A 57,671-nucleotide genomic window follows, 5' to 3' on the forward strand; every position below is an offset into this window, starting at 1 on the left:
CCGGGTTCAGCATCGCGCGGCAAGATTTAGCCATCGCAACGAAGCTGTAGGAGCTGATGTCGTGAGCGATTTTGAAGCCATCACGGGTTACCGCGTTCACGTAGTCGCCGTCCAGCTGGTCGCCAGGAGCGAAGCCGATGGAGTGAACGAAGCCGTCGAATTTCGGCCATGATTTTGCCAGTTCAGCAAACATGCCATCGATGCTTTCGTCTTGTGCAACGTCACATTCCAGAACAATGCTGGAACCCAGCTGTGCGGCAAACTCTTCAACACGGCCTTTCAGCTTGTCGTTCTGGTAGGTGAACGCCAGCTCAGCGCCTTCGCGATGCATTGCCTGCGCGATGCCGTATGCGATGGACAGTTTGCTGGCAACGCCAGTCACCAGAATGCGCTTACCGGAAAGAAAACCCATAGCTTTAATCCTTATATTCATTGTTGTGCCGATTGTCATCATATCGGGACAATCGTCGTTAAAACGCGGCGATAATATCACGTGTCGCGTGCTTAGTTAATCCGACCACTCTTTCAATGCACGCTTATCGGTCTTTTCGCCACGCATCAGCCGTCAATGCTTCACCGAAATGACCGGCAATCAGGCGTTTTGTCAGTTCGTGGAGCGGGGAGGCCATTACATCCGCCGTGCTGCCGCGCTCGACGACTTCCCCCTGATGCATGACCATCACCTGATCGCTGATGTGCTTCATCATCCCCAGATGCTGGGTGACGTAGATATAAGAGATACCCTGTTTTTCCTGCAGCTCCAGCATCAGGTTAATTAGCTGTGAACGCATCGACATATCGAGCGAGGCAAGCGCTTCGTCAGCGATGATCACTTTCGGGCGCAAAATCAGCGCACGCGCCAGACCCAGACGCTGTTTCTGACCGGGGGCCAGCATGTGCGGGTAGTAGCTTTCGTGATCCGGTAACAGCCCAACCATGCGCAGGGTTTCAAAGACGCGCTTACGGCGCGCCTCCGGCTCCAGGTCGGTGTTCAGGCGCAGCGGAAAATCGAGGATCTGCGAAATGCGCTGGCGTGGATTCAGCGAGGTTGACGGATCCTGGAAGATCATGCGGATGCGTTGGCTTCGGAAAGAGTAATCCCCGAACGCCAGAGGGTGATCGTCAATCAATACCTCGCCTGCGGTGGGTTCAACCATGCCGGCGAGCATTTTCGCCAGGGTAGATTTCCCGGAACCGTTCTCGCCGATGATCGCCAGGGTCTGTTTTTCACGCAGGGTAAAGCTCAGGGGTTTTACCGCTTCGACGGTTTGACGGTGAAACAGCCCCGTACGGTAGCGAAAGGTCTTACTCAGGTTGCGGACTTCCAGCAAGGTTTCGACCATTTCACTCTCTCTCCATGTTCAGCGGGAAATGACAGGCGTAAAGATGATTTTTGGCCCCGGCCAGGCGCGGCGTCTCGATACATTTACGCTGAGCATAGGGGCAACGTGGCCCAAGACGGCAGCCAATCGGCAAGGATTCCAGCAGCGGAATAGCCCCTGGCAGGGTATTCAGGCGGCTCTTGTGCGGCATGGCGCTGCCAAAATCCGGAATGGCGCGGATAAGCGCCTGCGTATACGGATGATGCGGGGCGTTGATAAGATCTTCACTCGGCGCGGTTTCGACCGTTTGCCCGCAATACATCACATCGATTTTGTCCGCCCATTTGCTGAGCATTTGCAGGTCATGGCTGATCAGCAAAATAGTGGTGTTGTTATTCTGGTTGAGACGCGACAGCAGGCGGAAAATTTGCGCCTGCGTTGTGGGCTCCATCGCGTTCGTGGGTTCATCCGCAATCAGCAAACGCGGCTGATTGGCCAGCGCGATGGCAATCATCACTTTCTGGCATTCGCCGTCGGTCAGCTCATACGGGAAACTGCGCATCGCATCTTTGTGATCTTTGATCCCGACGCGGTGCAGGAGCTCAATCGCGCGACGCTTGCGCCAGCCCACGCGCTGCCACCAGCGGCCTTTATAGGTCCAGCCGGGAATGTTCTGCATCAGCTGTTTGCCCACCCGTTCGGACGGGTCGAGACAGGACTGCGGCTCCTGGAATATCATCGAGACGTTATGCCCGACCAGCTTGCGCCGCTCGCGAGGGGAGAGGCGCAGCAGGTCGATATCATCAAAGCGCATACGGTCAGCGGTCACGCGCCAGTTGTCTTTCGCCACGCCGCAAATGGCTTTGGCAATCAGGCTTTTTCCGGAGCCAGATTCCCCCACCAGCCCGCGAATTTCACCCTCAGCGAGGGTAATGCTGATGCGATCGACGGCTTTAACCCAGCCTTCACCGGTTCTGAATTCAATGGTGAGGTTACGAATATCAAGAAGCGGCATTATTGCACCCCCGCGTTAATTGCACGGCGAATACCGTCGCCCAGCAGGTTGATCAGCAATACGCTCACCATAATCGCCGCGCCTGGCAGCATGACCGTCCACGGCGCAACGTAGATCAACTCCAGCGCGTCACCGAGCATCGCACCCCATTCAGGCGACGGCAGCTGTGCGCCGAGGTCGAGGAAGCCTAGCGCAGCGATATCCAGAATCGCCATCGACAGGGCGCGGGTGATTTCGGTGACCAGCCCGGCGGCGATGTTTGGCAAAACGGCAAACCAAAGAATATTGAAGGTCGTCGCGCCGTCCAGACGGGCCGCGACGACATACTCTTTCTCCAGCTCGTCATGCACCATGCTGTAAACCGATCGCACGATGCGGGGCAGAATAGCCAGCCAGACCGCGAACATGGCATGCGACAGATGCGGACCGGCAAAGGCAACGACAATGATCGCCAGCAGCAGAGAAGGAATGGAGAGCAGCGTGTCCAGAATGTGGTTAAGCACCGCCGAGCGCAGGCCGTGCGTGGAGCCTGCAAAAATGCCCAGCGCCAGTCCACAGACAGTGGCCGCGAGCGTCACCACAAATGCGCCGCCTACCGTCTGGGCGGCACCGCTCAGCAGGCGGCTCAGCACGTCGCGTCCCAGATCGTCCGTCCCCAGGAAGAAAGAGACTTCGCCATAGCGGGACCAGGAAGGCGGCAGCAGCTGATAGCCAAGGAACTGCTGGTCAATGCCATACGGCGCAAACCACGAGCCAAAGACGCACAGCAACACCAGCCCGGCGCAGCCGTAAAGGCCGATCATTGCCGTGGTGTCACCATAGAATTTACGCCACACGGTACGCAGCACGCCGGGCGTGCGCTTTTCACTGTATACGCTATCGTAAGGCATACCATTCCTTATGCTTCAATGGGTTAGCCATGGCACCCAGAATATCGGACAACACGTTAACAATAATCACCAGCGAACCAATTACCATCACACCCGCGGAAATAGCCGCGTAGTCCTGCTGGCGAATAGCGTTAATCAGCCACCGGCCCAGCCCGGGCCAGCTAAAGACCATTTCGGTGATCATGGCCAGCGTGAGCATGGTGGAAAACTGTAATCCCAGACGCGGAATAACCGGCGGCAGCGCGTTGTGCAGGACGTTGCGGCGCAGTATGGTCAGACGCGATAGCCCGCGCGTGGCGGCGGCTTTGACGTAGTTTTGATCAAACACCTCGATGGTGCTCAGGCGCATCAGGCGGATCACTTCAGTCGTTGGGGCAACCGCCAGCGTCAGCACCGGTAATACCATATGGCGCAGGGCGCTGACGATCATCTCATGGCGCCAGACGGAATCGGACAGCCACGCGTCAATGATGGCAAATCCCGTCACCGTTTTAACCGTGTAGAGCAGGTCAAAACGACCGGAAACCGGGAGCCAGCCCATCGTCAGCGAGAAGAATAGCGTCAGCAGCAGCGCCAGCCAAAAGACCGGGATGGAGAAGCCGAGCAGGGCGAGAGCACTGATAAACTTATCCTGCCATTTATTGCGATAAATCCCGGCCAGCATGCCCACGGGGATCCCGACCATCAGGGCAAAGCCGAAGGCCAGAATGCACAGCTCCATCGTGGCCGGGAAGACCTCTTTCAACTGCTCGGAAATCAGCTGCCCGTTGATGCTGGACACGCCAAAATCCCAGTGCAGCAGCCCGTTAAACCAGAAGAGCCAGGCATCCCACAGCGATGACCCCTGGAGCGGGGCGTGCGGCGTGAAATAGCTCAGGCTGAAGCCGACAAAGTTCAGGAAAAAGAGCGTCACCAGCAGCAACAGGAGCCGACGTAAGGTAAAAATAATCATGGTTTTTTCACCTCTTGTTCTTTTTCACGCGACACGCCGGCGAACGAGGCGTTGCCGAACGGGCTCAGCACCAGGCCTTTAATATCATAGCGATAGGCCTGTAGACGCAGGGAAGAGGCCAGCGGCAGCACCGGCAGCTCCTGAGCAAGGATCTTCTGCGCTTCGTCATAGGCGTCAATGCGTGAGGCCAGCTGTTGGGAAGCGAGCGCTTTTTGCAGCACGGCGTCAAACTCCCGGTTACACCAGTGGGCGTAGTTAGTCTGCGAGTTAATTGCCGCGCAGCTCAGCAGCGGCCGGAAGAAGCTGTCCGGATCGTTACTGTCGGTGGCCCAGCCGGTCAGGGTTAAATCATGATTCATGTCCATCAGGCGCGCCTCCTGGAAACGGCCTTCTACCGGTACGATGATCACTTTAACGCCCACCTGCGCCATATCCGCCTGCAGCAGTTCGGCGGTCTTGAGCGGGCTCGGGTTCCACGCCTGGGAACTGGTCGGCACCCAAAGCTGCAGCGTAAGGTTTTCCGCCCCCAGCGCTTTCAGCTGTTCACGCGCTTTTGCCGGGTTGTATTCCGTAATTTTAGCCTCACCGTCATAGGCCCACGAGGCGCGCGGTAAAATTGAGGCGGCGGTTTCCGCCGTGCCGTAATAGATCGACTGCATCAGGCGCTGGTTGTTAATCGCCAGCGCCAGGGCATGACGAACGGCAGGGTTATTCAACGGCGGCTTATCGGTGTTAAAGGCCAGATAAGCGATGTTCATGCCGGGGCGTAACGTCAGGCGCAGGCGCGGGTCGTCGCGCAAAATGGTGAGCTGGCTGGCAGCAGGCCAGGCGAGCACGTCACATTCCCCGGTGAGCAGTTTCGACAGACGTCCTGTCCCACCAGAACCCAAATCAACCACCACCTGTGGCATCAGCGGGGTACCGCGCCAGAAATGTTCATGGCGCTGCAGACGAATATATTGCCCGGCGCGGTATTCGGCCAGCTGGAACGGACCGGTGCCGACCGGCTGGCGATCGAGCTGCTCCTGACGATCTTTTTTCGTCAACTTCGCCGCGTATTCAGCAGACATGACGGACGCATAGTGGGTCGCCAGGTGCCAGAGGAAGGAGGCATCCGGGCGCGTCAGGCTGAATTCAACCGTCCGGTTATCCAGCTTGCGCACGCTCTTAACCGTATCGGCAAACTGCAGGCTGTCGAAATAGGGGAAGTTACCGCCATTAACGTTATGCCACGGGTGATTGCGGTTAAAGATACGCTGGAAGGTAAAGACCACGTCGTCCGCGTTCAGCTTGCGCGTGGGGGTAAACCACGGGGTGCGCTGGAACGCGACGTCATCGCGCAGATGAAAACGGTAGGTGGCGCCGTTATCCAGCACTTCCCAGCTTTCGGCAAGCTCGGGTACCAGACGGTAGGTGTAAGGGTCGACATCAAGCAGTCGATCGTAAAGCTGTGCGGCAAGGGTATCCACAATCAGGCCGCTGCCCGCTTTCTGCGGGTTAAAGGTATCCACCTGGCCGCTCACGCAATAGACGAAGCCGCTGTCACGAATGTCAGGCTGCGGCGTTTGCCTGGGGACAGCAAAGGCCAGGCTGCTGAACAGACCGAGTGCAAAAAAGGACGATAAAACCAGACGCATAATTTTTAAGGTATTTTATATGAAGTGGCTATCTTACTAATTTTAAACGACATTATCCAGTGTCGTTTATCCCTGAGGGCATCCTGGGGCAGGAGCGTTTGCAGTCGCTCATTCAGCATGCCTGCCTGATCGGCGTTCATACCAACTATCCACTTTGAATATACCTCATAAACCATCTTAGCATTTTCACGGCCCATCTGACTCGCTATAAACGAAGGTTTCGCCCCGGCAGACGCCATCCAGTTAGTCACTGTATGGCTTAGCTGAAAAAAATAACTATAGATTTCTGCCTGTAATCTTACGACTGACATTAATATTGGTGAATTGTCTTAAAATCCACTCATTGATATTAATTCCGACATGAAATTTCATGATAATGTGCACGGTGTTTATATCGTGCAAACAACACGCTAGCGTGTGAATTTTTATAGTGGATGCGTATTGTTATAAGAAATATTCAGTAAAAGCATATTTGCCCAAGTAATTGTTGCCGTCATGATAATGATGGTTTATATACTGGCTCTCTGAGCCTGCAATTTGTCTGAGCGAAAGGAGTGCCAGAGGAAAATGAAAATCTACAACGTTTAGGAAAATTACATATTTCATATTGTCGAGCCGAACGTCAATTTCCTGTTAATTTGTTGGGTTTCGATATTCATCGTGATGTGGTTTCAATAATGACGTCTAATAGTCACTCTGAAATGTGACAACGGCTAAGATATCAAAGGCTTATGGATGAGCAAACCCTTGCAGGTATTTAAGAATTTTACACATGCGCGCTTGCGGTTATTTGTGATTATTGCTTTTTTCTCTTCAGTAATAAATGTACTGATGCTTACGCCTTCAATTTATATGCTGCAGGTCTACGATCGCGCGCTGTCATCCGGGAATACGACAACCCTCTTTATGTTGACCTTGTTGGTGTTATTTATGTTCACCATCATGGCACTTATGGATTATTCCCGTGGCATCATCATTATCAGATTAGGTAATCAGTTTGATAACGCTCTTTCGCCTGTACTGTATACCGCAGCATGTGAAAGCAATCTCGTTAAGCGTAGTCCTAATGCCGGGCAGGCTATCAGCGACCTCGCCGTCATTCGCCAGTTTGTTACCGGTCCGGCGTTATTCGCCGTTTTTGATTCGATCTGGTTTCCTGTCTACATAGGCGTCATTTTTCTTTTTAATACCTGGCTCGGATTGTTCTCTCTTTCAGGCGCGTTTGTGCTGCTGGCTCTGGCTTTTATTAATGAAAAAATAACGCGTCAGCTTTTAAATGAAGCGGGTGGTTATGCCCTGGTGTCTAATCATCAAGCTAACAGCACCTTGCAATGCGCTGAGACGCTGCAGGCGCTGGGGATGACTGAAAACGTCAAGGCGCGCTGGTGGCGAGCACATCGACAGTTCCTTTACTGCCAGAGTGCGGCCAGTGAACGTGCTGTTTTTATGTCTGCCATCACCAAAACGGTACGTATGGCACTCCAGTCGCTCATGCTGGGGCTTGGCTGCTGGCTGGCGATTCTGGGAGATATCTCGCCGGGCATGATGATCGCAGGCTCTATTTTGCTTGGAAGAGCGCTGGCACCGGTTGAACAACTCATCAGCGTGGCGAAAGGGTACCGGTCAGCTCGCCAGGCATGGGGGCGCATGGTTCATTTGACAAGCGAGTTCCCACCGGCGCAGGAGAGCATTCGTCTGCCGGAGGCACAAGGGCTGCTCACGGTGGAGAATGTCACCGTCTTCCCGCCTGGAAACTCCCGGCAGCCCATACTGCACAATATCAATCTGCGGGTAGAACCGGGTGAGGTGCTGGGGATTGTGGGGGCCAGTGCATCAGGAAAATCCTGTCTCGCCAGGGTGTTATGCGGTGTCTGGCCCGCCGGAGAAGGGGACGTCAGGCTGGATGGGGCAGATATTTATCAATGGCAGAAGCAGAAGCCAGGTCCCGGAATCGGTTACCTGCCGCAGGACGTTGCGCTCTTCACGGGGACCATCGCTGAGAATATTGCGCATTTTGGTGAGATCGATTCAACGCAACTGATCGCTACTGCAAAGATGGCCGGCATTCATGAAATGATTTTGCGCATGCCTGAAGGCTATAACACCCTGACCGGCGAGCAGGGTACGGCCCTTTCGGGCGGACAAAAACAACGCATTGGCCTGGCTCGTGCGCTGTACGGCAACCCGGCGCTGGTGATCCTTGATGAGCCCAACGCTAACCTGGATGAATCGGGCGAAAAGGCCTTACAGCAGGTTATCCGGCAGCTTAAACAACAGAAGAAAAGCGTCGTCATCATTTCTCATCGTCCAGGTATTTTGCCGCTGACCAGTCACCTGCTCGTTCTGGAGGGGGGTAAATCAAAGCTTTATGGCCCGACAGAACAACTCTTACAGCAGTCAACTCGCCCGGTGAATCAGAGTAAAAGCGTCCCCGTAGAACAAGGAAAAGTCCATGCATGATACCGATGCGCTGAAGACGCCTCTTGTTGACGTCATTCCATTTGTCCGCTTTGGCTGGATCGTGCTGCTGGCAGGTCTGGGCTCTTTTTTGCTCTGGGCTGCCCTGGCTCCTCTGGATAAAGGTGTTGTGTCTTCCGGAACAGTGGTGGTCGACGGATACCGTAAGGCCATACAGGCTCCCATCGGCGGCGTGGTGACAAAAATCGCGGTCAGAGAGGGTCAGACGGTACATAAGGGCGACCTGCTCGTGATGCTCAGCCAGCAAACCTCACTCGCCCAGCTCTCTGCTGCGCGCCAGCATTATCTGACTTCGCTTATTGCTGAAAGCCGTCTTCGATCGGAGCTGGCTGGCATGCAAACGCTGACATTGCCCCCTGAGGCAGAGGAAGAGGCTCTGCAGGATGCCATGAAGCCAATTGTCTTACAGCAAAGCCAGCTTATGCATGCCCGGCAGGAGGCGCTGAAAAACGCCCAGCAAAACGACGCTCAGGCCATTGCGGGGCTGGCGCGCCAGCGTGATTCTCTTTCCAGAACCTGCGAGACGAAAGAGCGAGGGCTCGCGCTGGTAAATCGTCAACTTAAAGACCTGAAGCCGCTGATGGAGGAAGGCTATTTTCCTCGTAACCGCTTTCTTGATATTCAGGTGCAATCTGCGTCACTGGCGGGCGAGGTGGGGGAAACTCGCAGCAAAATAGTGGAATTAGGTAATCAGATTGAGCAGCTCAAGCGCAGCATGCAACAGCGGTTGATTGACAACCGGAAAGATATTGAAACGCAGATCGATCAGCTTCGCCTGCAGGTAAGTGAGAGTAAAAAACAGCTGACGCTCTCCGATGTCGATCTCGCGTTGACCCGAGTCGTGGCACCGCAGGACGGTGTGGTAATGAACCTCGCGCTTGCCAGCGATAGCGCGGTAGTAAGTGCGGGAGAGCAGCTTTTGGAGCTTGTCCCGCAGACATCCCCCCTGACTATCGACTCACATATTGATGTGGCCTTGATTGATAAAGTTCATAAAGGCATGCCTGTCACCCTGATGTTCACTGCCTTTAACCAGCAAAGCACGCCGAGGATCCCGGCCCAGGTATCACTGGTTTCGGCGGATCGCCAGACAGATCCCACTACCCAGCAGCCGTACTACAAGATTCAGATCGCCGTTTCGCCAGAGGGCATGAAAAAGCTGGAAAGTGAAGATATTAAACCCGGTATGCCGGTAGAGGTCTTTATTAAAGCCGGAGAGCGCTCGCTATTGAGCTATCTGTTGAAACCGATTGTGGATCGAGCGTCGCGGTCGTTCATCGAGGAATAATGATGCTGAGTGCACACTTTACACGCGTTTTATTTTTTCTCGCACTGATGGCGCCGTTTTCAGCAGGTGCTTTAACGCTTGCACAGGGCTGGTTCATGGCGCTGGATAACGATCCCCATTACCGTGCTGCCGTTAAGGATCAGCTTGCCGGGCAAGAATACATTCCCATTGGCCGCGCCGGGTTACTGCCAAAAATCAGCGTCAGCTATCAGCGCGCACCGCGTAACTGGCAGCGGCAGCAGTACCAGCAGTCAAATTTGCTGGGTGAGCGTTCTGAGGTGGTGCAGCATCAACAATATGACAGCCATTCGGGATCGCTTACCGTCGTTCAGCCGCTGTTTGATTACGACGCCTATGCGGGCTATCGCATCGGCATCATCAAAAAATTGCAGTCTGATGAACGCTACCGAAGCAGCCTGATTGACCTGCAAAACCGCTTCATTACCGCATGGCTGGATGTTGCTGAGGCACACCAGCGGCTTGAGCTTGCAGCCCTACATCGCCAGGGTCTGCAAGAGCAGAAAAAGCAGACTCAGCGACAGTTTGAATCCGGAGAGGGGTCAATAACGGATGTCACGGAAACCGCGTCTGCGCTCAGCCTTGCTGTTGCTGATGAGATAGAAGCGCGAGATACGCTTGATACGGCAAACGTTGCGCTTTCAGCGATAGTGGGCATGGATCTGTCAGATACTTCAGCGCTGCCGACGCTCGGTGAAAAGCCTCTTAAGCTTCCGCTGGCATCGAGAGACTATCAATACTGGGAACGAAAAGCGTCCTCGCATAACCCCGATATTCTGTCTGCCGGGCACAGCGTGGAAGAAAAGCGCTATGAAATTGAGCGCAGCCGCGCTGGCGCGCTTCCCCGAATACAGCTTTACGCAATGCATTCTGAGAACGACTCCAGCAACGATAACACCATCAATCAGAAATATCGTACCGACAGCATAGGTATGCGCGTCAGTATGGATTTGTTCTCCGGCGGAGGCGTGTCTGCTTCCGTGCGCCAGGCGGCGGCCCGCTATGAGCAGGCAAAATATCTTCACGACGCGCAGCGGCTGGTTACCTATAGCGAAATCAAAAAATCATTAAATAAATGCCTTCATGCGCCAGAGCGCATTGCAGCCTATGCCTCCGCGGTGGAGGCCGCCAGGCGACAGGTTGAAGCGACCCAAAAAAGTATTCAGGCTGGCCAGCGTATGAATATTGATTTATTAAATGCGGAACAATCTTTCTATAAAACCAAAGTTGAGCTTACTGCTGAAAAACATGCTGTCATTAAAGCATGGGTCAGTTTGCTCGCGCAGACGGGTGAAATAAATAATGACAACGTTATGTTGCTTAATTCTTATTTCGCTCATTAATTGTCAATGTTAAACAGAGGGACAGACTATGCCTGTATTTGATTATCAGGGCGAGAAAAATACGCAGCTTATTAAGGAAGCGCTGACTATTGAAAGTATCAATTTTGGTGCGGCGACCTATGCTGATTATACCTATACGGAAGAAAATGGCTGGAAAGTATTAGACGGCGCGACGCTCAACTATAGTGGTTGTACTAATCCCTATGGTGCTTTTTATGGCGAAAGTCTTCTGGAGTCGAGCGCCGAATGCAACGTCATGGGGAAATATGATGCTAATGGTAAGCTGGTGAACATAGGAATTAGCTTCTGGGGGACGGGAACTTACGCGGGCGCACCTTCACTTCAGCATACCGTTAACACAGCGATGGATACCGTCAGCGATGTATTCTCTGCGCTAATCGATGGCTATGCAGATAACTATGTTCTCAATGCTTATAAAAACCTCATGAGTTCAGTGGCCGCGTTTGCCAGTGCAAACGGCCTCACCGGTGATGACGTCATCGTTACCGGGCATAGTCTCGGTGGACTGGCTGTTAACAGTATGGCGACCCTTTCCGCTCAGGGCCAATGGGATAGTTTTTTTGAGGACGCGAGCTATGTCGCTTTTGCCTCTCCGACCCAGAACCTTGCTGATGACAAAGTTCTTAACATTGGTTATGAAAACGATCCCGTGTTTCGTGTTTTAACTGGCCATAGCCTGTCTCTGGACAGTTTATTTAATCATGACACTCCGCTTGAGACCTGTACCAACAACATTGTCTCTTTTAATGATTACTATGCAGGCCTGACCAGCGATTGTCAGTTCTTTTCGATCGCGAATATGGCGTCATGGGCCGGCCATTCAGGCCAGGGTTATACGGACGGCGCGTTACGAATTATGGATTCTGAAATCTATGATTTCACGCATCAAAACTCCAATATTATTGTTTCCAACCTTTCTGAGGAGTATCGCTCGACAACCTGGGTTTCCGATCTTAATAAATCCGTAACGCATATTGGTTCGACGTTTATTATTGGTACAGAGTCGAATGATTTATTACAGGGTGGAAAGGGTAACGATTATCTTTGCGGTGGTGGGGGAGATGATAGTTTCAAAGACCACAGCGGCTATAACGTTATTTATGGCGGTGCGGGAACCAATACCTACGTAACGGAATGTAATATCGCCGATTTTACCTTCAGCCACGACACAGAGGGAACGCTGTACTTTAAGTATTCTACCGGGGATGTTACACGGGCAGAAGATATCCATTACGTTAATGCTGACCACACGTTGTTCAGCCTGTTTGGCATTAACTTCAACCAGAACGCCACATGGCAGGTAACCGATTATGGGTTAGAAGGCGATAGCGGCTCAATCGCCTATGCGAAAAGCTATTATGCTGATACATCTAACAGTTTCACTATCTCGACCGCCAGTAATGACAGCTGGTTCTATTCAGGGGCAAATGACAGCGATATCAACATTGCCGGCAACAATAATAATGTTGTTTCCGGGTTTGCAGACGACGCCATTCACCTCAACGGCAGCGAAAACACGCTTCTCTTCTATGGTGATTTTGGTCACGACACTGTCTATAACATCTCAACCAGCGACAGCCTGATCTTTATGGCTAACCAGAGTATTGCAGACAATGACAGCTATCTTAACCACCTGTCGTTTGACGGTGATAATGCCTTACTGACCTATGGTGAGAGCAGCGTCACGCTAGTGGGTGTTAATACCGATATGCTTTCACAAATGCACATAGCGGTAGCATGAGTCTTATCCCCGCGGAATGCTCCGCGGGGATAAGTTCCGTCTAAACTTTTCCAACTGCATAGCGCTGTCGTCCGCTTCCGGCTGTCAGCGCATGTGATGTTTTTTGAGCAATGCCCTTAATTGATGGTAGGTCAGACCCAGCAGTTCAGCCGCGCGTTTCTGGTTATACTTCGCCGCCTTCAGGCTTTGCTCAAGCAGCCGTTGCTCCTGGTCATGCTGGAACTGACGCAGATCGAGAGGGAGTGAGGGCGAATCGCCCGCGATCGCCGGTACGGCAGCGGGTGACGTACTACGCTGAAAAGGATCGATAATGATGTTGTCTAGCTCCGTCTCGCTGCTCCCGTGGCGGTACACAGATCGCTCCACGACGTTTTTAAGCTCGCGGATATTTCCCGGCCAGTGGTAAGCAAGCAGCGTCTCCTGCGCATAATCGCTGAAGCCGGGGAACAGCGGCAGGCCGAGTTCACGGCACATCTGAATCGCAAACTGTTCCGCCAGCAGCATGATGTCGCTTTGACGCTCGCGCAGCGGAGGAAGCTGAACGACGTCAAAGGCCAGGCGGTCAAGCAGGTCGGCACGGAATTTTTCCTCCGCCACCATCTCAGGCAGGTTGGCGTTAGTGGCGCAGACCAGGCGCACATTGACCTGCAGCGGCTGGCTGCCGCCGACGCGTTCCAGCTCGCCGTACTCAATCACGCGCAGCAGTTTTTCCTGCACCAGCATGGGGGCGGTGGCCAGTTCATCAAGAAACAGCGTGCCGCCGTCGGCGCGCTCAAAGCGTCCGGGATGGCGTTTCTGGGCGCCGGTAAACGCGCCCGCTTCATGGCCGAAAAGCTCGGTATCGAGCAGGTTTTCATTCAGCGCCGCACAGTTAAGGGAAATGAAGGGACCATCCCAGCGCCCGGATAAATAGTGCAGACGGTTGGCTATCAGCTCCTTTCCTGTTCCGCGTTCACCGATGATGAGCACCGGTTTATCGAGCGGTGCAAGGCGGGAGACCTGCTCCAGCACTTCCAGAAAGCTGTTTGCTTCGCCGAGTAAATTGTCTTTGTATCCAGGCATGATGAAATTAACCACTCCTTAGTGTTATTCACCAGGTAAGGATAGTCATGCGCTGCGTGAAAATCAATCAGGATGAGTAAAATCAATAAGATAAAAAGTTGGCATGGGATTTGTATTATCCGTACAGCAGGGCATCGCCCGATAACAGAACTATGAGGATTAGATTATGGGTATTTTTTCTCGTTTTGCCGACATCGTGAACGCCAACATCAACTCTCTTCTCGAGAAAGCGGAAGATCCGCAGAAGCTGGTACGTCTGATGATTCAGGAGATGGAAGACACGCTGGTTGAAGTGCGTTCCACCTCCGCCCGCGCGCTGGCTGAGAAAAAGCAGCTGACGCGTCGTATTGAGCAGGCTACCGCTCAGCTGAACGAATGGCAGGAAAAAGCGGAGCTCGCGCTGCGCAAAGATAAAGAAGATCTGGCCCGTGCGGCGCTGATTGAAAAGCAGAAGCTGGCCGATATGGTTGCTACGCTTGAGCATGAAGTGACGCTGGTGGATGACACGCTCGTCCGTATGAAGAAAGAGATTGGTGAGCTTGAAAACAAGCTGAGCGAAACGCGCGCGCGTCAGCAGGCGCTGACCCTGCGTCACCAGGCGGCAAGCTCTTCCCGCGACGTGCGTCGTCAGCTGGACAGCGGCAAGCTGGATGAAGCGATGGCGCGTTTTGAATCGTTCGAGCGTCGTATCGACCAGATGGAAGCGGAAGCCGAAAGCCACGGCATCGGTAAGCAGAAGTCGCTGGATCAGCAGTTCGCCGACCTGAAGGCTGACGATGAAATCAGCGAGCAGCTGGCGGCACTGAAAGCCAAAATGAAGCAAGATAACCAATAATAATGCCTGCGGCACCTGAGCGTGCCGCATCATAAGACAAGGAGTACACATGAGCGCGCTTTTTCTGGCCATTCCCCTGACTATTTTCGTGCTGTTCGTATTGCCGATTTGGCTATGGCTGCACTACAGCAACCGTTCTTCACGAGGCGAACTGTCCCAGAGTGAACAACAGCGTCTGGCACAGCTCTCCGATGAGGCGAACAGAATGCGCGAACGCATTCAGGCGCTGGAGTCTATTCTGGATGCCGAACATCCAAACTGGAGGGACCGTTAATGTCTGGATTGAATCTGAACAAAAAGTTGTGGCGTATTCCGCAGCAGGGCATGGTGCGCGGCGTCTGTGCCGGGCTGGCCCACTATCTTGATGTCCCGGTAAAGCTGGTGCGCGTGGTGACGGTGCTTTCGATCTTCTTCGGTCTGGCATTTATTACCTTGGTGGCGTACATCGTGCTGTCGTTTGTCCTTGACCCGATGCCGGAAGGGGAGCTGGCTGCAGAAGGGGCTCCAACCAGCAGCGATCTCCTCAATGCCGTTGATGAGCAACTCGCAGCCGGTGAGAAGCGTTTGCGGGAAATGGAACGCTATGTCACGTCGGATACCTTTACGCTGAGAAGTCGTTTTCGTCAGCTTTAAGAGAGAAATGAGATGAAACAACACTGGCAACAGGCCGGTCAGAAGGTAAAACCCGGCCTGAAAATCGCAGGTAAACTGGTTCTGCTGACCGCGTTACGCTACGGTCCGGCGGGTGTGGCAGGTTGGGCGATAAAATCCATTGCCCGCAAGCCGGTCAGAATGGTACTGGCCGTGGCGCTCGAACCGCTGTTGCAAAAAGTGGCAAAACGGCTTTCACGCCGCTATTTATCCTGAAAATTCTCACTCGCGCCAACCCCTTCTTTTCCCAAAGAAGGGCCAGGGACGATTAACCGCCTTTCCGCTTTTTCCCCTTCTTTCTTTGCGGCAGCTCACAATACGACGTTGAGCTGCTTTGCAATCGCGTTTTTCTGCCTCCCGGTCCGTTGACAGATATTTTTCATGGGAGTAGATTGCGTTCCGTGGGACCGCTACCATGGAAAATAAAAGTGAACGCAAAAATTAAAGAGCTCATTAATCTCATTTACGGGGAATCGTTTTCTGAAGCACAGCGTAATGTGCTGCTGGAAAATATTGGAAAGGCCGCTTCCGTTATTACTGAAAAGCGTAAAGCGGGGTGGGATGAAAAAGACGTTGTTCTGATTACCTATGCCGATCAATTTTCAGCGAAAGGGGAGAAGGCACTGCCGGTTTTTACGCGTTTTTATAACAAGTGGCTTTCTCACTCTTTTTCTCACGTCCATCTTTTACCATTTTATCCATGGTCTTCTGACGACGGCTTTTCTGTCATTGATTATCATGAAGTTGCACCTGAAACCGGAACGTGGCGAGACGTTGCCGAATTAAAACAGTCAACCAGTTTGATGTTTGATTTCGTCTGCAACCATATGTCTGCCAAAAGCAAATGGTTTGCGAATTACCTTAAGCAAATACCCGGGTACGAAGATTTCTTCATTTCTGTCGATCCTGAAACAGACTTATCCGCGGTGACTCGCCCGCGCGCATTACCTCTTCTTACGCCTTTCACGCTTCATGATGGCAGCGTGCGACACCTGTGGACCACCTTCAGCGAGGACCAGGTCGATCTCAATTTCGCCTCTCCGCAGGTGCTGATTGCGATGGTCGACGTGTTGCTGCATTACCTGATGGAAGGGGCACGATACATTCGTCTGGATGCCGTTGGGTTTATGTGGAAAATACCTGGAACATGCTGCATCCATCTTGAACAAACCCACCAGCTCATCCAGCTCTTCCGCGCCATTACCGAGGCTGTAGCCCCCGGTACGGTGATCATCACTGAGACGAATGTTCCGCATCAAGACAACATCTCTTACTTTGGTGACGGTGAAAATGAGGCACAGATGGTTTATCAGTTCTCTCTGCCCCCGCTTGTTTTGCATGCGGTACGTTGTCAGGATGTTCGTGCTCTCAATCAGTGGGCAGCATCGCTAAAGCTGCCCTCAACGAAAACCACCTGGTTCAACTTCCTGGCCTCGCATGACGGCATTGGCCTTAATCCGTTACGTGGAATTTTACCTGAGTCAGAGATTATTTCACTTGTGGAAAAACTGCAGGCCGAAGGGGCGCTGGTTAACTGGAAAAATAACCCGGATGGGACACGTAGCCCGTATGAAATTAATGTCACCTATCTGGATGCATTAAGCCCAGGTGACAGCGATGATGATCATCGCATCGCACGGTTTATTCTTGCTCACGCCGTGCTTTTAAGCTTCCCGGGTGTGCCTGCGGTCTATATCCAAAGTATTCTTGGTTCTCGTAATGATTATGCTGGCGTTGAACGCTTGGGATACAACCGCGCGATAAACCGTGAGAAATACATCGCAGGACAAATTGATAGCGTGCTTGAGGATAAAACAAGCCTGCGTTATCAGGTCTATTCCAGGTTAAGTCATTTAATTGCGCTACGCCGGAAAGAAAAAGCATTCCATCCTGACGGTGAGGCTTATTTTAGCGCATCAGGGGAACATGTTTTAAAAATTATTCGCATTGCGGATTCTGGCGAGAAGATATCAGCATTATTTAATTTCAGCGATCGCACTCAAACGGTTGAATCCGATATTCAATCCGGAAGGGAGTTGATCGCCGGAAAGGATATTACAGATACGGCTCTGACCCTTACTCCATGGCAGGTGTTGTGGATTAAAGAAAACTAAAAAAGGACCTTAAACATGAGAATGCCAAGAATTGTGCTGATATCAGCACTGGTTTCGTGCGCCTTGTTATCAGGCTGCAAGGATGACAAACCGTCTGCTGTCACGATTGAATTTATGCACTCGTCAGTAGAGCAGGAGCGTCAGGCGGTTATTACGAAACTGATCGATAAATTCGAGAAAGAGAATCCTGGTATTACCGTAAAACAGGTGCCGGTGGAAGAAGATGCCTACAACACCAAGGTGATTACGCTGGCCAGAACGGGGGCACTGCCCGAAGTGATTGAAGTCAGCCATGACTACGCAAAAGTCATGGACAAGGAGCAGCTGCTGGATCGCAAGGCTATCGGCGAAGCCATTAAGGCGGTAGGGGAAGACACCTTCTATGACGGTATCCTGCGCGTCGTGCGTACGGAAGACGGCTCTGCCTGGACAGGCGTACCCGTCAGTGCCTGGCTGTCCGGCGTCTGGTATCACAAGGATGTGCTTGCCGCGGCGGGTATTGAAGAGCCGCGTAACTGGGAACAGCTGTTGAAGGCCTGCCAGAGTCTTAACGACCCGGCTAAAAAACATTACGGCATTGCGCTACCAACCGCAGAAAGCGTGATGACCGAACAGGCATTCTCTCAGTTTGCCCTGTCCGGCGGTGCAAACGTTTTTGATGCTAAAGGGAATGTCGACATCGATACCCCTGAAATGGCGAAAGCCCTGGCATTTTACAAAGCCCTGGCCGCAACCACCATGCCTGGCTCCAACGATGTTATGGAGATCAAAGACGCCTTCATGAACGGTTCTGCGCCAATGGCCGTTTACTCCACCTACATCCTGCCGGCGGTCTTTAAAGACGGAAATCCGTCCAATCTCGGCTTTGTCGTCCCCACTGAAAAAACGTCTGCAGTCTATGGCATGGTCACCTCTCTGACGATCACCACCGGCCAAACCGAAGATGAAACGAAAGCGGCAGAGAAATTTGTCACCTGGATGGAACAGGCTCAACACGCCACTGACTGGGTAATGATGTCCCCGGGAGCGGCATTGCCAGTAAACAAGCTGGTAGTCGGCACGGAGACCTGGAAAAACAACGATGTGATTAAAGCGTTTGGACAACTGCCTTACGAACTGATTGCACAGTTCCCGAATGTGCAGGTGTTTGGTGCGGTGGGAGACAAAAACTTCACCCGCATGGGGGATGTGACGGGGTCCGGCATTATCAGTTCCATGGTGCATAACGTCACGGTGGGGCAACAAGCTCTCAGCGCGACCTTAAGCAACAGCCAGAAGCGACTGACTGACCTGATTTCACAACGATAGGAGCGCTTTGCGGAAGGAAATTATGAATACGTTGTTTTCTGGTCGTTCAGATATGCCTTTCGCCATGCTGCTGTTGGCCCCTAGCCTGATTTTGCTGGGGGGCCTGGTGGCCTGGCCGATGATTTCCAATATTGAAATCAGTTTTTTACGCTTGCCGCTTAACCCGCGCATTAGCGCTGTGTTTGTCGGGCTCGACAATTACATTCGCATTCTCAGTGATGCGGCATTCTGGCATTCGCTGTGGATGACGTTCTGGTACACGGCACTGGTTGTGATGGGTAGCACGGTGCTGGGGCTGGCCGTAGCCATCTTCTTTAACCGGGAGTTTCGTCTGCGAAAAACGGCGCGTTCGCTGGTGATTTTGTCCTATGTCACCCCGTCCATTTCGCTGGTATTTGCCTGGAAATACATGTTCAACAACGGCTACGGCATCGTGAACTATCTGGGCGTTGACGTGCTGCATCTGTATGACCAGGCCCCGCTGTGGTTCGACAATCCTGGCAGCAGCTTTGTGCTGGTGGTGCTGTTCGCCATCTGGCGTTACTTCCCGTACGCGTTCATTTCGTTCCTGGCGATTTTGCAGACCATTGATAAATCACTGTATGAAGCCGCGGAAATGGACGGAGCAAATGCGTGGCAGCGTTTTCGCATCGTCACGCTGCCCGCGATTATGCCGGTGCTGGCGACGGTGGTCACGCTGCGCACTATCTGGATGTTCTACATGTTTGCGGATGTCTACCTGCTGACGACCAAGGTCGATATTTTAGGCGTCTATCTTTACAAAACCGCCTTCGCTTTCAACGATTTGGGTAAGGCAGCGGCTATCTCCGTCGTGCTGTTCGTGATCATCTTCGCGGTGATTCTGCTGACCAGAAAAAGGGTAAACCTCAATGGCAACAAATAAACGCGTGCTGGGTCGTATTGGTTTTTATCTGGGGCTGGCGGTGTTTCTGGTCATCACGCTGTTCCCGTTCTTCGTGATGTTAATGACGTCGTTAAAGAGCGCGAAAGAGGCGATATCGCTTCACCCGACCATACTGCCGCAGGAGTGGACGCTGCAGCATTACGTCGACATTTTTAACCCGCTGATTTTCCCGTTTGTGGACTATTTCAGAAACAGCATGGTGGTGTCGTTGACCTCATCGGTGATTGCCGTGTTTCTCGGCACGCTGGGGGCTTACGCCTTATCCAGGCTGCGTTTTAAGGGCCGCACGACGATCAATGCGAGTTTTTACACCGTCTACATGTTCTCCGGGATATTGCTGGTGGTACCGCTGTTCAGAATCATCACTGCTCTGGGGATCTACGACACCGAGCTGGCGCTGATTATCACCATGGTGACCCAGACGTTACCGACAGCGGTGTTCATGCTGCGCAGTTATTTCGACACCATTCCGGACGAGATTGAAGAGGCCGCGATGATGGACGGCCTCAACCGTCTGCAAATCATCTTTCGCATCACCGTGCCGCTGGCGATTTCCGGCCTCGTCTCGGTGTTTGTCTACTGCTTTATGGTGGCGTGGAACGACTACCTGTTTGCGTCCATTTTCCTGTCCAGCGCCAGTAATTTCACGCTGCCGGTTGGGCTGAATACGCTCTTTAGCACGCCAGATTATATCTGGGGTCGCATGATGGCGGCATCGCTGGTGACGGCGCTTCCGGTGGTCATCATGTACGCCCTGTCTGAACGTTTTATTAAAAGTGGTTTGACCGCCGGCGGCGTTAAGGGCTGAGGCGGCCAATATTTTTTACCAGGAGCAAGTCATGAAAAAGTTAGTTGCAACAGCGCCTCGTGTGGCGGCGCTGGTGGAATATGAAGATCGTCCGGTTGCAGTACATGAAGTGAAAATTCGTGCACGCTTTGGCGCACCAAAACACGGAACTGAAGTGGTGGATTTCCGTGCGGCAAGTCCGTTTATCGATGAAGAGTTCAACGCTGAGTGGCAGATGTTTACCCCGCGTGAAGAGGGTTCGGCGCGCGGGATCGAATTCGGTAAGTTCCAGCTGGGCAATATGATTGTAGGTGACATCATCGAATGCGGTGATGACGTCACTGAATACCAGACAGGCGATCGCGTCTGCTGCTACGCACCGCTGCAGGAGACGGTTATCGTGAATGCCGTTAACAACTACAAGCTGCGCAAAATGCCGCAGGGCGCCTCCTGGAAAAATGCCGTCTGCTACGATCCGGCACAGTTTGCGATGAGCGGCGTGCGCGATGCCAACGTGCGGGTGGGTGATTTTGTGGTGGTGGTGGGTCTTGGGGCGATTGGACAGATCGCGATCCAACTGGCGAAAAAAGCTGGCGCGTCCATCGTCATCGGCGTCGATCCTATCGCACATCGTTGCGAAATTGCCCGCCGTCACGGGGCCGACCACTGCCTTAATCCGATCGGTACTGATGTCGGTCTTGAAATCAAAACGCTGACCGGAAAGCAGGGTGCGGACGTTATCATCGAAACCAGCGGCTTTGCAGATGCCCTGCAGTCCGCGCTGCGCGGACTCGCCTACGGCGGCACCATCTCCTACGTCGCCTTCGCGAAGCCGTTCGCAGAAGGCTTCAATCTCGGTCGCGAAGCGCATTTCAATAACGCGAAGATTGTCTTCTCGCGCGCCTGCAGCGAACCCAATCCGGATTATCCACGCTGGAACCGCAAACGTATTGAAGAGACCTGCTGGGAACTGCTGATGAACGGTTATCTCAACTGCGAGGACCTGATCGACCCTGTGGTCACCTTTGCCACCAGTGCTGAAAGCTACATGCAGTATGTCGATCGGCATCCTGAACTGAGCATCAAAATGGGCGTCACTTTTTAAGCTAAGGAGAGCAACAATGAAAATCGCAACCCAAAACCAGGCCTTTTTCCCAACCTCGATTCTGGAGAAGTTCCAGTACATCAAAGCGATGGGTTTTGATGGCTATGAAATTGACGGCAAACTGCTGGTTGAGAACCTCGATGAGGTGAAAGCGGCTATCCACGCCACGGGGCTGCCGGTGACAACGGCCTGCGGCGGATATGATGGCTGGATTGGCGACTTTATTGAAGAACGTCGACTGAACGGTTTAACGCAGATTGAACGCATTCTGGAAGCACTGGCGGAAGTGGGCGGAAAGGGCATTATCGTGCCTGCCGCGTGGGGGATGTTTACCTTCCGCCTGCCACCGATGACCTCTCCACGCAGCCTTGAAGGCGACCGCAAAGCGGTGAGCGCTTCGCTACGCTGGCTGGATGAGGTGGCGGCGCGCACCGGAACGACAGTCTACCTTGAACCGCTGAACCGCTACCAGGATCACATGATCAACACCCTGGCGGACGCGCGTCGCTATATCGAAGAGAATGCGTTGAAGCACGTACAGATCATCGGCGACTTCTACCATATGAATATCGAAGAAGATTCGCTGACGGAGGCGCTGCATCGCAACCGGGATCTGCTTGGCCACGTCCACATTGCCGATAATCATCGCTATCAGCCGGGAAGCGGTAGCCTGGATTTTGCCAGCCTGTTCGATCAGTTGCGCGCGGATCGTTACCAGGGCTATGTGGTTTACGAGTGCCGTGTTCGCGCCGACGATCCGGCTCAGGCTTACCAGGATTCACTGACTTATTTGCGTGAATGCTAAGGATGGCGAGCGCGATGAGTCCTTCAACACCTTCGCTACTGCGCGTCGCCATAATTGGCGCCGGGCAGGTCGCGGAAAAAGTACATGCCTCGTACTACGCCACGCGCGGTGATGTTCAGATGGTGGCTGTCATGGATAGCCACCCCGAACAGGCACAGGCGTTTGCGGAACGTCATGCCATCCCTTCTGCATGGCATGACGTGCGAGAGATGCTCGGGGCGGTTAAGCCGGATGTGGTGAGCGTCTGTTCGCCTAACCGGTTTCATTTTGAACACGTTATGGCAGCGCTGGAAGCATGCTGCCACGTGATGTGCGAAAAACCGCCGGCAATGACCCCGCAAGAGGCCGAACGGATGCGTAACGCAGCGCGCAAGGCGGGAAAGGTGCTGGCGTATGATTTTCACCATCGTTTCGCACTTGATACGCAATTGCTGCGTGAGGCCGTAATGAACGGTGCGCTGGGAGAGATTTATTTCACCACGGCTCAGGCGCTTCGGCGCTGCGGGGTTCCGGGCTGGGGCGTCTTTACCAACAAATCGTTACAGGGCGGAGGACCTCTGATTGATATCGGCATTCATATGCTTGATGCCGCGATGTACGTCCTGGGGTTCCCGGCGGTAAAAAGGGTGACGGCGCATAGCTTCCAGAGGCTGGGAAACCGCAAAAGCAGCGGCCAGTTTGGCGCGTGGGATCCTGCTCAGTTTACCGTTGAAGATGCCCTGTTTGGCACCATTGAATTTTGCAACGGCGGCATTCTGCGTCTGGATACGTCGTTTGCGCTCAATATTCGTGAGCAATCGATCATGAACGTCGCATTCTGCGGTGAAAAGGCGGGGGCCACGCTGTTCCCGGCGCACATCTACAACGACGAAGCCGGTCTTTTAGTCACCCTCACGCAGCGTGAAGAAGCTGATGATCAGCGTCATCTGCGCAGCATGGATGCCTTTGTACGGCATGTGCAGGGAGAGCCCGTCATGATTGCTGATGCAGAGCAGGGGCTGGTTATCCAGCAGCTTGTCGCCGCGCTGTATGAATCAGCAGAAACAGGGGAAAGCGTGACGTTATGCTAAACGTGTCTGTCTTAACCGATCCGGGCTTTTGTCCACACAGCCTGAATAAATACGCCTCCATCATGGCCTGCGGTAATGGCTACATGGGGATCCGCGCTACGCACGAAGAAGATTACACCCGGCAAACCCGAGGCATGTATCTTGCGGGCCTTTATCATCAGGCAGGTCGTAACGAGACCACTGAACTGATTAACCTGCCAGACATGATCGGTATTGATGTTGAGCTGGATGGCGTCAATTTCACGCTCCTGTCAGGAGATATCCTTGAGTGGCAGCGCGAGCTGGCGTTTGCCAATGGCGAACTCCGTCGCAGCGTCCTCTGGCGCTCGCCCGACGGGAAACGCTATCGGCTGGAGAGTCGTCGTTTTGTATCGCTGGACCAGCTGCCGTTAGCGGCATTGCAGCTTTCGATCACGCCTCTTGATGCCGCCTCGCAGGTGGTACTGAAAACCGGCATTGACGCAACACAAACCAATAGCGGCAGACAGCATCTGGATGAAATGTCGGTCAGAGTGTTAGACCAGCATTACATGCAGGGCGTGTATGAAACGCAGGACCGAGTCTCAGATGTTGTTGTGTCGGCGTTTTGCCAGCTCTCAACAAAGAGCGACAGCTGTTTCACCGCTAAAAATCGTCGTCTCAGCGTTCATCATTCGCTGACGATTGCGCAGGGTGACACTGTCACGCTCGAGAAAATCGTCTGGGTTACGCATCGCAGTGATAAAACCCTGTCGCAGGAGTCTTTCGCTCGCGACGCGCTGGCCGATCTCAAAGTCTGTGCGGCAAGGGGCTACGACGCGTTGCTTGAGAGCTCATCGTATGCCTGGAAAGAGGTCTGGCTTGACGCTCGGGTGGAAGTGACGTCAGCGGAACGCCAGGATCAGATCGCGCTGGATTATGCCGTCTGGCATCTGACCACCATGACGCCAGCCCATGATGAGCGAAGCAGTATCGCCGCCAAAGGGCTGACGGGAGAGGGGTATAAAGGCCACGTCTTCTGGGATACCGAAATTTTTCTGCTGCCTTTCCATCTCTTCACGCGTCCCGAGGTCGCCCGTAGCCTGCTGCGTTATCGCTGGATCAACCTGCCCGGGGCGCGGGAAAAAGCCCGTCGCAACGGCTGGCCTGGTGCGCTATTCCCGTGGGAAAGTGCTGCGAGCGGTCATGAAGAGACGCCGGAGTTTGCCGCAATTAACATCCGAACGGGCACGCGCCAGAAGGTGGCCTCCGCGCTGGCGGAACACCACATCGTGGCGGACATCGCCTGGGCCGTCGTCGCTTACTGGCAGGCAACGCACGATGATGCCTTTATGCGCAATGAAGGGCTGACGTTGCTGATGGAAACCGCCGCCTTCTGGATGGGGCGCGTAACGGATATCAATGGTCGTTTGGAAATCCATGACGTCATCGGACCGGACGAATACACCGAGCACGTGAACAATAACGCCTATACGAACTATCTGGCCTGGCACAATGTTGCCAGCGCGTGCCGGTTTATGGCGATGTTTGGGCGCGAGGATGAAGGTTTTACGCAGAAGGCCACACGGTTCCTGACGCGCTTATGGCTGCCGGAGGCCAATTCAGACGGTGTGATCCCACAGGATGACACCTTCATGGCGAAACCTGCTATCGATTTGAGTCGCTATAAAGAGAAAGCGGGTAAGCAGACCATTCTGCTCGACTATTCCCGCGCGGAAGTGAACGAGATGCAGATCCTAAAGCAGGCTGATGTGGTGATGCTTAACTACTTGTTGCCAGAGCGGTTTACGTCGCAGCAATGTGTCGCCAACCTGGCGTTCTACGAGCCTCGTACGATCCATGACTCTTCGTTGAGCAAGGCCATTCACGGCATTGTGACTGCCCGCTGTGGTGATACCGAAGGAGCCTATGCCTTCTGGCGTGATGGTGTCGCTATCGATCTTGGGGACGATCCGCACAGCAGTGATGACGGTATTCATGCCGCAGCCACCGGCGCGATCTGGTCCGGCGTAATTCAGGGATTTGCCGGTATGCAGATTATGGAAGGGGAGTTGCATCTTGCGCCGAAACTCCCCGCTCACTGGCGAAGACTCGCTTTTCCGTTGCGCTGGCGGAACGCACGGCTGCACTTCACGTTTGAAAATGACGTTTTAACCATCGATACCACCGCGCCCGTCACGTTAACCCTGTGGGGGAAAACGGTGTGCATATCGGCGCGGCAGGCACTGACTCGTAGGGAATTTCTTGCATCTTTTAATGGGACCGCTACCACGGAGGCCAGCCATGAAGCCTGAAGCCGTTGTATTCGATCTTGATGGCGTTATCACCGATACCGCGCATCTGCACTTTCTTGCCTGGCGTGCCGTAGCGCAGGAGATTGGCATTTCCATCGATGAGGCCTTCAACGAGGAACTGAAGGGAATTAGCCGCATGGAATCTTTACAACGGATCCTGCGACAGGGTGGAAAAGAGGGGGCGTTTAGCGACAAACAGTGCCTGGCGCTGGCGAGTAAAAAAAATGCGCTTTATGTCCAGTCTCTGGCGTCGTTGACGCAGGACTCTCTGCTTCCCGGTATCCGCGACGTACTGGCGGAAATACGTGCGGCGAAGGTCAAAATCGGGCTCGCCTCCGTTTCCCTGAATGCGCCCGGCATATTGCACGCGCTGGGTATTCAGAAAGCCTTTGATTTTTGCGCCGATGCCTCACTCATTGTCTGTTCGAAACCAGACCCGGAGATCTTCCTCGCAGCCTGCGCAGGTCTGAATGTGCGGCCTGAAGCGGCCATGGGTGTTGAAGATGCCCCCGCCGGCGTTGAGGCGATCAACGCCGCGGGAATGCTATCGGTTGGGATTGGCTCTGGCCTGACCCATGCGGGACTACAGCTTCATTCAACGCGGGAACTGACCTGGAAATGCCTGACCGATTTCTGGGCATCCCGGACGTATTGATAAGGAATTAACAATGGCCCAACTGTCACTGAAACATATTCAGAAAATATATGATAACCAGGTCCACGTGGTTAAGGATTTCAATCTCGACATTGAGGACAAAGAGTTCATCGTTTTCGTCGGTCCGTCAGGCTGCGGCAAATCAACGACGCTGCGCATGATTGCGGGGCTGGAAGAGATCTCCGCCGGTGAACTGGTCATTGACGGCGTTTGCATGAACGACGTGCCAGCCAAGTCTCGCGACATTGCCATGGTATTCCAGAACTATGCGCTTTATCCGCACATGACTGTCTACGACAACATGGCGTTTGGCCTGAAAATGCAAAAAATGGCGCCCGCGGTGATTGAGGAGCGCGTTAACTGGGCGGCCCAGATCCTCGGTTTACGGGAATACCTTAAGCGAAAGCCGGGTGCGTTGTCGGGCGGCCAGCGTCAGCGCGTGGCGTTAGGCCGGGCAATCGTGCGCGAAGCGGGCGTCTTCCTGATGGATGAGCCGTTATCCAACCTTGATGCCAAGCTTCGCGTGCAGATGCGGGCTGAAATCAGCAAGCTGCATCAGAAGCTCAATACCACGATGATTTACGTGACCCACGATCAGACGGAAGCGATGACGATGGCCACCCGCATCGTTATTCTGAAGGATGGCATTATTCAGCAGGTGGGGGCACCGAAGCAGGTTTATAACGAACCGGCGAATATGTTTGTTGCAGGCTTCATCGGCTCACCTGCCATGAACTTTATTCGCGGTGCGCTGGACGATCGTTATTTCGTGACGGAAACGCTGCGCCTGGCGATCCCGGAAGAGACGCTCGCGGCGCTCAATAACGCGGGATATCAGCGTAAAGCCGTGGTCTTTGGGATCCGCCCGGAAGATATTTTGACGCTTCAGAACCGTGATGACGACATTGCTGCGAAAGTCAGCGTAGCCGAATTGACGGGCGCGGAGTTTATGCTCTATGCCGCCGTTGGCGGACATGAGCTGGTTGTTCGCGCTGGAGCCGCGAATGACTATGCCGCAGGGGATAATATCGGCATTCAGTTCGATATGAATAAGTGCCATTTCTTCGACGCTGAAACCGAAGCGGCTATTAGATAAGAAAGGTGTTCGCCGGAAATGAAAATTTCCGGTTTTTTTGTTTGTTACTTATAAAGGGAATATTTAATGAGTACTCTACTAAAAAGTGCTGCGCTCGTTCTGTGCGCAGGGGTTAGCTACGTACAAGCATCAGAAACAGCCAAGCAGTGGGAATTTAATATTGGTGCAATGTATGAAATTGAAAACGTCGAAGGTCAGGGCGACGATAAAGATGGATTATATGAACCTTCCGTGTGGTTTAATGCAACCTGGGATGCGTGGACGCTTTCGCTGGCAATGTATCAGGAAGGACCGGTTGATTACAGCAGTATGACCCGCGGCACCTATTTTGATCGCCCTGAATTTGAATTACGCTATCGCTTTATCGGCACCGAAGATTTTACACTCGGCCTGACCGGCGGTTTCCGTAATTACGGTTATCATTTCAAAGATGAACACGGCGCGAAGGACGGCAGCGCAAATATGCAGCGCTATAAGGTTCAGCCTGACTGGGATATTAAATTAACCGACGACTGGCGTTTTGGCGGCTGGTTTGCCATGTATCAGTTCGCCAACGATCTGGAGAAAACCGGCTATGCTGACAGCCGCGTCGAAACCGAAACGGGCTTCACCTGGACCATTAACGAAACCTTTTCGGCAAAAGTGAATTACTATTTAGAACGTGGTTTTAATATGGACAGCTCTCGTAATAACGGCGAATTTTCGACGCAGGAAATTCGTGCGTATCTGCCCATTTCGTTAGGCCAGACCACGCTCACGCCTTATACCCGCCTGGGGCTTGACCGCTGGTCTAACTGGGACTGGCAGGACGATCCCGAGCGTGAAGGACATGATTTCAACCGGCTCGGCCTCCTCTACGCCTATGATTTCAATAATGGTTTATCCATGACGCTGGAATATGCCTACGAGTGGGAAAACCATGATGAAGGCGAAAGCGACCGCTTCCACTATGCGGGTGTGGGCGTAAACTACGCGTTCTGACCAACGGCGCACCAGGGGCAGTAAGCCCCTGGTATTAGCGAAGTGAGGCCGCCAACAAAAAATGGGTATCAACAAGCACTTTTTGCGGGGCGGGATGGCCGGCAATACGCCGGAAGAGAAGATCGCAACTCTCTTCTCCCAGCTTACGGGTGGGAATATCAAAGCCGCCCGGCGCTGGCGTTAAAATGAGAGACAGCATCGGGTCACTGTATCCGGCTATCACCACCTGCTCTGGGATCATCAGATTTAACTCATCCGCCGCGCGATAGAGGCTGAGTAACTTCATGCTGTCGGTAGCAAATACCGCATCAGGCGGAGTGGGTGAGGATAATAATTCAAGCGCTGCCGCAAGCGCGCTCTCATGGGTATATCCTCCATCCATTATCCAGCCCGGGGTAAGAGCAATGTTATGCTTTTCCAGGCTGGCTTTATAGCCTGCAAGACGATCAATCGAAACATGATAATCAAGTGGCGCATGCAGACAGGCAATTTTATGGCGACCATTTTTAATAAAGGTTTCCGTCAGCGTTGCGCTGTCATGAAAATTATCCGTATCGACGGAATATATATTCTGATAATCACCTTCCACTTTACCGATGACTACTACCGGTACGCCATAGGGATCCAGCGTGGTGAAAAAGGATTCATTTGCCGGTGAACTTAGCATAATGATCCCTTTGATCATCTTCTGTTTTATTTTACTTACACATTTTAGCAGATCGTCTTCACTGCTTTTTGACGTTTGCAAAATAACATCAAAACCTTCCTGTTCCGCTTTTGCCGTAATGGCATGAAGGACATCGGAGAAAAAAGGGTTACCGGCGGTGGTTTTGGTTGAACGGGTCGAAATAACCATAATGGCGTCGAAACCCGAAGAGGTCAGGGCGCGGGCCAGTTTGTTGGGTTGATAATTTAATTCGTCAATCGCCTTTAGCACTTTTTCACGCGCCTCGGGAGAAATATTGGTTTGTTTATTCAGAACGCGGGAAACGGTTGATTTCGATACGCCCGCAACCCGTGCGATATCATAAATGGTGGGTGACATACACCTTACTCACTCCGGACTGACAGCAATGCCGTTCATCTTACTGGAGAGAAAACGGCAATAGCAATAAATAAGAATTGATAATCAACGATCTGCCCCCATTTATTGTATTCTGAAGCAATGCATTCAAGGCTTCCGGGCAACGAAGGACGGCGATGAAGCGACTTAAAAACGAACTCAATTCACTGATGAACCGCGGCGTTGACCGTCATCTGCGTCTGGCGGTAACAGGGCTGAGCCGCAGCGGTAAGACGGCGTTTATCACCGCGATGGTGAACCAGCTACTGAACCTGCACGCCGGTGCGCGCCTGCCGCTGCTGGGCGCGGTGCGGGAAGAGCGTCTGCTGGGCGTTAAGCGCGTTCCCCAGCGCGATTTTGGCATTCCACGTTTTACCTATGACGAAGGGCTGGCGCAGCTTTATGGCGATCCGCCCACGTGGCCGACGCCGACGCGAGGGGTCAGTGAAATTCGCCTTGCGCTGCGTTTCCGCTCGAATGAATCCCTGATGCGCCACTTCAAGGATACCTCCACCCTGTACCTTGAAATCGTCGATTACCCCGGCGAATGGCTACTCGACCTGCCAATGCTGGCGCAGGACTACCTTAGCTGGTCCCGGCAGATGACCGGGTTATTGCAGGGGCAGCGCGCCGAGTGGTCGGCCAAATGGCGGCAGCTGTGCGAAGGCTTAGACCCGCTTGCCCCGGCTGATGAAAACCGCCTGGCGGCCATTGCCGAAGCCTGGACGGCGTATTTGCATCAATGTAAGCAGGAAGGTCTGCACTTCATTCAGCCGGGGCGTTTTGTTCTTCCGGGTGATTTAGCGGGTGCGCCGGCGCTTCAGTTCTTCCCGTGGCCGGATGTGGACGGGGCTGGCGAGTCAAAGCTGGCGCAGGCCGACAGGCACACCAACGCCGGAATGCTGCGCGAGCGTTACAATTACTACTGTGAGAAAGTGGTCAAGGGATTCTATAAAAACCACTTTCTGCGTTTTGACCGCCAGATTGTGCTGGTGGATTGCCTGCAGCCGCTTAACAGTGGGCCGCAGGCATTCAACGACATGCGCCTCGCGCTGACGCAGCTGATGCAAAGTTTTCACTACGGGCAGCGGACGCTGTTCCGTCGTCTGTTCTCACCGGTGATTGACAAACTGCTCTTTGCGGCCACCAAAGCCGATCACGTTACGGTCGACCAGCATGCCAATATGGTGTCGCTGCTGCAGCAGCTGGTGCAGGACGCCTGGCAAAACGCCGCCTTCGAAGGGATCAGCATGGATTGCCTGGGGCTCGCGTCCGTGCAGGCGACGCAAAGCGGCCTGATTGACCTCAACGGCGAGAAAATACCCGCATTACGCGGAAATCGACTCAGCGACGGCGCACCGCTTACCGTATATCCGGGCGAAGTGCCCGCGCGGCTGCCGGGCCCGGCCTTCTGGCAGAGCCAGGGCTTCCAGTTTGAAGCCTTCCGCCCGCAGGTCATGAGCGTCGACCGGCCGTTACCGCACATCCGTCTGGATGCGGCGCTGGAGTTTTTGATTGGAGATAAATTGCGATGACGGAACCGTTAAAACCACGCATAGACTTTACCGGAACGCTTGAGCAAGAGCAGCAGGAGGCGTTTAAAACGGCACAGACGTTCAGCGGCACGCAGGCTGATAACTTTGCCCCGGCGCTGACGGAGGAGCCTGACGTTGAGGAAGGTCCCGCGGAGGCGGCCGTGGAAGCTGCGTTGCGTCCGAAACGTAGCCTGTGGCGTAAAATGGTGACCGCGGGTCTGGCGCTGTTTGGCGCAAGCGTGATTGGGCAGGGCGTACAGTGGACCATGAATGCCTGGCAAACCCAGGACTGGGTCGCGCTGGGCGGGTGTGCCGCGGGTGCGCTGATTGTGGGGGCGGGAGTCGGGTCGGTTGCCACCGAGTGGCGTCGGCTCTGGCGTCTGCGACAGCGCGCGCATGAGCGTGACGTCGCCCGGGATCTGCTCCACAGCCACGGCACCGGCAAAGGCCGTGCGTTCTGTGAAAAGCTGGCCAGCCAGGCCGGAATCGATCAGTCGCACCCGGCGCTTCAGCGCTGGTATGCCGCCATCCATGAAACCCAGAACGATCGGGAAGTGGTGACGCTCTATTCACATATGGTTCAGCCGGTGCTGGATGCTCAGGCGCGACGCGAGATCGGTCGTTCTGCGGCGGAATCGACGCTGATGATCGCCGTCAGCCCGCTGGCGCTGGTCGATATGGCCTTTATCGCCTGGCGTAACCTGCGCCTGATCAACCGTATCGCTAACCTTTACGGCATAGAGCTGGGTTACTACAGCCGACTCAGACTGTTTAAACTGGTTCTGCTCAATATCGCGTTTGCCGGTGCGAGTGAACTGGTGCGCGAAGTGGGAATGGACTGGATGTCGCAGGATCTTGCGGCGCGTCTTTCTGCCCGTGCCGCCCAGGGTATCGGCGCCGGATTATTGACCGCACGTCTGGGGATTAAAGCGATGGAAGTCTGCCGTCCGCTGCCCTGGATCGATGGCGATAAGCCCCGGCTGGGGGATTTCAGGCGTGAACTGATCGGCCAGCTCAAAGAAACGCTCAATAAAAAACCTGCCCCGTGAGGTTTTGTTCACTAATCGTGCTGGCTGTCAATATTTCTTGACAGCCATCTTCCGGATCACCGTGTTCTGACATATCATTTTACTGTTATTGGCTTAAAACGGTGAATTTCCCATGCGTCTTGAAGTCTTCTGTGAGGACCGTCTCGGTCTGACCCGCGAATTACTCGATCTTCTTGTTTTGCGTAGCATTGATTTACGTGGCATTGAGATCGATCCTGTCGGGCGAATTTACCTCAATTTTGCCGAAATTGAATTTAATACATTCAGTAGCCTGATGGCGGAAATCCGCCGTATCGCTGGCGTTACGGATGTACGCACCATTCCCTGGATGCCGTCTGAGCGTGAGCACCTGGCGCTGAGCGCGCTGCTGGAAGCCATGCCGGAGCCGTTCCTCTCCCTGGATTTAAAAAGTAAAGTGGAGCGCGTCAACCACGCGAGCTGCCAGCTTTTCGCACAGAGCCAGGATAAGCTCAGCAACCACAACGCCGCGCAGCTGATCCCGGGTTTCAACTTCCAGCGCTGGCTGGACAGCAATCCGCAGAATACCCATAGCGAGCATGTAGTGATTAACGGGCAGAATTTCCTGATGGAAATCACGCCGGTGTATCTGAAAGGGGAAGGGAATACCCGCGTGTTGACCGGGGCGGTGATCATGCTGCGGTCGACGTTACGCATGGGCCGTCAGCTGCAGAACATTTCCAGCCAGGATGTGGGCGCCTTTAGCCAGATAATTGCCGTCAGCCCGAAAATGCGCCATGTCGTTGACCAGGCGCGCAAGCTCGCAAGCCTGACCGCGCCGCTGCTGATTACCGGCGATACCGGCACCGGGAAAGACCTGCTGGCGCACGCCGTGCACCTGGCGAGCCCGCGTGCGGCAAAACCGTATCTGGCGCTGAACTGCGCCTCTATCCCGGAAGATGCCGTCGAAAGCGAGCTGTTTGGTCATGCTCCGGAAGGCAAAAAAGGCTTCTTCGAGCAGGCGAACGGTGGCTCGGTGTTGCTGGACGAGATCGGCGAAATGTCGCCACGTATGCAGGCTAAGCTGCTGCGTTTCCTGAACGACGGAACGTTCCGCCGCGTCGGTGAGGATCACGAAGTGCATGTGGACGTGCGCGTCATTTGCGCCACCCAGAAAAACCTGGTCGAACTGGTGCAAAAGGGGATCTTCCGCGAGGATCTCTATTACCGCCTCAACGTCCTGACGCTGAATATTCCTCCGCTGCGCGATTGTCCGCAGGACATCATGCCGTTAACGGAGCTGTTTGTGGCCCGCTTTGCCGACGAGCAGGGGGTTCCGCGTCCGAAGCTTTCTGCCGATCTCGGAACGGTGCTAATGCGCTACGGCTGGCCGGGCAACATTCGTCAGCTTAAGAACGCCGTCTATCGTGCGCTGACCCAGCTCGAAGGCTATGAGCTGCGTCCGCAGGATATTCTGTTGCCTGATTACGACGCCGGAACGGTATCGGTAGGCGAAGAGGCGATGGAAGGTTCACTGGACGACATCACCAGCCGTTTCGAGCGTTCGGTGCTGACGCAGCTGTATCGCAGCTATCCCAGCACCCGCAAGCTGGCAAAACGTCTTGGCGTCTCGCACACCGCGATTGCGAATAAGCTCCGCGAGTACGGTTTGAATCACAAGAAGGGTGATGAATAACAAAAAGCCTCTGTAAAGAGGCTTTTTTACTTAACGCTTATTCCTTCGCCAGAGGCGTGGTCACGATTTCTGTTTTTGTCTCTCCCTGAATCGACGCAATCCGGCTTTCGACGTCTTTTACCTGCTGCGGGCTGTGAAGCAGGGTATAGGTCAGGTCAAACTGCGCGCTGGCGCCAGGCTGCAGCTGCTTAACGCGCTTCTGCTCGCGTTCAATGGTGACGGGATAGGCATAGCTGGTACCCGGCTCAATGCCCGTGACATATCCCTGCTTCAGCGTGTCGGTATTTTTCCATAAGGTCAGAACGGGCAGCTGACGGGTATCAAACTGGATTGACGCGCCTTTATCGCCGGCTTTATTGACCACTGCCGCGAGCGTTTCATGCTTATTGTCCGCAAGCGGTTTGATGTTAAAGACCATCTCATCAAAGCCTTTTGTCGGCCCGGCATAGGTTTGCCAGTCGTTAACGCCCGCTTTGGCGTAGTCATTGAACGGGCTCACGCTCTCCGCCGGCGCAAGGAAACGTGCGCCTTCTTCGAGGATCGGCGTCCCGAAGTTGCTGTGATAGATGATCTGGTAATCATGAGGATAATCTGCATGGTTTGTCAGCACGTCGTGCAGGCTGAACTGGTTGGTTCCGGGAACGTAACGCAGCTCGGTCATGGTTTGCAGATCCGCTTTTTTAAACGTGCTCTCTTTAATCAAACCCCGAACGCGGATTTCATGCGGGGCGGCATCCGCAACCTCGACCTCAACCTGCGATACAGGGGTATTACCGGCCTTGCCGTGAAGGGTATAAATCTGTCCGTCAGCGGTGACCGGGTGTCCTGTCCACTCATAGCCACAGCGCACCATCATCTCGTTGAAACCATCCAGCCAGCCGAGGCCGTTTCGGCTTTCCAGATTGATATAAGCCGGGTTCACAACCTCTTTGACGGGCGAATTCCACCCCAGCCTGGTGCCAAACCCTTCAACGTGCAGAAGGTTCATCCCGCGCGTCGGGCTCAGTGTAATGGTCAGGCCGTCTTTACTGCTAATAACGATGATTTTACTGCCTTCCTGTTTACCGCCGTGTAAGACTTTTTGCTCAATGCTGAACGTTTGATCTTTAACGTTCAGCTCATTGCTGGAAATCTTCCAGTTTCCTTTTTCCACGCTGCTTTCAGCGCTTGTCAGCACCCAGGTTTTAGCCGCTGCATGGCCAGAAATCAGTACCGCAAGGAGCGTAAAAGCGAGTTTGATTTTCATATTTTATCCTTTTTGCTGAAACGATTATTTTCTTTCGTAAGTAAATCTAATGTTTAGACAGAAAGGGAAATGTGATGAGCTTCACTGGAGGAAAAAACAGGCAATTTTAACGATAACAGTGTGTTGAGGATCACGTTAATGTTGGATGTATGAGTTATTGTTGCACGATTAATGTGAATTTCGATTATTTGTGCTTTAACGATTCAGCTTAACGATAATAAAAAAACCCCGCCGTGGCGAGGTTGATAATTAATTGTATAGAATGCTCAGTACTTATTATGCTTTCAGCACGTCCAGCGCAGCAGCGTAGTCCGGCTCGGTGGTGATTTCGTTAACCAGTTCGCTGAAGACGACAGTGTCGTTTTCATCAAGAACCAGTACGGCACGAGCTGCCAGACCTTTCAGAGGGCCTTCCGCGATGCTGACGCCGTATTTCTCGAGGAAATCCGCGCTGCGCAGGGTGGAGAGGGTAATGACGTTGCTCAGGCCTTCAGCACCGCAGAAACGGGACTGGGCAAACGGCAGGTCAGCGGAAATGCACAGCACAACGGTGTTGTCCATTTCAGTCGCCAGCTGGTTGAATTTACGCACGGATGCGGCACAAACGCCGGTATCAATGCTTGGGAAAATGTTCAGCACTTTGCGTTTACCCGCAAACTGAGCCAGTGTGACGTCAGACAGATCTTTAGCCACCAGAGTAAAAGCCTGCGCTTTGCTGCCAGCCTGCGGAATGGAACCTGCAACAGCAACCGGGTTGCCCTGGAAATGAACGAGTTGTGACATAGATATCTTCCTGTTTACATATAGTTAACGTCGGGGCTAGTGTATGCCATCAGCGGATAACACGGCAAACCAAATTTTTCGCCTTTCCGGGCCGCAAGGAGTCAGTGATGAGAAGCGTTAAGGTCTACGAAGAAGCCTGGCCATTGCATACCCCGTTTGTGATCTCCCGCGGCAGTCGAAGTGAAGCCAGCGTGGTCGTGGTTGAAATCGAAGAAGAGGGTTTTAAAGGCGTCGGGGAATGTACGCCTTACCCGCGCTATGGGGAAAGTCTTGCATCAGTGATGGCGCAGATCATGACCCTGGTACCAGACCTGCAAAAAGGGCTGACGCGCGAGGCGCTACAGCAGCGTTTACCCGCCGGCGCGGCGCGCAACGCTATCGACTGCGCGCTCTGGTACCTTGAGGCCGCTAAGCAGCAAAAATCGCTGACGTCATTGCTGAGCGTGGCGCTGCCGCAATCGGTCGTGACCGCGCAAACGGTCGTGATTGGCGAACCGGAGCAGATGGCAGCCAGCGCAAAAGCGCTGTATGACGCCGGGGCCACGCTGTTAAAAGTGAAGCTCGACGATCGCCTGATCAGCGAGCGGATGGTCGCCATTCGCTCGGCGGTTCCCTCAGCCACGCTGATTGTTGACGCCAACGAGTCGTGGCATCCCGAGGGGCTTGCCGCGCGGTGTCAGCTGCTGGCTGACCTCGGCGTGGCCATGCTGGAGCAGCCTCTGCCGGCGAAGGACGATGCGTCGCTGAAGAATTTTATCCACCCGCTGCCCGTCTGCGCGGATGAAAGTTGCCATACCCGCGCGAATTTGAGCGAGCTTAAGGGCAGCTATGACATGGTCAACATTAAGCTCGACAAGACCGGTGGGCTGACAGAAGCGCTGGCCCTGGCGGCGGAAGCTCAGGCACAGGGGTTTTCACTGATGCTGGGATGTATGCTCTGCACGTCCCGGGCGATCGGCGCGGCGTTGCCGCTGGTCAATCAGGTACGCTTTGCCGATCTGGATGGTCCGACGTGGCTGGCGGTTGACGTTTCACCGGCGCTCGATTTCACCAGCGGCGTGCTTCATCTCTGAGGCTGCCAGCGCAGAAGCTCCATCATGGCTTTTAGGTATTTTTCGCTGGCTTCGTCGGAGGAGATCGGCGGGAATTCAGCGGTGATGCAGGGCAAGCTCAAATCGGCGCACCAGCTGCCGAATGAACCGGGTGTTTCATAGCCCACGCTGGTGACGAGCGGCAGGGCAAACGCCTGTGCCAGCCAGGCGCCCAGGTCGGAATGGCGCGGATCTTCAATACAGGCCAGCGGATCGTGGAAGGAGACAACCCATGCAGGGTGGATCTTATGGATAAGCTGGCACAGCGCCTGCGTTTCCGGCTCCGAGCCGGGTTTGTCTCCCGTCAGCAGGACCACGTCCCGCTCCTCGGCGGAGCTGTTCCAGCGATATACCGTTTCCCCGGCGCGCCAGTTTGCTGCCGGAAAATTACGGTTCAGGTCGACTCCTCTCGCATTAGCCCGTAATCCAAGCTGACAGCCGTCCGGATTCACGGCAAGAATTACGTGATGACGTCGCAGTGCAGGGGTGAGCGTGCGCAGCGCGCACGAGAGCGTGACGACGGACGAGTTCTCATCCCCGTGCGTGCCGGCCATGATCAAACCGCTTTCGCGATCGGCATCCGGTGCCGGGAACCAGATCAGCGATGCGCCTAAAAAAGAGCGGCCATATTGCTCAGCGCCCGGCGGAAAGGCGCCGCGTTCCGCTCGTGGTCGGGTGGTTGCCATACGAAATCCTGATAAAGAAGTCTCTACTGGCAGTGTTGTGCAAAACCCGCGGTTAATCAAATAGTTTCCATAACGGCTGAGAATTGCCTTAAATCACTATTCAGGAGTAAGTTATTTGCAATTCTATTTGTCGAAACAAATAATTACGCATCTGCTTGTTACCTGAATTCATTAAAGGGGATCTTATGAAGCATCCTGTTTCGCGTCTTTTCGCCGCACTGTGCCTGTGCGGACTCTCTACACTCTCGTACGCTGCTGATGTGCCACAGGGCACGGTACTGGCGCAAAAACAGGAGCTGGTCAGACATATTAAAGACGAACCGGCTTCGCTCGACCCGGCGAAAGCGGTGGGGCTACCGGAGATTCAGGTGATTCGCGACCTTTTCGAAGGGCTGGTGAATCAGAACGAGAAAGGGGAGCTGACCCCGGGCGTGGCGACGCGCTGGCAGAGCAACGATAACCGTATCTGGACGTTCACCCTGCGCGATAACGCGAAATGGTCTGACGGTACGCCGGTGACGGCGCAGGATTTTGTCTACAGCTGGCAGCGTCTGGTTGACCCGAAAACGACCTCTCCGTTTGCCTGGTTTGCGGCGCTGGCGGGTATCAACAACGCGCAGGCCATCATTGACGGTAAAGCGACGCCTGATACTTTGGGCGTGACGGCTGTGGATGCCAGGACGTTACGCGTCCAGCTCGACAAACCGTTGCCGTGGTTTAGCAACCTGACGGCAAACTTTGCCTTCTATCCGGTGCAAAAAGCGAACGTCGAAAGCGGTAAAGAGTGGACGCGTCCGGGAGCGTTGGTCGGTAATGGGGCATACGTTCTGAATGACCGCGTGGTGAATGAAAAATTGGTTGTCGTGCCGAATACTCATTACTGGGACAATGCGAAAACCGTCCTGCAAAAAGTGACCTTCATTCCGATTAATCAGGAATCGTCCGCCACGAAACGCTATCTGGCAGGGGATATTGATATTACCGAATCGTTCCCGAAAAACATGTATCAGAAGCTCCTGAAGGAGATCCCGGGACAGGTCTATACGCCGCCTCAGCTCGGCACTTACTACTATGCGTTTAACACGCAAAAGGGCCCGACTGCCGATTCACGGGTCCGTCTTGCGCTGAGTATGACCATCGATCGCCGTATTATGGCGGAAAAGGTTTTAGGTACAGGCGAGAAGCCGGCCTGGCATTTCACCCCTGACGTGACGGCGGGCTTCACGCCTGATCCTTCACCGTTCGAACAGATGTCTCAGCAGGAGCTGAATGCGCAGGCAAAAACCTTACTGCAGGCCGCAGGCTACGGTCCTCAGCGTCCGCTGAAGTTGACCCTGCTGTACAACACCTCGGAAAACCACCAGAAAATTGCGATTGCGGTGGCGTCCATGTGGAAGAAAAATCTCGGTGTGGATGTCAAACTGCAAAACCAGGAGTGGAAAACCTATATCGACAGCCGCAATACCGGCAATTTTGATGTAATCCGCGCGTCATGGGTGGGGGATTACAACGAGCCCTCTACTTTCCTGTCCCTGCTGACTTCCACCCACAGCGGCAATATCTCGCGTTTCAACGACCCGGCTTACGATAAGATCATCCACCAGGCGACGCTGGAAAGCACGGCAAAAGCGCGTAATACGGACTACAACATGGCGGAGAAAATCCTCATGGAGAAAGCACCTATCGCGCCAATTTACCAGTACACCAACGGTCGCCTGATTAAGCCCTGGGTGAAAGGTTATCCTATTAATAACCCGGAAGACGTGGCGTATAGCCGGACGATGTATATTGAGAAGCACTGACGGGTACTGGCCTCCCGCTAATGCCTGCAACCATCGCTAAACCCAGAACTGGCGCGGCTTACAGCGCCAGTTACTCCTTCTGAATACCTCCCGCTACAGTTTGTCTGAACGACTAACACCAGGCTTAAACCTCTGAAAGCCAGAGAGAATAACAGACCACGATGGCCTGTATGTTCTGGTAACGCCTGCAGGCTCAGTGACATTTCAGTACGATTACAGAATCAATTTCATGATTGCACAATAATATATATGACGAAAATTTATCACGACATAAAAATAACTCCCATGAATAAATTCTAAAAATCAGTGTCGTTAGTGTTGAATAGCTTGATAGATGGCTGGTCTCTTTGTTACGGTACCCTTTACAGGGATTACGAACTTACTTCCAATAAATTAAAAAAATATTCAAGGTATAGAAAATGAGAACGCATGTTGTTGAGGGAATAGTCAGTAAAATAGAAAAAATCGCTGAAGATGCTGGGCTAACCGAAGATGAATACATGCTAGCGTTAGCTTTTTCGATGTCGATATTGATGGAACACAAAGGCAGTAATCTAATGAATATAGATATAAATGAACTGACGCTGGTTGTTGGTTTGAGGAAAAATAGTGCAGGTAACCCACCAACAAAAGAAGGCAATAGCCCAGTACATTAATTTTTCAGGCTGATATCCCTGCTTTCACGTATTAATATATCAATAAGATGAATGCATTCAGGTCTTAAGTTACTATTTTCATTAGCGATAGGTATTTAATTTTTATTTATGTCAAAAATAGTTATCGCTTTTTGTTGTTAGTTAGGGTGTCGTCTCGCTCATTACTCATATTTGGTCTAAAATTCTTAAGAATAGTCCAATAATGGACTCTTGATCTAAATTGTTGATCATGAGTAGCATTTTGTACTAACATGCTTTTGTAAAGAAATGTCGTTCACTTAACAATCATTCCTTAAAAGGAAAGGGATCACTATGGCCGATACGTTCCAGAACGAGGTGCCCAAGGCACGCATTAATTTAAAGCTTGCATTACACACAGGTGGCGCGCAGAAGAAAGTTGAATTACCGCTTAAGCTACTCACCGTCGGTGATTTCAGTAATGGAAAAGAAGACCGTCCATTATCTGAAAGAGAGAAAATCAACGTCAATAAAAATAACTTCAACAGCGTACTTTCGGAATTTAACCCGGAAGTGAATCTGACGGTTCCGAATACGATGGCCGATGATGGTTCGGAAGAGAGCGTGAAATTGAATTTCTCCGATATTAAAGATTTCGAACCTGAACAGGTCGCCCGCCAGATCCCTCAACTCCGCGCCATGCTGGCCATGCGTAATTTATTACGCGACCTCAAATCCAATCTCCTTGATAACGCTACTTTCAGAAAAGAGCTTGAGAAAATTCTCAGAGATCCGGCGCTGTCTCAGGAGTTGCGCGACGAAATGAGTGCCCTGGCCCCGAAATAAAACCCGGGTGCGTCTTTTAATGGATTAAACGAGAGAATGCTGATGTCTGTTAATACTGAAAATGGCTCCGCACAGGGGCAGACCACCGTACTGGAAAAAGAGAGCGTCTACGCCTCCCTGTTTGACAAAATCAACCTGACCCCGGCATCCAGCCTGGGGGATATTAATGCGTTTCTGGATGATGCCGCGATGGCGGACGCCACGGCGGGCGAGCGCCTGACGGCGGCGATGCAGGTGTTTATGGACTGCATCCGTAAATCCGGCCAGCCCGTGGAAAAACTCGACAAGACCCTGATTGACCACCATATCGCCGAACTGGATTTCCAGATCAGCCGCCAGCTGGATGCGGTGATGCACCATCCGGAGTTCCAGAAGGTGGAATCCCTGTGGCGTGGCCTGAAGCAACTGGTGGATAACACCGACTATCGCCAGAACGTGAAAACCGAGATTCTGGATGTCTCCAAGGACGATCTGCGCCAGGACTTTGAAGATGCACCGGAGCTGGTTCAGAGTGGCCTCTACTGGCACACCTACACTGCCGAGTATGATACCCCTGGCGGTGAGCCGATTGGCTCGGTGATTTCGTCCTACGAGTTCGATGCCAGCCCGCAGGACGTGGCGCTGCTGCGCAATATTTCTAAAGTCTCCGCCGCTGCACATATGCCGTTTATCGGTGCCGTGGGGCCGAAATTCTTCCTGAAAGACTCCATGGAAGAGGTTGCGGCAATTAAAGATATCGGCAACTATTTCGACCGCGCCGAATACATCAAGTGGAAATCCTTCCGCGATACCGACGACGCCCGCTATATCGGCCTGGTGATGCCGCGCGTGCTCGGCCGCCTGCCGTATGGCCCGGACACCGTGCCGGTGCGCAGCTTCAACTATGTCGAGCAGGTGAAAGGCCCGGATCACGAGAAATACCTGTGGACCAGCGCGTCGTTTGCCTTCGCGTCCAACATGGTGAAGAGCTTCATCAACAACGGCTGGTGCGTGCAGATCCGTGGTCCGCAGGCGGGCGGGGCGGTGAAAGATCTGCCTATCCACCTGTACGATCTTGGTACTGGCAACCAGGTGAAAATTCCGTCTGAGGTGATGATCCCGGAAACCCGTGAGTTCGAGTTCGCGAACCTCGGCTTTATCCCGCTCTCGTATTACAAAAACCGCGATTACGCCTGTTTCTTCTCGGCGAACTCCGCCCAGAAACCGGCCCTGTACGACACGGCGGATGCGACAGCCAACAGCCGCATCAACGCCCGTCTGCCGTACATCTTCCTGCTGTCGCGTATCGCGCATTACCTGAAGCTCATCCAGCGTGAAAACATTGGTACCACCAAGGATCGCCGCTTGCTGGAACTGGAACTTAACACCTGGGTGCGCACGCTGGTGACCGAAATGACCGATCCGGGCGACGAACTTCAGGCATCACATCCGCTGCGTGATGCGAAGGTGGTGGTGGAAGACATCGAGGACAACCCGGGCTTCTTCCGCGTCAGGCTGTATGCGGTGCCGCACTTCCAGGTGGAAGGGATGGACGTGAATCTGTCGCTGGTTAGCCAGATGCCGAAAGCCAAAGCGTAAGGCGGTCGCAGGGATGAAAATCTATCGTCCGTTATGGGAAGACGGGGCTTTTCTGGCCCCGCAACAGTTCCAGCAGCAGGCCCGCTGGGATGCACATGTGGCCGACACCGTGGCCCGGATGGCGCTGGCGCACCCGTGGGGTGTGCTGTGCGCGGAGTTCGACGAGGGCGCGCTTGCGCTCTCACGCCTGAACGCGACGAAACTGGTTGTCCGTTTCGCTGACGGGACGCTGGTTGACACGGTGCTGGCCGACAACCTGCCACCGGTGTGTGATGTCTCTTCGGTGGCGCAGGACAGCGTGGAAGTGCTGCTGTGTCTGCCACTGCTCAGCGCGAACGGCGGCAATCTGGATGACGGGCACGACAGTGCGCGTCCGCGCCGCTGGCAGTCTGAGCGGGTGACGGTGCAGGAGCTGGCCGGACATGAGCGCAGCGAGCTGGCGGTACTGCGCCATACGCTGACGCTGCGTCTGTCCACCCAGGAGAACAGCGCCTGGCTGACCTGTCCGGTGGCGAGACTGGCGCGTAATGCGCAGGGGCAGTGGATACAGGAGGGGAGTTTTATACCGCCGCTGCTCTCTTTATCCGCCAGCCCGTTACTGCTCAGCGAACTGAGTGACCTGCTGCACCGCCTTGCGGCCCGGCGTAAGCGCCTGATGGCGATGCGTCGTGAAAGCAACGAACGGATGGCGGACTTCGCAGTGGCGGACGTGTCGCTGTTCTGGCTGCTGAACGCCCTGAACAGCATGGAGCCGGTACTGACGGAGCTGCACCAGACGCCGTCGCGCCATCCGGAACTGCTGTACCGCGAGCTGGCCCGCCTTGCCGGTAGCCTGCTGACCTTTTCGCTTGAACATGATGTGGAAGCCATTCCCCCGTACCGGCATGACGCCCCGGAAACGGTGTTCCCGCCGTTGTTTACCCTGCTCGATAAACTGCTGGAAGCCAGCCTGCCGTCGCGCGTGATCACCATTGAACTGATACAGGGCGAAGACCGGGAAATCTGGCGCGGGAAACTGCACGACGCACGGCTGCGTGAAGGGGCGGACTTCTATCTGTCTGTGCGCTCCGCCATGCAGAACCACGAACTCCAGACGCGCTTCCCACAACTGTGCAAGGCGGGCAGCCATGACAACGTGTCTGAGGTAGTGAATATCGCCCTGAGCGGGATGGTGATTAAGCCGTTAAGCCATGTCCCGGCGGCCATTCCGCTGCGTCTGGAGAACCAGTATTTTGCGCTGGATTTGTCCACTGACGCGGCGCGCGCCATGCTGGACGCCGGCAACTGCACTTTCTATACGCCGGGCTCGCTCGGTGAGGTGAAACTTGAACTGTTTGCGGTGCTGCGCTCATGAACGATGCCGACATTAACCTGATAAACAAAACCTTTTATCCGGGCTGGCTGATGGTCAGCCAGTTGCGCAGCGGCCAGGAGATAAAGGACGGTGAAGCGCTATACCGCCAGGCCTGCCGGTGGGTGAACGACGCGCGTGAATCACTGACCGAAGCCGGGTTCAGCACCGCGTCCTGCGACCATATGCTGTATGCGTACTGCGCCCTGCTGGATGAGAGTGTGCTGAACCGGGACAAACAGGACGACGGCTACCGCCAGTGGCGCAAGGACCCGCTGCAGGCGCGGTTTTTCCGCACCCTGAATGCCGGGGAAGAGCTGTGGGAGCGTATCCGCACGGCCCTGCGCGAGCCTGCGCCGGATATGGCGGTGCTGACCTGTCTGTACCGCGCCCTGCAACTGGGCTTCACCGGTCAATACCGCACGCAGGATGATGAGCGGCGGGAGGATGTGGTGAAGGCGCTGAGTGAGCGCGTACCGCCGTTTGCGCTGACCCAGGAGACACCCGTGGTGGTTCGCGCCTCGCGCTTACGTTCAGGGCGCCGGCTGTACTGGCTGGGCTGGGCGGCGGGCGTGGTGGTGCTGGCGGCGTTGTGGCTGATGTTTTCGTCCTCGCTGGCGCAGCAGGTGTCACAGATTGCGGGGCAGGGATAACGGATGCGTGAACTCTCCCGTACGGTGCTGACCCTACTCGCTGCTGTTCTTGCACTGTGGCTGGTGCTGGGATTCTGGCCGCTTTCCACCGTCAGCCGTTCTGTGCTCAGCGTCTGTATTCTGCTGGTCTGCAGTGCGGCGCTCTGGCACCGGTGGCGGCGTCGCCAGTTTGTCAGCATACCGGTAACGGAGCACAGCCTGCCGCCGGAAGATTTTCAGGGTGCGGTGGTGCTGGTCTGCGGCGACACGGCCGCCCTGTTTTCCCCTGATACCGCTTATCGTGAAACCCGTCAGGGCTGGTATCTGCACGCGCAAAACGCAGAACAACTGCTGTTGCTGGCGCAGCATCTTGCCGCCGTCCGTCCGGCGCTGGTGTCGCAGGTCTCGGTGTTGCTGGCGCTGATACCGGAACAGCAGACCTCGGAAGAGGCGCTGGCACAGACGCTCCGCGGCTGGCGACGCAGCATTGCGCAGTGCCGGAGCTTGCTGAACGGTGTGCCGCCGGTATGGAGTGTGGTCTGGGTATCGCCGCCTGCACTTCACCATGAAGGAGAGGCGCAGTGGTTTACCGTCACACCGGGGTTGCCAGGTGTGCGGGTGCGGCAGAACGGTCATGTCGCCCTGCCGGTGACGGACTGGCAGCGGGAGAGCGGCAGCCGCGCTTCGCGCTTACATGACACGCTGTGGCTGGAGAGCATACTGGCGCTGACGGCACACCATCTCACGCGTCCACTCAGCGTCCGGCAGGGTGAGCTTCCGCAGCTGAATCTTTGCGCGACGGGTATATGTCTGATACCGGTCGCCGCCATTGCGGATAACCTCTGGCAGCAGCAGATAGCCGGTATCACCACGCTTTGCCCGCAACCTGTCTTTGCAGCGGATTTACTGCCGCTACCGGAGGTATTGCTGCCGCACCTGCCACGCCGCCATGGCATCAGCCGCCGGATGCAGGATATGCGGCTGGCTGGCGGTATCAGCTTTGCCTTCCTCGCGCTGGCGATGCTGGCTTCCTTTATCAACAACCAGCGGCTGGTGCGCAGCGTGGGCGACCACCTTGTGGTGTACCACCGTCTCAGCGGCACGCCACCTGAGCCGAAGCAACAGGCGCAGCAGCGTCTGCAGGCGGACAGCCGTCTGCTTGACGACTGGCTTCGCCGGGGCCAGCCACTGCGTTACGGACTTGGCCTGTACCAGGGCATGCGTCTGATCCCGCCGGTGGAAGCTGCCATCAATAGCTGGACGCCACCGGCGCCACCTCGTCCGGTCATTAAGAAAATCGTACAGGGGCCGCAGACTGTCCGCCTCAACAGCATGTCGCTGTTCGATACCGGGAAATGGCAGCTGAAACCCGGCTCGACGAAGCTGCTGGTGAACTCACTGGTGGGCATTAAGGCGAAGCCCGGCTGGCTGATTGTGGTCGCGGGCCATACCGACAGCACGGGGGAAGAACAGTCCAATCAGGTGCTTTCCCTGAAACGTGCTGAGTCCGTGCGCGACTGGATGCGTGACACCGGCGATGTGCCGGAGAGCTGTTTTGCGGTGCAGGGCTACGGCGAGAGCCGTCCTGTCGCCACCAACGACACGGCGGATGGCCGGGCGCTTAATCGCCGCGTCGAAATCAGTCTGGTGCCGCAGGCGAACGCCTGCCAGGCACCGGGCAACACACTGGCGCCATCGCAGGATGATGACGTCTCAAAAAATGAAATGGAGTAATTAACATGGCAATACCAGTTTATCTGTGGCTGAAGGACGACGGCGGCGCGGACATCAAAGGTTCCGTGGACGTGAAGGACCGCGAGGGCAGCATCGAGGTGGTGGCACAGGAGCACAACCTGTACATCCCGACCGACAACAACACCGGCAAGCTGACCGGCACGCGTATTCACACGCCGTTCCTTTTCACCAAGGAAATCGACTCTTCCAGCCCGTACCTGTACAAGGCGGTGACCACCGGCCAGACCCTGAAGTCTGCGGAATTCAAGTGGTACAAAATCAACGACGCGGGCCAGGAAGTGGAGTACTTCAACACGAAGCTCGAGAACGTGAAGCTGGTTAAGGTCAATCCGCTGATGCACGACATCAAGGACCCGGCGTTCGAGAAGCACAATCACCTGGAAATGATTGAGTTGCGCTACGAAAAAATCACCTGGACCTACAAGGACGGCAACATCATTCATTCCGATTCCTGGAACGAACGTACCACCGCGTAAGTCCCGTGCGGGCAGAGTTTCTCTGTCCGCTTTTCGTCTTTGCTGAACGTCTGCCTGCGCGGGCGTTGAGCAAAGAAACCCACAAACTGCCAGCCCGACCGTATGCGCTTTGGTCCCCTTCACGGGAAACAGCGAGGGGCGGTAGCGTGCCCGGAACTGATAAAGAGAGAGTCTCATGGAAAATCCAGCCAGCCTGTTACGCCGTCTTAACCCTTACTGTGCCCGTGCCATGGAAGGCGCAGCATCGCTCTGCCAGACCCGCGCCCATGCGGAAATCCTGCCTGAACACTGGCTGCTGAAACTGCTGGAGCAGGGGGAAGGTGACCTGACGGTGCTGGCGCGGCGCTACGAATGGGATATGGATGCGATTTGGCAGGACCTGCTGGGCTTTCTGGACGCGCTTCCCCGTTCGGTGCGCAGCCGTCCGCAGCTCTCGGAGGCCGTACAGTCACTGATGCAGGACGCCTGGCTGCGGGCGTCGCTGGCGGGCGAAGAGCAGATACGCAGTATTCACCTGCTGATGGTCCTGGCGGAGAAACCGTCGCGGGTGCGCTGCGATGGTCTCTGGCCACTGCTGACCCTGGCGCAGAGCCAGCTTGAACGTCTGCGCCCGCTGCTGGATGCGCAGTCGGACGAGCGTCCGGAAGTGCAGCAGGAGGCAGAACTGTCGCAGGGCGGAGAGGTGGCGTTTGTCGGCCGTCCCGTCGGTGCAGAACTGAAAGAAGGCGAACTGAACCCGGCGCTGCAGAACGCCCTGGATAAATTCACACTCGACGTCACCGCCCGTGCCCGGGAGGGGAAAATCGACCCGGTCTTTGGCCGTGACAATGAAATCCGCCAGATGGTGGATATTCTCTCCCGTCGTCGTAAAAACAACCCCATCCTGGTCGGTGAACCTGGCGTGGGCAAAACCGCACTGGTTGAAGGCCTGGCGCTGCGTATTGCCAAAGGCAACGTACCCGAATCCCTCAAACCGGTCATCCTGCGCACCCTTGACCTTGGCCTGCTTCAGGCCGGTGCGGGCGTGAAGGGGGAGTTCGAGCAGCGCCTGAAAAACATCATCGAAGCCGTGCAACAGTCACCGTTGCCGGTGCTGCTGTTCATTGATGAGGCACACACCATTATCGGCGCGGGCAACCAGGCGGGGGGCGCGGATGCGGCCAACCTGCTTAAACCGGCGCTGGCAAGAGGCGAACTCAGAACCATCGCTGCCACCACCTGGAGTGAATACAAGCAGTACTTTGAGCGTGACGCCGCGCTGGAGCGTCGCTTTCAGATGGTGAAGGTGGACGAGCCGGACGACGACACGGCCTGCCTGATGCTGCGCGGTCTGAAATCCCGCTATGCGGAACACCACGGCGTGCACATTACGGATGAGGCGGTGAAGGCGGCGGTCACGCTGTCGCGTCGCTACCTGACCGGCCGCCAGTTGCCGGACAAGGCGGTTGATTTACTCGATACCGCCTCCGCCCGTATCCGCATGAGTCTCGACACCGTGCCGGAAGCGCTGACCCGCCTGAAGACCCGGCTCACGGCACTGGATATGGAAAAACAGGCGCTGCTGCAGGATATCGCGACAGGTAACACCGCCCACGGCGGGCGTCTGGCGACCATCGAACAGGACGAAGTCCGCATCATTCTGCAACTTGATGACCTGGAGGCACAGTACGACCAGGAACTGAAACTGACGGAAGCCCTGCTGGCCTGTCGCAGCGATATCTCCCGCCAGGCGGAAATCACTGACCTGCAGAGCCAGCTTGCCACCGTGCAGCAAAATAACCCGCTGCTGGGGCTGGACGTGGACGCGCGTACCGTCGCCACCGTTATCGCCGACTGGACCGGGGTACCGCTCTCCTCATTAATGAAGGACGAACAGACTGAACTGCTGAGCCTGGAAGAGAGCCTCGGTAAACGCGTGGTCGGCCAGGACGCGGCGCTGAACGCCATCGCGCAGCGTCTGCGCGCCTCAAAAACCGGCCTTGCGCCGGAGAACGGTCCGCAGGGCGTGTTCCTGCTGACCGGGCCGAGCGGCACCGGCAAGACCGAAACTGCCCTGGCGCTGGCGGACGAACTGTTTGGCGGGGAAAAATCCCTCATCACTATCAACCTCTCCGAGTACCAGGAGCCGCACACCGTCTCTCAGCTCAAGGGTTCCCCGCCGGGCTACGTTGGCTACGGCCAGGGTGGCATCCTGACCGAAGCCGTGCGCAAGCGCCCGTACAGCGTGGTGCTGCTGGATGAAGTGGAAAAGGCGCACCGGGACGTGATGAACCTGTTCTATCAGGTCTTCGACCGCGGATTCATGCGCGACGGTGAGGGGCGGGAAATTGACTTCCGTAACACCGTGATTCTGATGACCTCCAACCTCGGCAGCGACCTTATCATGCAGATGCTGGATGAACAGCCGGACGCCACCGATGGCGACCTGCACGAACTGCTGCGTCCGGTTTTACGTGACCACTTCCAGCCCGCGCTGCTGGCGCGCTTCCAGACGGTGATTTACCGGCCGCTGGCACAGGCAGCGATGCGCACCATCGTGGAAATGAAGCTGGCGCAGGTCAGTAAACGCCTGCATCGTCATTACGGCCTGAGCACGCATATTGATGAGAGCCTGTATGACGCACTGACGGACGCCTGCCTGCTGCCGGACACCGGGGCGCGCAATATCGACAGCCTGCTGAACCAGCAAATCCTTCCTGTCCTGAGCCAGCAGCTGTTAACCCATATGGCGGCGGGGCAGAAGCCGCAGCACCTTACACTGGGCTGGGATGAGGTGGACGGGATCGTGCTGGAGTTTGAGCGCATCGGTTGCGATCATGAGCGGGAGATCACACATGGATAGTGCGAAAGAGATTGCCAGAGATATGCTGGAGGCCATCCATATTGATGGATCCGGTTTTTGGGGCGCAGTGGCGAAAGGCTTTATCTCGTTTCCTGTCAGTGCTTATTATCTGGGGTATGATTTTCTGGATACTGAACACAGAAGGATGAACAGTGATGATAAGTTCAGGATGGCCCGGTTAGTTAAAGCAACGACTTTCAACAGAGAAATAATTGAAAAAGTTATCAGTGTGTTTGTGGATGATTTTACATCACGCGTTAATATGGAAAAAATTTCTGTTGTTAAAAACATGGCCGGAACAGCTACGGGGAAGGTCGTTTTTGCACAACTAACGGGATTTAATTTGGGCAAGGCGATATCCTCTCGAGCAGTAGAGGCATTTTTTTCCGGATCTATGGCAGGATTATTACTCGCCATTGGAGCCGAAGTATCCCGAGCAATTTACACATCCAGATATTTAGAGGGAAGGAATCCCTCAATGTACTATAAGCTAAGGGATATGGGGGATTTAGATCTACTTTACTTTCTCGTTGAAGATATTGTTAATCCATTCGAAAAGGCATGCGAGATAAGTAATGTGAATCATGAGGAATTTAATCAAATATGTAAATATTTCTTTGGTGGCTTATGAGGATTAAAAAAATAATACTAATTGTTATTTCAAGGTTTATAAGCGCCATAGGGATGACGATGGGTTCTTTAGGTACTGCATCCTCAATCTGGTACTTCTTTTTTTCGCATAATGAGAACAGGATTTTCTTTGGGGTGCTCTCATTAGCAGGAGTCTGTATTGGTTATTTTATATATAAAATTGCTCTGCGCTATATATATGATGAATGGGATGATTATCGCTAAGTTATCGGGGAAATATTTTTTGGTGATGTATGACAATTAAACGACCGCTGCTCATCATCCTATCCCGTGTCATCAGGGGCGCAGGCATGGGGTTAGGTACTTCAGGTATCGCACTTACTGGTTGGTTCTTTCTTTTCTCAACAAATGAATATAAATATCTGTGGGGTTTATTTTCAGTTGTGGAATTCTTCGTGGGATATCTGATGTACCGGTTTGCATATACATATGTTTATGACGAGTGGGATGACTATCGTTAACATATTCGCCTGTTGATTGCTTTCTGGTAGTCATTACTGTGGAGTAAAAATATGAGTCTGATGGATACCCTTTCAAATATTACCAGCACGACATTTAATCGCTACCAGTTGGATATTCCTTCCTGTACCGCATTACTGGATGTGGAAACGTTCAGTGGCGCAGAAAAACTCAGTGAGCTTTATTATTATAATATTACTTTTACCAGCATAGATAAAAATATCGACGCCACGCAACTGCTGAGTAAACCCGCCACGCTGACAATGGGCGGCGGGATATTACAGGGCCTGGCGGAGTGCAAACGCGTCCACGGCGTGGTGACCGCCTTCCGGCGCACCAGCAGCTCGGCGGACCAGTCGACATACCAGCTAACCCTCGAACCCTTCCTCTCCCTGCTGGACAAACAGTTCCGCAGCCATCGTTTCTTTGTCAATAAATCGGTGCTGGAGGTGGTGGAACAGGTGTTACAGGAGCATAACCTGCACGGCTGGGAATATGAATTTACCCTCAAGCAGAGCTATCCGAAGCGCGAGCAGATAAACCAGTATCAGGAGAGCGACCTGGCGTTTATCCAGCGTCTGCTGGCGGAGGTGGGGATATTTTACTGGTTTACCCTCCAGGAAGACGCGCAGACAGAGGTGGTGCATTTTGCCGATGCGCAGCGGGCGCTGATATTTGGTAAAACCCTGCCAGTTAACAGCCCGTCCGGGATGAGCGACAGCGGGGCTGACTCGGTGTGGGGCCTGAATATTACCCATAACGTGGTGGAAGCCAGCGTCACCACGAAAGATTACAACCACCGTGACGCACAGAGCATACTGCAGTCGGCACCGGTCGATATGACCCGGGGAGACGGTGAAGGGGTGACCTATGGTGATGTCTACCACTACCGGTTGCGCCATCTGGAGCGCGGCGAAAAAATAGACCCCACGGCAGAAACGGCTAACTTTTACGCCCGCCTGGACCACGAGCGTTTTCTGGCGAACCGGACGCGGATAACCGGCGTCAGTACCGATGCGACGCTGGCACCCGCCCAGGTGCTGACTATCACCGACAGCCTGCCGCCTTCCTTACCGGCACTGCTACAGAACCCGGTATTAATCACCGGGACGGGTTTTACTGCCAGCCGCAAAACCGCCCTGCGGGTGACGTTACTGGCGGTGCCGTACAGCGAAACGGTGTGCTGGCGTCCGGCACCGCTGCCGCGCCCGAAGGTGACCGGGACGATGACGGCGCGTGTCACCAGCGCAAAAGCCAACGATATTTATGCCTGGCAGGATGCATCCGGGCTGTACCGGGTGAAGTTTGACGCCGACCGGGACGACAAGTCGCTGGGCCAGGAGAGCATGCCGGTACGTCTCGCCAAACCCTACGGTGGCGACGTGTACGGTTTTCACTTCCCGTTGATCCAGGGAACGGAAGTGGCAATAGCCTTCCACGAAGGCGATCCCGACCGCCCGTATATCGCTCATGCGCTGCACGATTCGCGGCATGTTGACCATGTGACGGAGAAGAACTGCACCCGTAACGTGATCCGCACGCCGACGAACAACAAGCTACGGATGGAGGACAGGCGCGGTGAGGAGCATATCAAGCTCAGCACGGAGTATGGCGGCAAGACACAGCTGAATCTGGGGCACAATGTGGATGCGTCCAGGGCGCTGCGGGGGGAAGGTGCGGAACTGCGCACGGATAAGTGGGTAAGTATCCGGGGTGGCGCAGGAGTATTCATAACTGCAGACTCGCAAAATTCGGCTCAAGGAATGATGCTGGAGATGGCTGCTGCCCTGAGCCAGTTACAGCAAGCACAGAGTCTGGCGGAGTCGTTAAATAGTGCGGCAGAAACCGCGAAAGCAGAACTGGCGGACCTGCAAACGCAGAGGGCCCTGCTGAAAGAGGCACTGACGGAGCTGAAGAAATCTGCGCTGTTGCTTTCCGCACCTGAGGGGATAGCGCAGGTGACGCCGAAATCCCTGCAATTATCAGCCGGAGAAAATATTACGGCAACAAGTGGTGGTAATACCGATTTTAGTATCCTGAAGAAACTGACTGTGGCCGCAGGCGAGCGAATCAGTCTGTATGCCCAGAAACTGGGTATTAAGCTATTTGCCAGTAAAGGCAAAATAGAAATACAGGCTCAGGGGGATGAAATGACACTGGATGCGCTGAAAGATATCCGGGTAAGCAGTAGCGAAGGGAAAATCATCATCAGTGCAAAAAAAGAAATTATTCTTACCAGTGGTGGAGGCTATATACGGATAGCCGATGGTACGGTGGAGTGTGCGGCACCGGATAAAATTATCGAGCGCGGTGCAGTATGGCAGAAATTTAGTGGGCAAAGTATCAGTGAGGCGGCGCAGAAATGGGATAGTACCGATTTTTCTGTTATGCCGGAGGTTCGCTGGCCTTATGACGATGCCCATGTATCTGGACAGGTTATCAGATTAGTCAACGGAGATGGAACTGAACAGAGACTCATCACCTCTACATCAGCTCTTATATTGAAAACAGTATTGAGTCATAATTATGCAATGGCCTGTTCCTGATATCCCGGAGAAACAACCGCATCCTCGTCCTGAATATAAAAGGTGGGGGGGCGGGCTTTTTATGATGCTGGCGACGGGAGGAATGCTGGTATTATTTGTCGGTAAAGTAACCAGTTACGGGCAAATGGTTCTGTATGGCATGCTGCCTGCATTCTTTATCTGGTTATGTTTCTTTGGTGTTATCTGGCATCGTTATGAACAATCTGTTAATGATACTCTTTTGTGGAATAACGAATCTGAGCGGACAAAACTGCACTGGCAACGCTGGTGTAGCCAGCAATGGGTTGTTGTGAGTAATATTATACTGACACCGGAAAAAGAAGGTATTCATACCCTTTTGGGCGATTACGCTGATATTCCTGCATATCCGCGCAAGCCCCGTCCTTTATATGCGATCCTTTCCGGGCTGAATAACCGGTTGAAGTATATTGATGCTCAGACAGAAAAACAGTACCCCGGATATCGTCATCTCTTATATTCAGTGAAGATTATTCTTCCTGATATGAGTCAGCAATCCTCTGTCGGGCAGGCTGTTTATCAACAGTGGGATTTATATCCGGAATATATTAATTCAGTTGATGACATTCAGACTGATCCTGAACAGAAAGGACTTATCCTTCTGCTCTGTATTCAGGACTGGGTTACTGATAAGAGAAAAAAACACAGCGAATTTATTTCCGGACAGATTATTACATCTATTTCTTTTGCTTCAGTGCAGACATTGCCCGTTATGGCTGGTATGGGGCGTGTTTTGTCTGCTGATTCATTAACCAGAGCGCTGGATGTTCTGTCGGAATATAACAGACTAAACGACACAGCGTTACATCATATCTGGCTGACAGGAATCGACAATGATGATCGGGCGAAAATAGTTCAGTATGCCGGAGGGCAGCCATGGCAGTTACCGGCGAAACTCCCGTGTCATTTACTGGATCATACCTTCGGACCCTGTGGGCCATTGTCATTTCCTGTATCTGTTGCACTGATGGTTGACGCCGCCGTGCATACTGGCGAAATGCAGTTACTGATTTCCCGGCAGAAAGAAAATGAGTATTCGCTTTGTCTGATCACCAGGGAGTTATTTTTATGACGGCAGGAAAGTTAACGCCGGAAGCCCGTTACAGTGTTACCGGGTATGTTATTCTGATTATCGGCCTCGCCGGAATATGTGCATTATTACTGTACTTCAATCAGGACTGCGTGATTGCTTATGGTGTAACGATGCGTAAAGCGTGGACCGTCTGGGGAAGCCTATTTTCAGCATTGTTGCTGGGAGGGATTGCATCACCCTTCTGGTTAAAGCGAAAGTTCATAAAAAAGCAGCGTATTTACAAACCAGATAATATTCTGGGCTGCGAAGAAAAACAGCAGGTTTCAACATCCATCGCGTCTGCAGTCCTTATGCCATGGCAGGAAATACGCAAACAGCTCAGCTCAGTTTATGGTTTCTTCTGGCACCGCAAAACCCGCATCCTGCTCGTCACCGGCAGCGCTTCAGATGTCGAACTGCTCACCCCAAAACTCACACAAGAGCTCTGGCAGGAAGACCATGGGACGCTGCTGCTGTGGGGCGGTGACCCGGCAGCACCGGCTGACACCGCCTGGCTTACTGCACTGCGTAAATTGCGCCACCGCCCGGCGGATGGCATGGTGTGGGTGACCTCCGCATTTGACCGTCTTGCGGGTTCAGATGCTGAACCGGCCGCGCCACTGACCCCTGAATCCATGGATGCCCTGGCCCATGCCCTGAAGGGGCGCTGTGACGCGCTGGGCTGGCGACTGCCGTTGTATGTCTGGTCGCTGCATCCGCGTGCCGGAGAGCAGCAGGGCCGGATTACCCAGCCGGTGGGATGTCAGCTGTCAGCAGCCTGCAAACCTGAAGTACTGGCCCGCCAGTTAAGCGACCTGACACCGGCCCTCACCACGCAGGGTATTCAGCAGATTTGCGACAAACCACAGCAGGGTTTTTTACTCGCCTTGGCCGACCAGCTGATGCGCGAGCCGGAAACGCTGACCGACCCCTTATCCGTGCTGCTCAACCCGTATCGCCCGCTGCCGCTGGCCGGTGTGGTGTTCAGTCCGGCCACGGTCGGCGGCGCGCGCAGCGTGAAGCACCACTGGGGCGAAGACAACCGCTGGGATGCCATCCCGGCGTCGGCACAGGCCTTACCGGCAGGTCTTCGCCCGCGTAAACCCGGTGTCAGCTGGACGCAGATGGCGGGCGTGAGCGTGGCGGCGCTGATGGTGCTCTGGGGCGTATCCATGGCCGTCTCCTTTGTCGCCAACCGTCACCTGGCGACGATTGCGCAGGAGCAGGTCCGGCAGTCCGTTACAGAGAAACAGCCGCTGACCGCGCGTCTGCACGCCCTGACTGAACTCCAGAAAACCCTTGCCCGCTTACAGTACCGTGCGCAACACGGCGTGCCCTGGTACGCACGCGGCGGCCTGAGCCAGAACGATGCCCTGCTGGCAGCGCTGTTTCCGCGCTATGGCGAAAGCGCCCTGCCGCTGCTGCGCGATGCGGCGGCGGAACATCTTGCAGAACAGCTACAGGCGTTTGTACAACTGCCACCGGGCAGCCCGTTACGTGAGCGCATGGCAAAACCGGTTTACGACCGGCTCAGACTGTATCTGATGCTCTCGCGGCCGGAGAAAATGGATGCGGCCTGGTTTTCCGCCACGCTGATGCGCGACTGGCTGCAGCGTGAGGGTGTGGCGAGCGGCGTCTGGCAGGGCAGAAGCCCGGCACTGTACGCCTTTTATGCCGCGAACCTGGCGTCACACCCGCAGTGGCGTCTTCATGCTGACGATATGCTGGTCAGCCAGACGCGCACGCTGCTGGTTCGCCAGATGGGCGTACGCAACAGCGAATCCACCCTCTACCAAAAAATGCTCGCACAGGTGGCGAACCAGTATGCCGATATGCGCCTGGCGGACATGACCGGCGATACCGACGCCCCGCGCCTGTTCACCACGGATGAAATCATCCCGGGGATGTTCACCCGTCAGGCGTGGGAGGGGGCGGTACAGCCTGCCATTGATAAGGTGGTGAATGAACGCCGCGAGGAGATGGACTGGGTGCTGAGCGACAGCAGACAGCCCGCCACGCAGCAGACCTCGCCGGAAGCCCTGAAGCAGCGGCTCACCGTGCGTTACTTTGCCGATTTCAGTACCGCCTGGCTCGATTTTCTCAACAGTCTGCACTGGCAACGGGCGGTGACCCTGTCCGACGCCATTGACCAGCTCACCCTGATGGCGGATGTGCGCCAGTCACCGCTGGTGGCGCTGATGAACACCCTGAATATCCAGGGGCGTAGCCTGAAGCACCGGCCGGTGATGGGCACGCACGCCACGGATGTGAATGGCCAGGTGCTGCTGCGGCTGAGCACGGACAACCCGGAAGAGGTCCGGGGCTGGCTGCCGGGCGGCGACCTGCACACCGACCTGATGGCACTGCTGCATGTGTGGCTGGGCGCGCACCTGGATGTGCGGAAGCAGTTATGCGTTGCCCGGCATTTACTGCCGGATGCACAGTTATCCTGCAACACGGAACAGACCGCACAGGTCGGGCGCACGGCGGTGCTGCGTCCCCTTAATCCGCAACAGAACAAGAACAGAAACGACATCATAACCATTCACCTGGGACGCTTTCAGCGCGTCCGGGAAAACATTCAGCGAAGGAAGAACGATGAAGATGGCGATTACCGCTGGTAAGGCTCTGGCACTCACTCTGGCGACCCTGTTAACGGGCTGCGGCCTGACGCAGAAAGTGTCGGACGGCACATCCTCTGCCATGAAGTCTATTTTTTACAAACAGGTGAAAACCCTGCATCTGGATATTCAGGCGCGCGAAGGTGTGAACAACAACGCGAAGGGGGCCTCGCTGGCGACGGTGGTGCGTATTTACCAGCTAAAAGAGCGTAAGGCTTTTGACAGCACGGATTATCCGTCGCTGTTCGCCAGCGACAGTCAGGCCATTAAAGCCGACCTGGTGGCGGAAAAGGATATCCGCCTGCGTCCTGGCGAATCGGTGACGCTGGATATGCCGATGGAAGAAAGTGCGCAGGTTGTGGCGGTGGCGGGGATGTTTATGGCACCGGACCAGATAAACGATACCTGGCGTATTACCCTGACCCGTGACGACCTTGACCCGGATAAGGCGCGGGTTATTGAAGTCAGTCATAACCGCCTGACGCTGAAACCGCTGGAGGGATAATGATACCGCGTCCGTCCCTGTATGACACCCTTTACGGCAACTTCGCCGGCGGGCTTGATCTGCACAGCGTCAGCGAGGAGAACCAGCTGATTATGTCGGTGCTGGATAACATGCAGCGTATCCTCAACTGCAGCGCCGGTACGCTGGCCCACCTGCCGGACTACGGCCTGCCGGATATGACAAAAATTCTTCAGGGGATGCCCGGCACCGCGCACCAGCTGATTAACACCCTGTCGACCGTGCTGCTGAAATACGAGCCACGCCTGAGCAAAATCACGGTGGTGATGCTGGAGCAGATACAGCCCGGCGAGCTGCGCTACGCCATCGACGCGGAGCTGAAAGGCGTCGGGCTGGTGCGCTACGGCACCGAATTTATGCCCGAGGGCAGGGTGCTCATCCGCCACCTGAAACAGCAACAGTACCT

General features: G+C 54.6%; 49 protein-coding genes (2 of these 49 cut by a window edge). 38 read left to right on the top strand and 11 right to left on the bottom strand.

What is annotated here, in order from left to right; translation table 11 throughout:
* From fabI to sapA, 6 genes are all read right to left on the bottom strand, one after another.
* Positions 1-412, bottom strand: the 5' portion of a protein-coding gene (gene fabI, locus ABR39_RS19475; RefSeq protein ID WP_025756597.1) for an enoyl-ACP reductase FabI. It extends 377 nt beyond the left edge of the window; the window shows 412 of its 789 coding nt (coding positions 1-412); its start codon is at positions 410-412; its stop codon lies beyond the left edge, outside the window.
* 124 nt (positions 413-536) lie between these two features.
* On the bottom strand, positions 537-1,343 hold the full coding sequence (sapF, locus tag ABR39_RS19480; RefSeq protein ID WP_047348277.1) for a putrescine export ABC transporter ATP-binding protein SapF: 807 nt from the start codon (positions 1,341-1,343) through the stop codon (positions 537-539).
* A gap of 1 nt (position 1,344) precedes the next feature.
* Complete coding sequence (gene sapD / locus ABR39_RS19485) at positions 1,345-2,337, bottom strand: putrescine export ABC transporter ATP-binding protein SapD (RefSeq protein ID WP_047348278.1); 993 nt, start codon at positions 2,335-2,337, stop codon at positions 1,345-1,347.
* Positions 2,337-3,227, bottom strand: a complete 891-nt coding sequence (gene sapC / locus ABR39_RS19490; RefSeq protein ID WP_047348279.1) for a putrescine export ABC transporter permease SapC — start codon at positions 3,225-3,227, stop codon at positions 2,337-2,339. Before sapC ends, sapD begins: the two co-directional genes overlap by 1 nt.
* Positions 3,214-4,179 (bottom strand): putrescine export ABC transporter permease SapB, encoded by a 966-nt coding sequence (sapB, locus tag ABR39_RS19495; protein ID WP_023335929.1) that lies wholly within the window; start codon positions 4,177-4,179, stop codon positions 3,214-3,216. The genes sapC and sapB overlap by 14 nt, the downstream gene beginning before the upstream one ends.
* Complete coding sequence (gene sapA / locus ABR39_RS19500) at positions 4,176-5,816, bottom strand: ABC transporter substrate-binding protein SapA (protein WP_047348280.1); 1,641 nt, start codon at positions 5,814-5,816, stop codon at positions 4,176-4,178. The genes sapB and sapA overlap by 4 nt, the downstream gene beginning before the upstream one ends.
* Before the next feature lie 735 nt (positions 5,817-6,551).
* On the opposite strand from sapA, the gene ABR39_RS19510 reads away from it, so the two are divergent.
* The 4 genes from ABR39_RS19510 to ABR39_RS19525 are packed head-to-tail and all read left to right on the top strand — an operon-like array spanning position 6,552 to position 12,705.
* Positions 6,552-8,276: a type I secretion system permease/ATPase gene (locus ABR39_RS19510; protein WP_047348281.1), complete on the top strand. Its 1,725-nt coding sequence runs from the start codon at positions 6,552-6,554 to the stop codon at positions 8,274-8,276.
* On the top strand, positions 8,269-9,582 hold the full coding sequence (locus ABR39_RS19515; protein WP_047348282.1) for an HlyD family type I secretion periplasmic adaptor subunit: 1,314 nt from the start codon (positions 8,269-8,271) through the stop codon (positions 9,580-9,582). The genes ABR39_RS19510 and ABR39_RS19515 overlap by 8 nt, the downstream gene beginning before the upstream one ends.
* Positions 9,582-10,943 carry a TolC family outer membrane protein gene (locus ABR39_RS19520; RefSeq protein WP_047348283.1) on the top strand — a complete coding sequence of 454 codons (1,362 nt, stop codon included), beginning with the start codon at positions 9,582-9,584 and terminating at the stop codon, positions 10,941-10,943. Before ABR39_RS19515 ends, ABR39_RS19520 begins: the two co-directional genes overlap by 1 nt.
* Positions 10,944-10,971: 28 nt before the next feature.
* Positions 10,972-12,705, top strand: coding sequence for a polyurethane esterase (locus tag ABR39_RS19525; protein ID WP_047348284.1), 1,734 nt, complete (start codon positions 10,972-10,974; stop codon positions 12,703-12,705).
* An 84-nt stretch (positions 12,706-12,789) separates the two neighbouring features.
* On the opposite strand, the gene pspF is transcribed toward ABR39_RS19525, so the two are convergent.
* On the bottom strand, positions 12,790-13,767 hold the full coding sequence (pspF, locus tag ABR39_RS19530) for a phage shock protein operon transcriptional activator (protein ID WP_047348285.1): 978 nt from the start codon (positions 13,765-13,767) through the stop codon (positions 12,790-12,792).
* A gap of 166 nt (positions 13,768-13,933) precedes the next feature.
* Between pspF and pspA the strand changes: the two genes are divergently transcribed.
* From pspA to ABR39_RS19605, 15 genes are all read left to right on the top strand, one after another.
* Positions 13,934-14,602 carry a phage shock protein PspA gene (gene pspA, locus ABR39_RS19535; protein WP_047348286.1) on the top strand — a complete coding sequence of 223 codons (669 nt, stop codon included), beginning with the start codon at positions 13,934-13,936 and terminating at the stop codon, positions 14,600-14,602.
* Between the two features lie 49 nt (positions 14,603-14,651).
* A complete protein-coding gene (gene pspB, locus ABR39_RS19540; RefSeq protein WP_047348287.1) occupies positions 14,652-14,876 on the top strand; it encodes an envelope stress response membrane protein PspB in 225 nt (74 codons plus the stop codon).
* The gene (gene pspC, locus ABR39_RS19545; RefSeq protein WP_023617934.1) at positions 14,876-15,235 is read left to right on the top strand and encodes an envelope stress response membrane protein PspC; all 360 of its coding nucleotides are present in this window, start codon (positions 14,876-14,878) and stop codon (positions 15,233-15,235) included. Before pspB ends, pspC begins: the two co-directional genes overlap by 1 nt.
* 12 nt (positions 15,236-15,247) lie before the next feature.
* Positions 15,248-15,469, top strand: a complete 222-nt coding sequence (gene pspD / locus ABR39_RS19550; RefSeq protein ID WP_047348288.1) for a phage shock protein PspD — start codon at positions 15,248-15,250, stop codon at positions 15,467-15,469.
* Between the two features lie 212 nt (positions 15,470-15,681).
* Positions 15,682-17,367 carry a sugar phosphorylase gene (locus ABR39_RS19555; RefSeq protein ID WP_165587295.1) on the top strand — a complete coding sequence of 562 codons (1,686 nt, stop codon included), beginning with the start codon at positions 15,682-15,684 and terminating at the stop codon, positions 17,365-17,367.
* A 15-nt stretch (positions 17,368-17,382) separates the two neighbouring features.
* The gene (locus ABR39_RS19560; RefSeq protein WP_047348289.1) at positions 17,383-18,675 is read left to right on the top strand and encodes an ABC transporter substrate-binding protein; all 1,293 of its coding nucleotides are present in this window, start codon (positions 17,383-17,385) and stop codon (positions 18,673-18,675) included.
* 22 nt (positions 18,676-18,697) lie between these two features.
* Positions 18,698-19,579, top strand: a complete 882-nt coding sequence (locus ABR39_RS19565; protein ID WP_047348290.1) for a carbohydrate ABC transporter permease — start codon at positions 18,698-18,700, stop codon at positions 19,577-19,579.
* Positions 19,566-20,408, top strand: a complete 843-nt coding sequence (locus ABR39_RS19570; protein WP_047348291.1) for a carbohydrate ABC transporter permease — start codon at positions 19,566-19,568, stop codon at positions 20,406-20,408. Before ABR39_RS19565 ends, ABR39_RS19570 begins: the two co-directional genes overlap by 14 nt.
* A 31-nt stretch (positions 20,409-20,439) precedes the next feature.
* Positions 20,440-21,492: a zinc-dependent alcohol dehydrogenase gene (locus ABR39_RS19575; protein WP_047348292.1), complete on the top strand. Its 1,053-nt coding sequence runs from the start codon at positions 20,440-20,442 to the stop codon at positions 21,490-21,492.
* Positions 21,493-21,508: 16 nt separating this feature from the next.
* The gene (locus ABR39_RS19580) at positions 21,509-22,297 is read left to right on the top strand and encodes a sugar phosphate isomerase/epimerase family protein (RefSeq protein WP_047348293.1); all 789 of its coding nucleotides are present in this window, start codon (positions 21,509-21,511) and stop codon (positions 22,295-22,297) included.
* A gap of 2 nt (positions 22,298-22,299) precedes the next feature.
* Complete coding sequence (locus tag ABR39_RS19585; protein WP_047348294.1) at positions 22,300-23,367, top strand: Gfo/Idh/MocA family protein; 1,068 nt, start codon at positions 22,300-22,302, stop codon at positions 23,365-23,367.
* Positions 23,361-25,640 (top strand): glycoside hydrolase family 65 protein, encoded by a 2,280-nt coding sequence (locus ABR39_RS19590; protein ID WP_047348295.1) that lies wholly within the window; start codon positions 23,361-23,363, stop codon positions 25,638-25,640. The genes ABR39_RS19585 and ABR39_RS19590 overlap by 7 nt, the downstream gene beginning before the upstream one ends.
* Positions 25,630-26,295, top strand: coding sequence for a beta-phosphoglucomutase (gene pgmB / locus ABR39_RS19595; protein WP_047348296.1), 666 nt, complete (start codon positions 25,630-25,632; stop codon positions 26,293-26,295). Before ABR39_RS19590 ends, pgmB begins: the two co-directional genes overlap by 11 nt.
* A 13-nt stretch (positions 26,296-26,308) precedes the next feature.
* The gene (locus ABR39_RS19600; RefSeq protein ID WP_047348297.1) at positions 26,309-27,391 is read left to right on the top strand and encodes an ABC transporter ATP-binding protein; all 1,083 of its coding nucleotides are present in this window, start codon (positions 26,309-26,311) and stop codon (positions 27,389-27,391) included.
* Positions 27,392-27,457: 66 nt separating this feature from the next.
* A complete protein-coding gene (locus ABR39_RS19605; protein ID WP_047348298.1) occupies positions 27,458-28,372 on the top strand; it encodes an OmpG family monomeric porin in 915 nt (304 codons plus the stop codon).
* Positions 28,373-28,406: 34 nt separating this feature from the next.
* On the opposite strand, the gene ABR39_RS19610 is transcribed toward ABR39_RS19605, so the two are convergent.
* Positions 28,407-29,417: a LacI family DNA-binding transcriptional regulator gene (locus tag ABR39_RS19610; protein WP_047348299.1), complete on the bottom strand. Its 1,011-nt coding sequence runs from the start codon at positions 29,415-29,417 to the stop codon at positions 28,407-28,409.
* A 155-nt stretch (positions 29,418-29,572) separates the two neighbouring features.
* On the opposite strand from ABR39_RS19610, the gene ABR39_RS19615 reads away from it, so the two are divergent.
* The 3 genes from ABR39_RS19615 to tyrR all read left to right on the top strand — a co-directional run bounded on the left by ABR39_RS19615 (position 29,573) and on the right by tyrR (position 33,673).
* The gene (locus tag ABR39_RS19615; RefSeq protein ID WP_047348300.1) at positions 29,573-30,970 is read left to right on the top strand and encodes a YcjX family protein; all 1,398 of its coding nucleotides are present in this window, start codon (positions 29,573-29,575) and stop codon (positions 30,968-30,970) included.
* Entirely contained in the window at positions 30,967-32,019 is a 1,053-nt protein-coding gene (locus tag ABR39_RS19620; protein WP_047348301.1) for a YcjF family protein, read from the top strand. Before ABR39_RS19615 ends, ABR39_RS19620 begins: the two co-directional genes overlap by 4 nt.
* Positions 32,020-32,131: 112 nt before the next feature.
* Positions 32,132-33,673, top strand: coding sequence for a transcriptional regulator TyrR (gene tyrR / locus ABR39_RS19625; RefSeq protein WP_047348302.1), 1,542 nt, complete (start codon positions 32,132-32,134; stop codon positions 33,671-33,673).
* 37 nt (positions 33,674-33,710) lie between these two features.
* Here the strand turns inward: tyrR and ABR39_RS19630 are convergent, their stop codons facing one another.
* Positions 33,711-34,919 (bottom strand): aldose 1-epimerase family protein, encoded by a 1,209-nt coding sequence (locus ABR39_RS19630; RefSeq protein WP_047348303.1) that lies wholly within the window; start codon positions 34,917-34,919, stop codon positions 33,711-33,713.
* Between the two features lie 276 nt (positions 34,920-35,195).
* Positions 35,196-35,702 (bottom strand): thiol peroxidase, encoded by a 507-nt coding sequence (gene tpx, locus ABR39_RS19635; RefSeq protein ID WP_047348304.1) that lies wholly within the window; start codon positions 35,700-35,702, stop codon positions 35,196-35,198.
* Positions 35,703-35,809: 107 nt separating this feature from the next.
* On the opposite strand from tpx, the gene ycjG reads away from it, so the two are divergent.
* The gene (gene ycjG / locus ABR39_RS19640; RefSeq protein ID WP_047348305.1) at positions 35,810-36,775 is read left to right on the top strand and encodes an L-Ala-D/L-Glu epimerase; all 966 of its coding nucleotides are present in this window, start codon (positions 35,810-35,812) and stop codon (positions 36,773-36,775) included.
* Here the strand turns inward: ycjG and mpaA are convergent.
* Complete coding sequence (mpaA, locus tag ABR39_RS19645) at positions 36,766-37,479, bottom strand: murein tripeptide amidase MpaA (RefSeq protein WP_047348306.1); 714 nt, start codon at positions 37,477-37,479, stop codon at positions 36,766-36,768. The genes ycjG and mpaA overlap by 10 nt on opposite strands.
* Before the next feature lie 185 nt (positions 37,480-37,664).
* Here mpaA and ABR39_RS19650 point away from each other — a divergent pair, with 185 nt between their 5' ends.
* The 15 genes from ABR39_RS19650 to tssE all read left to right on the top strand — a co-directional run.
* Entirely contained in the window at positions 37,665-39,281 is a 1,617-nt protein-coding gene (locus tag ABR39_RS19650; protein WP_047348307.1) for a peptide ABC transporter substrate-binding protein, read from the top strand.
* Between the two features lie 419 nt (positions 39,282-39,700).
* On the top strand, positions 39,701-39,937 hold the full coding sequence (locus ABR39_RS19655) for a hypothetical protein (RefSeq protein ID WP_047348308.1): 237 nt from the start codon (positions 39,701-39,703) through the stop codon (positions 39,935-39,937).
* A gap of 312 nt (positions 39,938-40,249) precedes the next feature.
* Complete coding sequence (gene tssB, locus ABR39_RS19660) at positions 40,250-40,741, top strand: type VI secretion system contractile sheath small subunit (RefSeq protein WP_047348309.1); 492 nt, start codon at positions 40,250-40,252, stop codon at positions 40,739-40,741.
* Positions 40,742-40,783: 42 nt separating this feature from the next.
* On the top strand, positions 40,784-42,319 hold the full coding sequence (tssC, locus tag ABR39_RS19665; RefSeq protein WP_047349050.1) for a type VI secretion system contractile sheath large subunit: 1,536 nt from the start codon (positions 40,784-40,786) through the stop codon (positions 42,317-42,319).
* A 13-nt stretch (positions 42,320-42,332) separates the two neighbouring features.
* The gene (tssK, locus tag ABR39_RS19670; protein ID WP_047348310.1) at positions 42,333-43,673 is read left to right on the top strand and encodes a type VI secretion system baseplate subunit TssK; all 1,341 of its coding nucleotides are present in this window, start codon (positions 42,333-42,335) and stop codon (positions 43,671-43,673) included.
* A complete protein-coding gene (tssL, locus tag ABR39_RS19675) occupies positions 43,670-44,323 on the top strand; it encodes a type VI secretion system protein TssL, short form (RefSeq protein WP_047348311.1) in 654 nt (217 codons plus the stop codon). Before tssK ends, tssL begins: the two co-directional genes overlap by 4 nt.
* Before the next feature lie 3 nt (positions 44,324-44,326).
* Positions 44,327-46,036, top strand: coding sequence for an OmpA family protein (locus tag ABR39_RS19680; RefSeq protein WP_047348312.1), 1,710 nt, complete (start codon positions 44,327-44,329; stop codon positions 46,034-46,036).
* Between the two features lie 5 nt (positions 46,037-46,041).
* Entirely contained in the window at positions 46,042-46,533 is a 492-nt protein-coding gene (gene hcp / locus ABR39_RS19685) for a type VI secretion system effector Hcp (RefSeq protein WP_047348313.1), read from the top strand.
* Positions 46,534-46,708: 175 nt separating this feature from the next.
* A complete protein-coding gene (gene tssH, locus ABR39_RS19690; protein WP_047348314.1) occupies positions 46,709-49,375 on the top strand; it encodes a type VI secretion system ATPase TssH in 2,667 nt (888 codons plus the stop codon).
* Positions 49,368-50,006, top strand: coding sequence for a hypothetical protein (locus tag ABR39_RS19695; protein ID WP_047348315.1), 639 nt, complete (start codon positions 49,368-49,370; stop codon positions 50,004-50,006). The genes tssH and ABR39_RS19695 overlap by 8 nt, the downstream gene beginning before the upstream one ends.
* Before the next feature lie 541 nt (positions 50,007-50,547).
* Entirely contained in the window at positions 50,548-53,031 is a 2,484-nt protein-coding gene (locus tag ABR39_RS19700) for a type VI secretion system Vgr family protein (RefSeq protein ID WP_047349051.1), read from the top strand.
* Positions 53,012-54,121: a hypothetical protein gene (locus ABR39_RS19705; protein ID WP_047348316.1), complete on the top strand. Its 1,110-nt coding sequence runs from the start codon at positions 53,012-53,014 to the stop codon at positions 54,119-54,121. The genes ABR39_RS19700 and ABR39_RS19705 overlap by 20 nt, the downstream gene beginning before the upstream one ends.
* 131 nt (positions 54,122-54,252) lie before the next feature.
* On the top strand, positions 54,253-56,745 hold the full coding sequence (locus tag ABR39_RS26105) for an ImcF-related family protein (RefSeq protein WP_082132673.1): 2,493 nt from the start codon (positions 54,253-54,255) through the stop codon (positions 56,743-56,745).
* Positions 56,726-57,247: a type VI secretion system lipoprotein TssJ gene (gene tssJ, locus ABR39_RS19715; RefSeq protein WP_205626279.1), complete on the top strand. Its 522-nt coding sequence runs from the start codon at positions 56,726-56,728 to the stop codon at positions 57,245-57,247. The genes ABR39_RS26105 and tssJ overlap by 20 nt, the downstream gene beginning before the upstream one ends.
* Positions 57,248-57,249: 2 nt before the next feature.
* On the top strand, positions 57,250-57,671 hold the 5' portion of the coding sequence (gene tssE / locus ABR39_RS19720) for a type VI secretion system baseplate subunit TssE (RefSeq protein ID WP_047349053.1). Its footprint extends 22 nt past the window's final position; 422 of the gene's 444 nt are visible here — the first part of the coding sequence; the start codon lies at positions 57,250-57,252; its stop codon lies off the right edge, out of view.

It is taken from the genome of Enterobacter genomosp. O, from assembly GCF_001022965.1.
GTDB lineage: Bacteria > Pseudomonadota > Gammaproteobacteria > Enterobacterales > Enterobacteriaceae > Enterobacter > Enterobacter cloacae_L.

Coding starts and splice junctions, on each gene's coding strand:
- sapF (WP_047348277.1), bottom strand. CDS start 1,343: ATGGTCGAAACCTTGCTGGAAGTCCGCAACCTGAGTAAGACCTTTCGC.
- sapD (WP_047348278.1), bottom strand. CDS start 2,337: ATGCCGCTTCTTGATATTCGTAACCTCACCATTGAATTCAGAACCGGT.
- sapC (WP_047348279.1), bottom strand. CDS start 3,227: ATGCCTTACGATAGCGTATACAGTGAAAAGCGCACGCCCGGCGTGCTG.
- sapB (WP_023335929.1), bottom strand. CDS start 4,179: ATGATTATTTTTACCTTACGTCGGCTCCTGTTGCTGCTGGTGACGCTC.
- sapA (WP_047348280.1), bottom strand. CDS start 5,816: ATGCGTCTGGTTTTATCGTCCTTTTTTGCACTCGGTCTGTTCAGCAGC.
- ABR39_RS19510 (WP_047348281.1), top strand. CDS start 6,552: ATGAGCAAACCCTTGCAGGTATTTAAGAATTTTACACATGCGCGCTTG.
- ABR39_RS19515 (WP_047348282.1), top strand. CDS start 8,269: ATGCATGATACCGATGCGCTGAAGACGCCTCTTGTTGACGTCATTCCA.
- ABR39_RS19520 (WP_047348283.1), top strand. CDS start 9,582: ATGATGCTGAGTGCACACTTTACACGCGTTTTATTTTTTCTCGCACTG.
- ABR39_RS19525 (WP_047348284.1), top strand. CDS start 10,972: ATGCCTGTATTTGATTATCAGGGCGAGAAAAATACGCAGCTTATTAAG.
- pspF (WP_047348285.1), bottom strand. CDS start 13,767: ATGCCTGGATACAAAGACAATTTACTCGGCGAAGCAAACAGCTTTCTG.
- pspA (WP_047348286.1), top strand. CDS start 13,934: ATGGGTATTTTTTCTCGTTTTGCCGACATCGTGAACGCCAACATCAAC.
- pspB (WP_047348287.1), top strand. CDS start 14,652: ATGAGCGCGCTTTTTCTGGCCATTCCCCTGACTATTTTCGTGCTGTTC.
- pspC (WP_023617934.1), top strand. CDS start 14,876: ATGTCTGGATTGAATCTGAACAAAAAGTTGTGGCGTATTCCGCAGCAG.
- pspD (WP_047348288.1), top strand. CDS start 15,248: ATGAAACAACACTGGCAACAGGCCGGTCAGAAGGTAAAACCCGGCCTG.
- ABR39_RS19560 (WP_047348289.1), top strand. CDS start 17,383: ATGAGAATGCCAAGAATTGTGCTGATATCAGCACTGGTTTCGTGCGCC.
- ABR39_RS19565 (WP_047348290.1), top strand. CDS start 18,698: ATGAATACGTTGTTTTCTGGTCGTTCAGATATGCCTTTCGCCATGCTG.
- ABR39_RS19570 (WP_047348291.1), top strand. CDS start 19,566: ATGGCAACAAATAAACGCGTGCTGGGTCGTATTGGTTTTTATCTGGGG.
- ABR39_RS19575 (WP_047348292.1), top strand. CDS start 20,440: ATGAAAAAGTTAGTTGCAACAGCGCCTCGTGTGGCGGCGCTGGTGGAA.
- ABR39_RS19580 (WP_047348293.1), top strand. CDS start 21,509: ATGAAAATCGCAACCCAAAACCAGGCCTTTTTCCCAACCTCGATTCTG.
- ABR39_RS19585 (WP_047348294.1), top strand. CDS start 22,300: ATGGCGAGCGCGATGAGTCCTTCAACACCTTCGCTACTGCGCGTCGCC.
- ABR39_RS19590 (WP_047348295.1), top strand. CDS start 23,361: ATGCTAAACGTGTCTGTCTTAACCGATCCGGGCTTTTGTCCACACAGC.
- pgmB (WP_047348296.1), top strand. CDS start 25,630: ATGAAGCCTGAAGCCGTTGTATTCGATCTTGATGGCGTTATCACCGAT.
- ABR39_RS19600 (WP_047348297.1), top strand. CDS start 26,309: ATGGCCCAACTGTCACTGAAACATATTCAGAAAATATATGATAACCAG.
- ABR39_RS19605 (WP_047348298.1), top strand. CDS start 27,458: ATGAGTACTCTACTAAAAAGTGCTGCGCTCGTTCTGTGCGCAGGGGTT.
- ABR39_RS19610 (WP_047348299.1), bottom strand. CDS start 29,417: ATGTCACCCACCATTTATGATATCGCACGGGTTGCGGGCGTATCGAAA.
- ABR39_RS19615 (WP_047348300.1), top strand. CDS start 29,573: ATGAAGCGACTTAAAAACGAACTCAATTCACTGATGAACCGCGGCGTT.
- ABR39_RS19620 (WP_047348301.1), top strand. CDS start 30,967: ATGACGGAACCGTTAAAACCACGCATAGACTTTACCGGAACGCTTGAG.
- tyrR (WP_047348302.1), top strand. CDS start 32,132: ATGCGTCTTGAAGTCTTCTGTGAGGACCGTCTCGGTCTGACCCGCGAA.
- ABR39_RS19630 (WP_047348303.1), bottom strand. CDS start 34,919: ATGAAAATCAAACTCGCTTTTACGCTCCTTGCGGTACTGATTTCTGGC.
- tpx (WP_047348304.1), bottom strand. CDS start 35,702: ATGTCACAACTCGTTCATTTCCAGGGCAACCCGGTTGCTGTTGCAGGT.
- ycjG (WP_047348305.1), top strand. CDS start 35,810: ATGAGAAGCGTTAAGGTCTACGAAGAAGCCTGGCCATTGCATACCCCG.
- mpaA (WP_047348306.1), bottom strand. CDS start 37,479: ATGGCAACCACCCGACCACGAGCGGAACGCGGCGCCTTTCCGCCGGGC.
- ABR39_RS19650 (WP_047348307.1), top strand. CDS start 37,665: ATGAAGCATCCTGTTTCGCGTCTTTTCGCCGCACTGTGCCTGTGCGGA.
- ABR39_RS19655 (WP_047348308.1), top strand. CDS start 39,701: ATGAGAACGCATGTTGTTGAGGGAATAGTCAGTAAAATAGAAAAAATC.
- tssB (WP_047348309.1), top strand. CDS start 40,250: ATGGCCGATACGTTCCAGAACGAGGTGCCCAAGGCACGCATTAATTTA.
- tssC (WP_047349050.1), top strand. CDS start 40,784: ATGTCTGTTAATACTGAAAATGGCTCCGCACAGGGGCAGACCACCGTA.
- tssK (WP_047348310.1), top strand. CDS start 42,333: ATGAAAATCTATCGTCCGTTATGGGAAGACGGGGCTTTTCTGGCCCCG.
- tssL (WP_047348311.1), top strand. CDS start 43,670: ATGAACGATGCCGACATTAACCTGATAAACAAAACCTTTTATCCGGGC.
- ABR39_RS19680 (WP_047348312.1), top strand. CDS start 44,327: ATGCGTGAACTCTCCCGTACGGTGCTGACCCTACTCGCTGCTGTTCTT.
- hcp (WP_047348313.1), top strand. CDS start 46,042: ATGGCAATACCAGTTTATCTGTGGCTGAAGGACGACGGCGGCGCGGAC.
- tssH (WP_047348314.1), top strand. CDS start 46,709: ATGGAAAATCCAGCCAGCCTGTTACGCCGTCTTAACCCTTACTGTGCC.
- ABR39_RS19695 (WP_047348315.1), top strand. CDS start 49,368: ATGGATAGTGCGAAAGAGATTGCCAGAGATATGCTGGAGGCCATCCAT.
- ABR39_RS19700 (WP_047349051.1), top strand. CDS start 50,548: ATGGATACCCTTTCAAATATTACCAGCACGACATTTAATCGCTACCAG.
- ABR39_RS19705 (WP_047348316.1), top strand. CDS start 53,012: ATGCAATGGCCTGTTCCTGATATCCCGGAGAAACAACCGCATCCTCGT.
- ABR39_RS26105 (WP_082132673.1), top strand. CDS start 54,253: ATGCGTAAAGCGTGGACCGTCTGGGGAAGCCTATTTTCAGCATTGTTG.
- tssJ (WP_205626279.1), top strand. CDS start 56,726: ATGGCGATTACCGCTGGTAAGGCTCTGGCACTCACTCTGGCGACCCTG.